This window comes from Variovorax boronicumulans (assembly GCF_040544675.1).
In the GTDB taxonomy this organism is placed as follows: Bacteria; Pseudomonadota; Gammaproteobacteria; order Burkholderiales; family Burkholderiaceae_C; genus Variovorax; species Variovorax boronicumulans_D.
This window is the reverse complement of the sequence record NZ_JBEPKK010000006.1, coordinates 169,864-225,646: the sequence shown is the minus strand read 5'-3', so window position 1 is coordinate 225,646 and position 55,783 is coordinate 169,864. Positions and strand designations below refer to the sequence as shown.

Below are 55,783 nucleotides of genomic sequence, written 5' to 3'. Positions count from 1 at the left end.
TTCGTACGAGCCCAGCTGCCCCGGCATCGCACCGCTGGAGGTGGCGGCCTTGGCGATGAGCACGTCGCCCATGCCCGGCGCCATGTTCGTGTACATGACCGGTGCCCAGGGCGTGGGCGTCACGACGCCGTCGGCCGAGGTGGAGAGGCCGCCGACATTGAAGGTCACGAAAAGTACCTTGCGTTCGAGTTCGGAGACTTTCATGACCGGATGCAGCGCCAACTGCGAACCGAACACTTCGTCGATGTCGTACGCGGGCGTGTTCGGGTCGGTGTTCATCTTGTCGTAGAACTTGATCTCGCCGGTCTTGAAGAATTCGACGAGCTCCTTCGCAGTCTTTCCGGCAAGAAGTTCGCTCGTGATGATCGACCCTGTCGAGCACCCTGCGATCAGATCGGTCTCATCCACGATGCCGGGAAATTTCTCCTGCAGTTTCTGCAGGATCGTGACCGACATCAGTCCGCGTATGCCACCTCCGACGAACGAGAGGATGGTGAATTTTTTTCCAGGCTCTGCCATGACCAGCTCCTTTCAAATCATTGAACTCCCCGGGTCGGGGAAGCGGAGTCTCTGCCTGTGGCAGGTGCATCGTCTACGCGTGGAATCCCGTTCAATCCATCGACGTAATTCCGGATGCCACGCAAGAGATCGGTGTCCTCGAATGCATCGTCATGCGGGTTGCAACGCGGTCCTTGGTTCGCACGATCGGGCTCGAGGAGACCGGCCAGGCAGCCAGACGAATGCCTCAGTACGCATCGATGCACGGAGCAGGCCGAACGGCTGCGCGGCAAGCGCGTCTGAGGGTCCAGTCGGTCGGTCAGTCGCTCGTTCAACCGGCGGCGCGCCACTGGCCGGACTCGGGGCACACGCTGGCCCGTGCGCCGTTCAGCCACACCTGTTCTTCACTCAATCGCGATGCAGTCGAAGGGTCGGTGTCGAAGTCGATCCGAAGTGCGCGCGCCACATCGGCGTTCTCGATGGGGAGCTCCCAGGTCAGGAAGAGTTGGGTGCAGTCGCAATCGGATGCGAAGTCATCCGCATCGAAGCCGCCGCTGCCGCGGCGGATCACCGCATGCGGCTGCGCGGTGTCGAACATCAGCACCGTACCCCGGGCCAGCGGGATGCGGTGGCCGATGCAGGGGAAGTACACCTCGAGCCCCTTGTCTTCGCTCACGAAGAGATTGCAGAAAGCCGCGCTTCCGTATTGCTCGCCGTCATGGTGGTACTTCGCGCCGCGGCAAGCCATCAGCGCGATATCGCTTGAAGCGAGCACGCCGTTCAGCCCAAGCGTGTGCGTCCATTCGGTCGCGGCCTCTACGCAGCGCTTGTAGTCGGGCCATCGCATGCGGGCGCGCGCCAGCGACAGAGGCTCGACGTCACCGGGCTCCAGGAAGAGGGTCGCGACGATCTCCCGCTCCCAATCGGCCAAGAGCCGCGCGGGCGGCTGTGGCACATCGACCGTGCCCGACAGCACGACACCGCCCACGCTTCGGCTGCGCAGGGCGGTGTCGCTCCAGAAGTAGGACGTGAGGCGGTGGCTCATCCGAGCCAGTGTAGTGAGCGGGTTATCTGATTTCGAAAAGGCTGGCGTTGCTGCGAACGGCGCAGGACCAACGACCGGCCACCGGGCTGTGATCAGCCCGCGTTCTTGAGCGACTGCTTGGCCTTGTCGGCCGAGCTCTTCGCGCGGTTCTTGTGATAGCCCGACTTGACGTTGTTCACGGCCTTGCCGACCGGGCCGCTCTTCTTGGCCTTGCTGTCGGCCTGCTTCTCGTCGATCTTGTGCTGGGCGGCGTCGGTCGCCTCGGAGGCGGCCTTGCCGATCTGGGCGCTGGCGGTGCCGGCGGCCAGCAGAGTGAGCGATGTGGCGATGGCGATCAGGGCTTTGTTCATGGGGTGTTCCTCCAGATGTTGTCGATGCCTGATATTTGCATCGCCCGCAGCAAAGCCGTGTCAGCCGTCGCCGCGCATGCCCCGGGGCCGCGCCCGACAGCTTGGGGGCCTCGTCTGTCAGCGGATCGAATCCAGGTATGTGTCCACCGATGCGCCCCACAGGCGCTGCACGGTATAGGTGCTGTGGCCATCCTGGCCTTGCGGCGGCGTGAGAACGGTGAACGTGCCCTTTCCGCCCGCCGCCTGAAATGCCTTGAAGTTGCCGCGGCTGTGGGCAATGGGGTAGTACGGATCCTTTTCGCCGTACAACCAGAGCGTCGGCCCGGGGAAGGCGGCGCCGCGCGCGAAGAGTTCGCCGTTCACCTTGACCGCGTCCGGGCACAGCGCGCCGAGCCAGCCGCCGACGAAGTTGATCGCGCCCACCACCTCTTGCGGATGGAGGCCGGCATAGGCCGTCGCGAGAATGCCGCCGCGCGAGACACCGCCGATCACGATGCGCTTGGCGTCTACGTCGGCGCGCTGCCGGATCGCCGCCATGGCGACGCCGATGTCGGCCAGTGCGCGCTCGGCGCCGGGCAACGACAGCGAAGCCTGGCATGAATAGCGCGAGCGATCGGCTTCAAAACCTTCGTCGTACAGCCCATCGGACTTGCCCCGTCCCCGGCGCTGCGGATAGACGACCTGCCAGCCGCGCGCGACGAAGAATGCGCTCACCTCGGGGCTGACCCATGTGAGCGGAAACCACTCCGGGCGATTGCCCATGCCTGTGGACCCGTGGTTCATGACAAGCGTCGGAAAAGGCCCGTCGCCCTCGGGTCGGTGGACGACCATTTCCAGGCGAACGGGCTTGCCGCTTTCCGTGAACGGAGTGTCCAGCCATTCGACGCGCCGCACGTAGGCGGGCGGCCGCCGCGACAGCACGCCCACGGACAGCAGTTGGGTGTCCGGCCGCCAGATACCGAGCTCCATGTCACCGTCCTGGCGAAGACGCAGGACCAGCTTGGCGCCGGTCTTCAGCCTGACATGGAGTTCGTCGTTCTCGAAGTGGCCGGGGGCTTCGTCGACGACTGTCTGCAACAGGCTTGCGCCCGCATAGGTCACGGTCGCGCCCGTGGCGGAGAGGTCTCTGATCGACACCTTGACGTCGCAACCCGCCCCGCGGCATGCCCACCCCTTCCAGATGCCGCTCCAGGGCGCCACGGCGGCAGGTGCAGTGGCGTCCTCCGCCAATGCAGCCACCTGCGGCGGCAGCTCGGCCGCTACGGGGCTTTCTGAAACGGCCCGCGGCAGATCGCCGATGTAGCTGGGCCAGGCAGTCTGGGCCGACACGGCCATGCAAACGCCAAGGAGAAACGCACCTACAAAACCTTGCTTCAAAAGGACCCCCATCCGTTTGTCTGACGATTGAAATACACACCGCGTGCGATTCTTACAGCGATGCCACCTCGGCCAGCAACGCACCATCGCGCGCCACCACCCGGCCGCCCGCCACCACCAGCTTGCGCACCGGCCGCGCCACCACCGCATGCGCGAGCGTCTGCGCATCGACCAGCACCAGGTCGGCACGGTCGCCGGCTTGCAGCCCATAGGCCTCGAAGCCGCAACCGCGCGCGCCCGAGTGGGTGACGGTGTCCAGCGCCACTTCGACTTCGTCGTCGCGGCGCAGGTTGTAGCGCAGGCCGATGAGCATGGCGCGCTCCAGCATGTCGGGGTTGCCGTAGGGCGTCCACGCGTCGCGGATGCCGTCGTTGCCGCCGAGCACGGTCACGCCGGCCTGCCTGCAGGCCAGGAGCGGCGGCACGCTGCGCGAAGGCGGCGCGCTGGTGATGAGCACCACGCCCAGCCTGGCCATGCGCGCGAGCAGCGCGTCGCGCGTGCGTTCGCCGATCTCGTGCACATCGCCCAGGCAGAAGCCGTGGCTGATGGCCGCCTTGCCCTGCATGCCCAGCGCCTCGGTGCGCTGCAGGATCAGGTCGAGCGAGGCCGCGCCCATCGCGCCGGGTTCGTGCAAGTGAATGTCGACGGGGCGCTGGTGGCGGTCGGCAATGCCGAAGAGCACATCGAGCGACTTCACGGCGTCGCCGTCGATGGCGCAGGGGTCCAGGCCGCCCAGCACGTCGGCGCCGAGCGCGAGCGACTGGTCGAGCAACTCCGCAGTGCCGGGCCGGCCCAGCAGGCCCGATTGCGGGAACGCGACGACCTGGATCTGCTGCAACCCGCGCAGCGTCTCGCGCGTGCGCAGCGTGCCTTCGAGGTGGCGCAGGCCGGCTTGGGTATCGACATCGACATGCGTGCGAAGCCGGGTGGTGCCCAGCGCCAGAAAAGCCTTGGCCAGCACCAGCGACTGCGCGCCGGCGTCGTGTCCGCTGGCGTGGCGAAAGGCGCGCTCGTTCTCGATCTTGTCGATGAGTTGCGTGCCCACTTCGTTGCGGTACCAGGGCATGCCCCACATCGTCTTGTCCAGGTGGGTGTGGCCTTCGACCAGGCCGGGCAGCAGCAATGCGCCGCCGCCCTCCTCCACCGTGGCATCGGCCGGCGCGGACAGCGCAGCGCCGATGGCGGCAATGCGGCCGTCGCGCACCAGCACATCGACGGGTGACGCGCCCATCGGGCGCACGTTGCGGATCAGGATCGGGGACATGGTTTTATTTGTCGTTGAATGGCATCGAAGGGGTTCGTGCGGACAGCGTACCCAGATTCACGCGCGTGGTCAGCACATCCACGGTTCGGTCCAGACCGAAGTGTTCGTCAGGCGGTCTCGCGATCATCGACGCAACATGCAGACGACCCCACTCGCTCCGGCCGGCAAGGCCACGCCGCACCTCGCCTTCGAATGGGCACTGCTCGCGGTGCTCGCCACCTGCTGGGGCGCCTCGTACACCTTCATCAAGATCGGCGTGCAGACGCTGCCGCCGGTCACGCTGATCGCGGCACGCACGCTGATCGCCGCCCTGCTGCTGCTCGCGGTGCTGCGCATGCGCGGCCTGAAGCTGCCGACGGAGCCCGCCATGTGGCGGCGCTTCGTGGCGCAGGCCTGCCTGAACAGCGTGCTGCCGTTCACGCTCATTGCGTGGGCTGCGCGCAGTGTCGATGCGGGGCTGGCGACCATCCTCAACTCGACCTCGCCGATCTTCATCTTCCTGCTCGGCCTGTGCCTGAGCGGCGCGGAGAAGCCTTCGCCGCGCCGCTTGTTCGGTGTGGCGGCGGGGCTCGCGGGCATTTGCCTGATCGTCGGCGTCGAGGCGTTGCACGGGCTCGGGCATTCGCTGCGCGCGCAGTTGGCGCTGGTGGCAGCGGCCGTCTGCTACGCCTTTGCCGCGATGTTCGGCCGCGTGTTCAAGGGGCTGGACCCGATGGTGCCGGCCGCGGGCTCGCTGTTGAGCGGCGCGGCAATGCTGCTGCCCGCGAGCGTGCTGATCGACAGGCCATGGACGCTCGCGCCGTCGGCCGCGTCGATGGCGGCGGTGCTGGCGCTGGCGGTGCTCTCCACGGCGCTGGCCTTCACGATCTACTTCCGGCTCATCAAGACCCTGGGGCCGATGTCGACCGCCGCGCAGGCTTATCTGCGTGTGCCCATCGGCGTGGCGATCGGCATGGTCTTTCTGGGCGAGAGGCTGGTGCCCACCGCGTGGGCCGGGCTTGGGTGCATTGTGGTTGGGGTGGTTGCGATGACGATGCCTGCGCGCCGTTGATCGATGATTTTTCTAAATGCAGTGTTGTTGCGCTTTTACATTGCATTTGCACTTCTTTGATTGAGGTACAGCCCAACTGAAGCGCTGCCTTATTGGCACAGATGTTGCAAAAGCTGGTTCGCACTTTTTGTGCTGTATCAATCAATCAGGGAGTTTGCCTACATGGCTCATCAACACACAGTTGATTCGGAAGAACCGTCTGCGCAAGGGACACGGCGGCGTTCGTTACTCAGGGCCGGCCTGGCCTTGCCACTGGGATCCACCGCATTGCTGGCAGCGTGCGGTGGTGGCGGCAACGGTGGCGGAGCGTCGTTCGCCCCCGTGGCCAGCGCACCGCCGGTTCCGGAGACCGCACCCCCGCCCCCGGAGCCCACGCCCGCCGCTGTAGCGGTGGAGGCGCCACCCGTCGAAGCCCCGCCACCCAAGCCGGTGCAAGAGGCAGTGAAGAACGTACGCGTCCTCAATCTTCAGACCCCCACGTACACGCCGCCCGCCAATCAACGACTGCCGAGTGAAGACATCAAGACATATACCCAACGCGCCCTGCAAGAAAAATTCACGCTGCTTCGCGATGCACTGACACAGGGCCTCCCAAAGAAGAGCGCGGAGTCCGATCTCTGCTACTTCGTGGTGCCTGAGTTTTTCTGGAATGTGAACTGGGATGCGGTGCAGACCGAAGACGACATCAAGGTCTTCTCGAACACCTGCGTCGTCGAAGTACAGAAGCATGTGCGCGCATTGATCGCGCTGTTCCCGCAGGAGCAGTACGGCAAACTGGCGTTGCTGCCGGGAACCGCGCAAGTTCTGACAAAGCAGCGCATCGATGCCACACCCGCGCCCCTGGCCGATGACAAGAACGTCTCTGACAAGGACCTGCCATCCTACGAAGCGCTCAACTACGTGCTGGTGATCGACAACTTCAGCGAGGCCAACCCTGACGGCAGTCGACCGATTGCGATGTGGCCCAAGCGCAATGTGTCGCACATCGATTTCACTGCATTCAAAAACACGGCGGGCAGAGCCATGGAAGTCACGAAATACGGTCAGAAGTATTGGAAAGTCAGATTGGGCCCTTACAAGATCCTGGTCCTGAAGCAGTCCACGGCAACCGCTATATCGCTGGCAGGCGGGAAGCAATTCAAAGGCTTCGACAACGATCCACTCGGTGGTGTGCCGTTCGGCGTGGACGTCTGCCTCGATTACCTGTCCGCCTATACGGAAGAGGATTACACGCGGCGAGCGCAGATCGAAGACACCAACTACATCATCGACTTTCTGATCGCGTGCGGCATGACCGCCGACCCATCGACGCACAAGTACCTGCCCTCGGTGCAATACATCGTTCGCAACGATGGCATGGGCAGCGGCACTTGCGAGATCTTCAAACTCTCCGCCCCCGCCGACAAGACCGACGACGGAATCAGCACAAGACCCAGGAACCTCATGGTTCCACAAGCCAAGGTTGCCAGCCCGGGCCCGAACAGCATCCTCTTCGACTCCTACTTCGCCGTTCATCCGCTGGGGCAGTACCCAAGCACGGAGATTCCCACGGACCCGTTGCCCTCTCCTCTCGGGACGCCCATGTCCGCCTGAGCAGGGCGCACCGCCCACGGTCTTTCCAGCAGCAGCCCTGCCACCAAAGGGCCGGCTGCTGCGAAAGCCCGCGCTCAAAACTTTTGCGCCGAAGCTGTCATTTTTTACGCGGCTTTTAGACGCGTCCTCCTACGCTCCCTCCTTATCCATCCGTTAGCGATCTCCCTCGATGAAACACCTGATTCGCATCGCCCTGCCGATGCTCGCTCTCCCCACCCTGGCCGCCCTGCCGATGCTTGCGAGCGCGCAGCTCACCGGCAATGTCGCGCTCACCAGCAACTACAAGTTCCGCGGGCAAGACCAGGACATGCTGGGCAAGAACGACTACGCCAAGACAAGCGGCTTCAAGCCCGCCATCCAGGGCGGCTTCGACTACGCCTTCGGCGACAGCGGCTTCTATGTGGGCAACTGGAATTCGAGCGTCAACTGGCTCAAGGGCAACAGCCTGGAGAGCGATTTCTACGGCGGCTACAGATTCAAGGCCGGCCCGCTCGACATGGACGTCGGTGCGCTCACCTACATCTACCCCGGCAATTCATCGGGCAACACCACCGAGCTGTACGGAAGCGCCGGCTATACCGACGAAACCATCGGCTCGTTCACGCTGAAGTACTCGCACACGGTGTCCAAGGACTACTTCGGCTATGCGGGCAACAAGGCAGGCTCGGGCCTGAAGGGCACCAACACGGGCTACCTGAACCTGGCCTACAGCAAGGAGATCGCGCCCAAGCTCACGCTGAAGGCGGCGGTGGGCTACACGAACATGTCCAGCAACATTCGCAGCCTTGGCTACAAGAGCTACGTGGACTACAACGTGGGCGCGTCGTACGACTTCGGCAACGGCCTCTCGCTGGCCGGCTCGGTGCAGGGCGCGAACCAGAAGAGCGCGTACACGGCGGTGAGCCATCCGGGCGTGGACCTGGGCTTCGGCACCTTCGGCCGCACAACGTATTCGCCCAACAAGGCGCGATTGATCGTCACGCTGACGAAGACGCTGTAACGATCACCGCCAGCGCATCGTTCAGTCGATGCTGATGTTCGCAGCCTTGACCACCTCCGCCCACTTCAAGCGGTTCTCGTGCACGGTCTTCCTGAACTGCGCGGGCGACTCGATGCGAATGGCGTTGCCCTGGGCCTCGAACTTCTCGCGGATCTCGGGCTGCTCGAGCACCGCCTTGACGGCCGCGTTGAGATTGTCGACGATCTGAGCGTCGGTGCCCTTGGGCGCGAAGATGCCAAACCAGATCGAGCTGTCGAAACCCTGGGTGCCCGGCACGCCGCTGGCGGCGATGGTGGGCACCTCTTTCACGGCCGCCACCGGCGCGGCCGTGGTCACGCCCAACAGGCGCACCTTGCCGGCCTTGTAGTGCGGCAGCACCGTCTGCACCTGGTTCATGATGCAGCAGGTTTCGCCGCGCACCACCGACGTGATGGCCTCGGGGCCGCCCTTGTAGGGCACGTGCACCATGGTCAGGCCCAGGCGCGAATTGAGTTCCGCAAACGCCATGTGCGTGCCCGCGCCGTTGCCTGTAGACGCATAGTTGTACTTGCCGGGGTTGGCCTTGACGAGCTCGACGAACTCCTTCAAGGTCTTGACGTTGATGACCTCGGGATTGATGGTGAGCACGTTCGACACGTCGAGCACCGGGGCCACGGGCACGAAGTCGGCCTCCACGTCGAAGGGCAGTTTCTTGTAGAGCGCGGCGTTGCTGCCGTGCGTGGCCGCGGTGCCGAAGGAGAGCGTGTAGCCGTCGGGCTTGGCATGCGCCACATACTCGCTGGCGATGTTGCCGGCGGCGCCCGACTTGTAGTCGATGGTGACCGGGCGGCCCAGCTTCTTGGACAGCGGCTCCTGGATGGTGCGGGCGACCACGTCGACGCCCGAGCCGGCCGGAAAGCCCATGATGAGCGTGACCGGTTGCTGGGGCCAGTCCTGCTGGGCAAGGGCCAGGGGCGAGGCCGAGGCTGCGAGTACCGCGCCCGCGAGCAGCAGCGAACGGCGTGAAAACACAGAGAAGGGAGAATGGCGCATGACTGTCTTTCTGCGAGGCGGCGTTGCCCGGGCGATTGCAAAGGCACATACGAAGGCCCATTGTGGCGCGCGGCTCATGCCCGTTGCCGCATGAGCTTATGCCCGCCACCGATCCGCCACGCACCCGCTCCCCATAATCCCCCCATGGTCCGCACCTCCCAACAACTACACCCCGCACGCGAGCCCGCGCCCGTGCGCGCCGCCGCCACCGTGCTGCTGCTGCGCGACACGCCCGCCGGCATCGAAGTGCTGATGACCCGCCGCTCGGCCACCGCGAGCTTTGCGCCGGGCGCCTATGTTTTCCCTGGCGGCCACATCGACGCGGCCGACGAAGCCGCCAAGCGCATCGCCACCCGCCGTCCCACACAAAGCCGCGTGCAGCGCACGCAGGCCATCGCGGCCATTCGCGAGGGCTTCGAGGAGCTGGGCGTGCTGCTCGCGCGCCGCGCCGACGGCAGCCGCGTCACCGCCGAAGACATCGCCTCGATGGACCGCAACGCCACCGCGGGCACCGGCTTCGCCGACCAGTGCGCCGAGCGCGGGTTGATTCTTTGTTCCGACGAGGTCTTCACCTTCGCGCACTGGATCACCGACCGCGACCTGCCCAAGCGATTCGACGTGCCCTTTCTTGTCGCCCGCTTTCCCGAAGGCCAGGTGCCCACGGCCGACGAGAGCGAGCAGTTCGAGCCCAGCTGGGTGCGCCCCGCCGATGCGCTCGCGCGCCATGACGCGGGCACCTTCTTCATGATCTTTCCGACGGTGCGCACGCTGCAGCGCATGGCCACCTACGCCACGGTCGATGCGGTGCTCGCGGCCTGCGCGCCCGGCACGGACGGCGAAGTGCCGCTGTGGACCAGCTGCCCGCGCGCGGGCCTGCTGAAGGGCGAAGACGCGCGCTACATGGAAACCGATGCGCCCTTCGGCGAGCTCGCGCTGGTGTGCCCCGACGGCCAGGTGGCGCATGCGCTCGACTGGCAGAGCGAGCATGCGGTGCCGCTCTTGAAGAACGTGCAGCGCCTGACCGCGCCCAACCCGAGCGCGATGACCGGCCCGGGCACCAACACCTACATCGTGGGCGACGCGGACACCGGCTACACCGTGATCGACCCCGGCCCGAACGACTTCGACCACATCGGCCGGCTCTGGCGGCTGACGCACGGCGACATCCGCATGATCGTCTGCACGCATTCGCATGCCGACCATTCGCCCGGGGCCGCGCCGCTGCAGGCGCTGTGCAAGGCCGCGAGGCCGCCGATTCTGGGCCTGCCCTCGGCACCGACCGCACGCGCCACGGCGCGCTTCACGCCCGAGCGCGCGCTGGAAGACGGCGAGCGCCTCGTGCTGTCGGGCACCACGTCCGAGGGCGAGGCCATCACGCACACGTTGCGGGTGGTCCACACGCCCGGCCACGCAGCCAACCACCTGTGCCTGGTGCTCGAAGAAGACGGCCTGCTGTTCTCCGGCGACCACATCCTCAACGGCAGCACCACGGTGGTCGATCCGCCCGACGGCGACATGACGGCCTACCTCGATTCGCTGGACACGCTGGACCTGGTCTGCGCGGCGGGCGTCGTCGGGTTCATCCTGCCGGCGCACGGCTACGTGATCGGTTCGGCGCGCACCGCCATCGCGCAGCTGAAGGCGCACCGCCTCAAGCGCGAGGCCAAGATTGCCGCCGCCATGCAACGGCTGCCCGAAGGCACGCCCGAGCAGTGGCTTTCGCTGGCCTACGACGACGTGCCCGAGCGCATGTGGCCGGTGGCGGCCCGCTCGCTGGCAGCGCACGTCGCGCGCATCCAGCAATTGCAACAGGCGGGCGCCCGATGAACAGATCGACCCCGGACGACGAAGGCATCCGCCTGGCCAAGCGCGTGGCCGCACTGGCCGGCGTGTCGCGGCGCGAAGCCGAACTGCTGATCGAGAACGGCGCGGTGCGTGTGGACGGCGTGCCCGCCCTGACGCCCGCGGCGCGCGTGCAGCCACATCAGCAGGTGGAGATCGCGGCCGGCGCCAAGCCCGAGCCGGTGCTGCCTGTCACCATGCTGCTGTACAAACCGGCCGGCATGCCCACGGACAACGCGCACAGGCTGCTGGTGGGCGCAAACCACCACGAACCCGAGCGCGCCGGCCAGCGTTTTCTGCCGGCGCACCTGAAGGGACTGCACTGCATGACGCCGCTGGAAACCGGCGCCAGCGGCCTGGTGGCCTATACGCAGGAGTTCCGCATCGAACGCAAGCTGCAGGAAGACGCGGGCATCCTGGAGCACGAAGTGATGGTCGACGTGGCCGGCACGGTGAGCCCCGAAGTGCTCATGCGCTTCGAGCGAACCCCCGCGCGCGTGAGCATCGGCCGGCAGGCCGAGGACGGCAAGCAGACCGGCCTGCGCTTTGCGCTCAAGGGCGCGCGGCCCGGGCAGATTGCGCACCTGTGCGACCAGATGGGCCTGACCATCGTGGCGATGCGGCGCATCCGCATTGGCCGCGTGCCGCTGGCGGGGCTGGCGCCCGGACAGTGGCGCTACATGTCGCCGCAGGAACGGTTTTGAAGGGTTTTTGAAGGGCGTTCGAAGAAGATTTTTTCCAGCAGAGCGGCCAAGGCCGCCGATACATCGACAGACAGGGAGAAACACACCATGAGACTGGCAACACCGGCCGCTGCACTGGCCTCTGCACTGCCCCTGGCACTCATCGCGGGCTGCAGCGTTCTGGAGCCCTTGCTGCCCGCTGCGGCACCGCCGCCCCCACCGCCTCCGCCCCCCGTGGTGTCCAGGAACGGGCTGGCGCCGATCACCGGCGAGCAGGTCGAGCGCATCCGCGAAGCCATCGCCGCCAAGACACCCAGCCCCGCCGTGACCCGCGCGGTGCGCAGCGCGGCGCCCACCATCGAATCCTTCGTGCGCACCGAAGGCTGCATCACCGCGCGCAACGGCGCCGTGCTCAACCCCTTTGCGGCGCCGGGCCGGCTGTTCGACGGCACAGGCTTCCAGGGCGGGCCGATGACGCAGATGCAGTACCACGACAAGACGGCCTGCGTGACCGTCAAGCGCCTGCAGAACTGGAAGATGGTGTCGCCCAGGCTGCTGCGCTTCGAGGTGGTCTACGTGGGCGACGACGGCGAGGAGCGCGCCGTGAAGCGCCACGAGCTGATGCGCCAGCCCAAGGGCGGCTGGCTGTTCACGCGCTGAAAAGCGCGGGCGAAGAAAAAGTGTGAAGCTCGCCGATAAGCCGGATTCTGTGCACCGGATGCCTCTTGCGAAGCGCCCGGCGTGACCGCCATTACTCTGGGCCGTTTGTCGCCAAACGGCTCGATGCCACCTACCCGCCAGCTCAGCGGAACCACCTCGATACTGGCCTACTTGGTGTTGCTGCGCGCAGAGATTGCCCGTTTCACCCGAACTCAATCGGCTCGTCTCTGTTGCTCTGATCCTCACCTCACGGTGGAGAGTCGTTAACTCCTGCGCTGTCCTGTGCAGTCCGGACGTTCCTCCAGTGCGGTCTTTCGACGCGACGCCTTGCGGCGTTGCCCCTTTCGGGCTTGCACCAGCGGCGGTCTGGCGTGCTTCACGGCGCGGATTATCGCCTCATGCGCGCGGCCTGGTCCCACAATGCGCGCTGTCCGTCCGACAAACCGCATCGATCCAAGGAGACCCCATGAAGGCCCAGAACATCCTCCAGACCATCGGCAACACGCCGCACATCCGCATCAACCGCCTGTTCGGCCACGCCAGGCAACAGGTGTGGATCAAGTCCGAGCGCGCCAACCCCGGCGGCTCGATCAAGGACCGCATCGCGCTCGCCATGGTGGAAGACGCCGAGAAGTCCGGCGCGCTCCAGCCCGGCGGCACCATCGTGGAGCCCACCTCGGGCAACACCGGCATCGGCCTGGCGATGGTGGCGGCCGTCAAGGGCTACAAGCTGGTGCTGGTGATGCCCGACAGCATGTCCATCGAGCGCCGCCGCCTGATGCTGGCCTACGGCGCCACCTTCGACCTCACGCCGCGCGCCGGGGGCATGAAGGCCTCCATCGCCCGCGCCGAGGAAATCGTGGCCGGCACGCCCGGCGCGTGGATGCCGCAGCAGTTCAACAACCCCGCCAACGTCGAGGTGCATGTGCGCACCACGGCCGAGGAAATCGCGGCCGACTTCCCTGACGGCATCGATGTGATCATCACCGGCGTGGGCACGGGCGGCCACATCACCGGCGTGGCGAGGGTGCTCAAGAAGAAGTGGCCGAAGCTGCAGGTGTTCGCGGTGGAGCCGGTGGCTTCGCCCGTCATCTCGGGCGGCGCGCCGTCGCCGCACCCGATCCAGGGCATCGGCGCGGGCTTCATCCCGAAGAACCTCGATACCTCGCTGCTCGACGGCGTGCTGCAGGTCGATGCCGAACCGGCCCGCGAAATGGCCCGCCGCTGCGCGCAGGAAGAAGGCATTCTGGTGGGCATTTCGTCGGGCGCGACGCTCGCGGCCATTGCGCAGAAGCTGCCCTCGCTCGCACCCGATGCGGTGGTGCTGGGGTTCAACTACGACACCGGCGAGCGGTACCTGTCGGTCGAAGGCTTCCTCCCGGCCTGACCGGGCACCGAGCCAGCTATCCCTTTCATAGCGCCTTCGGCGCTTAAAATGCCCGGCCTGCTTGATAACCACAAGCCACCGACATGCTGAGAATCTCCGAACTCAAACTCCCGCTCGACCACGCCCCCGACGCGCTGGTCACCCTGATCGCCCGGACGCTGGACGTCCCGCTCGAAGCGATCGCCGCCCACACCGTCTTCAAGCGCAGCTTCGATGCGCGCAAGGCCGACCTGCTCACGGTCTACATCTGCGACGTGCAGTTGGCCGATACGAAGCGCGAAGCCGCCCTGCTTGCTCAACACGCAGGCCATCCGCACATCCAGCCCGCGCCGAACATGGTCTATGTGCCGCCGGCCAACGCGCCCGAAGGCACGAGCCGCCCCGTGGTGATCGGCTTCGGCCCCTGCGGCATCTTCGCGGCGCTGATGCTCGCGAAGATGGGCTTCAAACCGATCGTGCTCGAGCGCGGCAAGACCGTGCGCCAGCGCACCCGAGACACCTGGGGCCTGTGGCGCAAGAGCGTGCTCAACCCCGAGTCGAACGTGCAGTTCGGCGAAGGCGGTGCCGGCACTTTCTCTGACGGCAAGCTCTACAGCCAGATCAAGGACCCGCGCTTCCTCGGCCGCAAGGTGATGGAAGAGTTCGTCAAGGCCGGCGCGCCGCCCGAAATCCTTTATGTCGCGCATCCGCACATCGGCACCTTCAAGCTGGTGAAGGTGGTGGAAAACATCCGCGAACAGATCGTCGCGCTCGGCGGCGAAATCCGTTTCGAGCAGCGCGTGACCGATGTGCGCATCGAAGACGGCCAGCTGCGCGGCCTCACGGTGCTCGACCAGGCCACCGGCCAGTCGAGCGAAATGCGCGCCGACCACGTCGTGATGGCCCTGGGCCACAGCTCGCGCGACACCTTCGCGATGCTGCACGAGCGCGGCGTGTACATCGAGGCCAAGCCTTTCTCGATCGGCTTTCGCGTGGAGCATCCGCAGGGCCTCATCGACCGTGCGCGCTGGGGCCGCCATGCGGGCCATCCGCTGCTGGGTGCGGCCGACTACAAGCTGGTGCACCATGCGAGCAACGGCCGCTCGGTCTACAGCTTCTGCATGTGCCCCGGCGGCACGGTGGTCGCGGCCACCAGCGAGCCGGGCCGCGTGGTCACCAACGGCATGAGCCAGTATTCGCGCAACGAGCGCAATGCCAATGCGGGCATCGTGGTGGGCATCGATCCGAAGGACTTCCCAGGATGGAAATCCAATGCCCCGGGCGATGCGCTCGCGGGCATCGCCTTGCAACGCGATCTCGAATCCAACGCCTACGTGCTCGGCGGCAGCAACTACCACGCGCCGGGGCAACTGGTCGGCGACTTCGTGGCCGGCAAGCCTTCGACCGCACTCGGCAGCGTGACACCTTCGTACAAGCCCGGCGTCACGCCCACCGACCTGCGCGAAGCCCTGCCCGCCTACGCCATCGAGGCGATGCGCGAGGCCTTTCCCGCCTTCGGCCGCAAGATCAAGGGCTTCGATACGCACGACGCGGTGCTCACCGGCGTGGAGACGCGCACCTCGTCGCCGATCCGCATCACGCGCGGCGACGACTTCCAGAGCCTCAACGTGCGGGGCCTCTACCCCGCCGGTGAAGGCGCGAGCTACGCGGGCGGCATCCTCTCGGCCGGCGTGGACGGCATCAAGGTAGCCGAGGCCGTGGCGCGCAACGTGCTCGCCGCGGCCGAGCGCGAACGCACGGTGAACGCCTGATGCAAGCCATGCCCTTCGTTCGTCCCACAGCCGGCCAGTTCGCCGCCGCCACGCTGGCCATGGCCGCGGTGGTGCTGGCCTCCAACATCCTGGTGCAGTTCGCCATCAACGACTGGCTGACCTGGGGTGCTTTCACGTATCCGGTGGCTTACCTGGTGAGCGACCTGGTCAACCGGCGCTTCGGGCCGGCCGCGGCGCGGCGCGTGGCCTGGGTGGGTTTCGCGGTGGCCATCGCCGCGTCGCTGGCGCTGGCGCCGATGCGCATCGCGCTCGCCTCGGGCCTGGCCTACATCGCCTCGCAGCTGCTCGACATCCGCGTGTTCGACCGCCTGCGCCGCGGCCTCTGGTGGCGCGCGCCGCTGGTGGCGACGGTGATCGCGGCGGTGCTCGACAGCATCGTGTTCTGGGGCATCGCGTTTGCCGGCACCGACGGGCCCTGGCTCAGCTGGGCCGCGGGCGACCTCGCGGTGAAGCTCGGCGTCGGCGTGCTGATGCTGCTGCCGTTCCGCTTGCTGATCGGGCGGCAGGCCGCGCGTGCCTCGGCCCTGAGCCACTGAAAGACGACGATGTCCAGCGACGACTTCCACTTCTACGAGCCCGCCAAGGGCCACGGCCTGCCGCACGACCCGTTCAACGCGATGGTCGGCCCGCGCCCCATCGGCTGGATCTCGTCGCAGGACGCGAACGGCGTGCTCAACCTCGCGCCCTACAGTTTTTTCAACGCCTTCAACTACACGCCGCCCATCGTCGGTTTCGCGAGCATCGGCGCCAAGGACAGCCTGCACAACATCCGCCAGACGCGCGAGTTCGGCTGGAACCTGGCCACGCGACCGCTGGCCGAGCAGATGAACCAATCCTGCGCGGCGGTGCCGCCCGATGTGAACGAGTTCGAGCTCGCCGGGCTCACGACCGCCGCCTCCAGGACCATTGCCGTGCCGCGCGTGGCCGAGAGCCCTGTGTCCTTCGAATGCAGGCTCACGCAGATCCTGCAGCTCGAAGGCGTGGACGGCGCGCCAGTGCAGACCTGGCTGGTGTTGGGCGAAGTGGTGGGCGTGCACATTGCCCGCCACCTGCTGAAAAACGGCATCTACGACACCGCCGCGGCGCAGCCGATATTGCGCGGCGGCGGACCGGCGGACTATTTCGAAGTCAGCCCCGACAATCTCTTCAGGATGTTCCGGCCGCGCTGAAGGCGCAACGGACTTCATTTCTTTTTCACCCTTTCCTTCCACCGCGCTCCTCGCCGCGCCCCCCGCATGACCGACGCTTCCACCGCCACCCCGAAGACGAACGCGCGCCCGCCCCGGCGCCAGCAACTGGACATGGCCGATCAGCTCAAGCAGCTGCAGGCCGGTCCCGATGCGGGCGCAGACGCCAGCGCCAGCGCGGAATCGCCCGCGCAGCCGCAGCGTGAGCCGCGTGGACCGCGCGAGCCCCGTGAACCCCGCCAGTCCCGCCCACCCCGGCAGAACAACCAGGGCGGCGGCAACCAGCGCCCCCCACGCCAGCCGCAGCAAGCCCGCAACCAGGGCGCGCAAGGCGAAGGCCAGGCACAGGCCCAGCCGCAACGCGCACCGCGCAAGGTCAGTCCGGTGCTCGAGCGGCTGTTCGAGCTGTATCCGCAGCTCTTCGGTGCGCGCTTCGTGCCCTTGAAGCTCGGCGTGTACGAAGACCTGCTCGCCCGCCATCCCGAAGACTTCAAGGCCGAAGACCTGAAGATCGCGATGGGCCAGCATGCGCGCTCCACCCGCTACCTGGAAAGCGTGGCCGCCGGCCTCGCGCGCCACGACCTCGACGGCAATGCGCTGGACCCGGTGGCGCCCGAGCATGTGCACCACGCCATCCTGGAACTGCATCGCCGCCGCACCCTGCGCAGCGGCGAAGACCTGCGCCCGCAACTGGTGGCGCGCATCGCCAAGGCGATCGAAGCCTCGGGCCTGGACCGCGAAGCCTATGCCGTGCTCGTGCGTTCGCGCGACGAGAAGAACAACGCCGTGGTCGACGAAGCCCTGGCCGAGCTCGCCCAGCAGGCCGCCAAGCGCGAAGCGCTGCTGCGCGCCTTCGAGGCCAGCGGCCGCAGCGAGCAGGAATTTGCCGAGATGTACGGCATGAAGCCGGGCGAGGTGGCGCGCACGCTGCAGCATGCGCGCGCCGAGCGGCAGGCGCCGGCAGCCGCTGCTGCTCCGGCCGCTGCTACTCCTTCGCCTGCCGAACCCGCGGCACCTGCTGCACCTGTGGATTCGGCCGCGTCGTCGGAAGAACCTGCGGAACCCGCCGCCGACTGATACCCCGCGCACTCACCGGCACCCCGCCGGAAAAAAAACCGCCACGCAAAAGCTGGCGGTTTTTTTATGTCCGGCGGCAACTGCGTGCCGCGGCCGTCGGTCGTATCAACGTGCGTTTTGCAGCGCGGCGATGCGCTCTTCGATCGGCGGGTGCGTGGCAAACAGCTTGCCCATGGTGCCGGTGATGCCCATGGCTTCCACGGCCTTGGGCAGTTCGCCGGCCGGCAGGCCGCCCAGGCGGGCCAGCGCATTCATCATCGGCTGCTTCTGGCCCATGAGTGCGGCCGCACCGGCGTCGGCGCGGAACTCGCGCTGGCGCGAGAACCAGGCCACCACGATCGCGGCGGCAAAGCCCAGCACGATGTCCAGCACGATGGTGCTCACGTAGTAGCCGATGCCCGGACCCGACGAGCGGTCGTCGCCGCGGCGAAGGAAGCTGTCGACCGCATAGCCGATCACGCGCGAGAGGAACACCACGAAGGTGTTCATCACGCCCTGGATCAGCGCCATGGTGACCATGTCGCCGTTGGCGATGTGCGCCACCTCGTGGCCGATGACGGCCTCGACCTCTTCGCGCGTCATGCCCTGCAGCAGGCCGGTGGACACCGCCACCAGCGACGAATTCTTGAAGGCGCCGGTCGCGAAGGCATTGGGCTCGCCTTCGAAGATCGCGACCTCGGGCATGCCGATGCCGGCCTTGTCGGCGAACTTGCGCACTGTGGCGACGATCCAGGCCTCGTCGGGCGACTGGGGGTTGTCGATCATGCGCAGGCCCGCGGTCCACTTGGCCATGGGCTTGCTGATGAGCAGCGAGATGATCGCGCCGCCGAAGCCCATGACCAGCGCAAAGCCGAGCAGCGCCGGCAGGTTCAGGCTGGTACCTACGAGGAAGCGGTTGACGCCGAGCAGGCTGGCGACGATGCCGAGCACTGCAACGACCATCACATTGGTCAAAACGAACAGAAGGATGCGTTTCAAGTTGAATTCTCCGTGGGGGACACTGCCGCTCAGATGAGGGCCCCGGGGCCCTCTTCAAGCCATGCACCGCGGGCGTGTCCTTGTTGTATTAAGTTCTGACGACGGCCCGGCATGGCGGCTCGCGGGTAGAGCGATGATAGGAGCAAAAGTTCTACGGACGGGGCCTGAAGACCTTCGGATCGTCGTAGTACTCGGGCCTTGCGTTGTCCGCGCACCAGCCTGGAACACCCAGCACCGGGAGCGGCACGAAGGGCTTCTGCGCGAGCCGCCCGGGCGCCAGCGTCCGGGCCAGTGCGGCGTCGTCCAGGGCGGCTGAACGGTCTGCATCCGGCAGCGGCAGCAGCACATGCGCCGTCGCGGCCTTGCGGGGCGACACCAGCTTTTCGAGCAGCGCATGGCCGAACACCAAGAGGCGCGCGTCGGACCACAGGGCGCGGCGCGTCACGAAGAGCGTGGCCCAGTCGCGCGCCATCAGCGCCTCCCACAGCGCGGCGGGCGCATCAAGCACCGCGCCGTTCTCGTCGAACAGCGTGAGCGCATCGCGCAACGGCCCGCGCGTGGCGCCGATGCCAGTGCGGGCGATTTCGGCGGCCTGCAGTTCGTTGAGGCGGCGCTTGGCCTCCGGAAAGGCCAGCCAGACCAGGCCGTTGAAGAAGTCGTGCAGGTTGTCGCGGGTCGGGACGGTGCGGGTCTGGAAGATGTGGGCTTCGTAGGACTGCCCGGCCGGCAGATGGTCCTGGTGCACGAAGTCAGGCACCGGGGCAGCCTTCAAGGCCTGCAGCGCCGAAGCGACCGAAGTGCGGTGCGCGGCCTGCGCCGCCGCTTCGCCATGGGTGCGATAGGGCGCGAGCCAGGGCTGCGCCCAGTCGACCGCCGGCAGCATCAGGACGCGGGCGCGCCCGTCCAGCGGATGCGGTCGGGGTGCTGCAGCACGGCGAACTCGGAGGTGAGCTTGTCGAACAGCTTGAGCGAACTGCCGTGCTTGCCGAGCAGCCCCGCCGCGCGCAAGGCCTGCGCCACGTCGTTGAGCGGCACGTCGCCGCCGTTGCGCAGCGCGGGCGCGGCCTGCAGGATGAATTCGGCGGCCTCGGACACAGGCCGCGGCGCGGGCTTGGCCGCGGCCCTGCTGGCCGTCTTCTTCGCGGCGGTCTTGGTCGCGGCCTTCTTGGCCGGCGTGGCCGCGCTCTTTGCGCGCGCCGTCTTCGTTGCAGGCACCTTCGCCGCAACCTTCTTGGCCACGGCAGTGCGTGCCGCCGGCTTGACGCTGTGGTGCGCCAGGTCGATGAAGGTGTCGTAGATGCCCACCGTCTCGTCGCCCGTCTTGCCTTGCTGGCCGATGCCGCAGACACGGCAGCCCTTTTCGCGCAGCCGGATCACGAGCGGCGCGAAGTCGGAGTCCGACGACACCAGCACCACCACGTCGGGTCGCTCGTCGATCACCAGGTCGATCGCATCGACCGCGAGCGCGATGTCGGTGCTGTTCTTGCCGGCCGAGAGGTTCACCATCGGCCGCACCGACAGCCGCTTGAACATCGCCTGCCGGTTGACGGCCATCTCGGCGTTGCAATAGGCGCGGCGCACATGGATGGCGCCGTACTCGTCCATGGTGCGCTGCACGGACTGCTCGATCACGTCGGCCGAGACGTTGTCGGCATCGATCAGCAGCATCACGCGCAGCGTGGGTGTCATACGAGTTTCCAATTGATGGTTTCACCGCCGCGCAAGGGCTTGAGCGTGGCCTCGCCATAAGGCACCGTCTCCGGCACCGTCCAGCTTTCGCGCTTCAGCGTGACGGTGTCGGTGTGGCGCGGCAGGCCGTAGAAGTCGGGGCCGTGGAAGCTTGCGAAGCCTTCGAGCTTGTCGAGCGCGTTCACGTTGTCGAAGGCCTCGGCATAAAGCTCGATGGCGGTGAGCGCGGTGTAGCAGCCGGCGCAGCCGAACGCGTGCTCCTTCAGGTGCGCGGGGTGCGGCGCGCTGTCGGTGCCGAGGAAGAAACGGTCGCTGCCGCTCGTGGCCGCCTCAACCAGCGCGACGCGGTGGGTCTCGCGCTTGAGCACCGGCAGGCAGTAGTAGTGCGGGCGAATGCCGCCGGTGAAGATGGCGTTGCGGTTGTAGAGCAGGTGGTGCGCGGTGATGGTGGCGGCCGTGAAGCTGCCGGCATCGCGCACGTAGTGCGCGCCTTCCTTGGTGGTCAGGTGTTCGAACACCACCTTCAGCTCGGGGAAGTCACGGCGCAGCGGAATCATCACGCGGTCGATGAACACCGCCTCGCGGTCGAACAGGTCGATGGCGGGGTCGGTCACCTCGCCGTGCACCAGCAGCAGGAGGCCGTGCTTCTGCATGGCTTCGAGCGTCTTGTAGGTGTGGCGGATGTCGGTCACGCCGGCATCGCTGTTGGTGGTGGCGCCGGCCGGGTAGAGCTTGAGCGCGCGCACGCCGGCTTCGGCGGCGAGGGCGATTTCCTCGGGCGGCAGCTTGTCGGTGAGGTAGAGCGACATCACCGGCTCGAAGGCGATGCCTTCGGGCACGGCGGCGAGGATGCGGTCGCGGTAGGCCACGGCCTGGGCGGCGGTGGTCACGGGCGGACGCAGGTTGGGCATGATCAGCGCGCGGCCGAACTGGCGGGCGCTGTGGGGCACGACGGCTTCGAGCGCGGCGCCGTCGCGCACATGCAGGTGCCAGTCGTCTGGGCGGGTGATCGTGAGGGTGTCTGTCATGGCGCGGGGATTGTCGCACCGCCCTCCGCGCGCCGTGGCTCCCTAACGCTGGAACACCCGGTAGGTGCGGGTCGGCACGTCCTGGATCCATTGGAAGTACCCCACCGAGCAGCGCTCGCCGCGCCCCGGCGGCCAGGGGTCGAAGATGCGCAGCGTGGTGCCGCGGCCGCTCGCGTCGTTGTCGCCGCGAATGCCCGCGACCACGATGAAGTGGCCGGGGCTGCCGGCGCCGGTCGCGTACTCGCGCGCATTCCACAGCATGTCGAACATCAGCGGCGCGCCGCGCAAGGCATCGCGCAGCATGCCGACGGACCACGACATCGGCGGGCGCAGCGACAGGCTGTGCGCGGCCGCATAGCGCTGGCTGCCGGTCATGGCGTCGCCGGTGTCCGAGAAGTTGAGAAGGCCCCCGTCGGACGCGATGAGGTCGGCGGGCGTGCGGCTCACCACCGAGGTCACGGTGGTGCGCGTGACCATCGCGGTGCTCGCGGCCCAGCACTGCGTGGGCGTGGGCTGCGGGATCAGCGCCACCGGATGCAGGATGGGCGCGCTGCCTTCGCTGTCGAAGGCCACGTTCTGCGTGCAGGGCCCGGCCTCGCCGTCTTCCACCAGCCAGTTCGCGGCCTGCAGCCGCAGCACGGCGGTGCGGGTGCGCGGGCCGTAGTCGCCGTCGGTCGCCAGGGCCGGCGAGGGCTGTAGCTTGCGGTTCAACGCTTCCTGCAGACGGCGCACATCGGTGCCGCGCGAGCCTTGCCTGAGCAATGTCATGGGTGTCCCCTCGCCCGCATTCTTCTGGAGGAGCGAGCGGGCGACTGAATTGTGGAAATGACGCGCCGCAGCGTCTATTGGCCTGACGCCATATGCAGGACAGGCAGGACAGATGCGGACGCGGGCGCGGACCGGCGGGAACACGGGGGGGCGGCGCCGCCGCCCCAATGACCCGAAGCGGCCTGGGGGCTCTGCACCGGCTGGCACATGTCGTGCTTGAGCGTTTCTTTCGCCCTTTCCGCCATTCCACCCACCGGAGTTCCATGTGAAGCGTGCCGCCCCCGCCCTGTCCCTGAAACCCCTGTCCGCCGCTGCGGCGCTCGCCGTTCTGGTGTTTGCATCTCCCGCCGCGCTGGCCCAGGAGAAAACGCTGCGCATCGCGATGACCGCCGCCGACATCCCGCGCACCCTCGGCCAGCCCGACCAGGGCTTCGAAGGCAACCGCTTCACCGGCATCCCCATCTACGACGCGCTCACGCAGTGGGACCTGTCGAAGGCCGACGCGCCCAGCGTGCTGATTGCCGGCGTCGCCACCACGTGGGCGGTCGATGCCAAGGACAAGACCAAGTGGGTCTTCAAGCTGCGCCCCGGCGTCAAGTTCCACGACGGCTCGGCCTTCAACGCCGACGCGGTGGTGTGGAACGTGCAGAAGGTGCTCGACAAGGACGCCCCGCAGTTCGACGCGAGCCAGGTCGGCGTCACCGCATCACGCATGCCCACGCTCCGGTCGGCGCGCAAGATCGACGACATGACGGTCGAGCTCACCACCAGCGAGCCCGATGCGTTCCTGCCGATCAATCTGTCGAACCTGTTCATGGCCTCGCCCGCGCAGTGGCAGAAAAAGTTCGACGCCGCCGCCGGCGCCACCCCCGCGGACAAGTCCAAGGCCGCCTGGACCGCCTTCGCCGCCGACCCCTCGGGCTCGGGCCCGTTCAAGGTCACGCGCTTCGTGGCACGCGAACGGCTGGAGCTCGCCGCCAACAAGACGTATTGGGACGCGAAGCGCGTGCCCAAAATTGACAAGGTCGTGATGATCCCCATGCCCGAGGCCAATGCGCGCACCGCCGCGCTGCTGGGCGGGCAGGTCGACTGGATCGAGGCGCCCTCGCCCGACGCCATGGCGCAGATCACGCAGCGCGGCTTCAAGATTTACTCGAACGCGCAGCCGCATGTGTGGCCGTGGCAGCTGTCGTTTGCCGAAGGCTCGCCCTGGCTCGACAAGCGTGTGCGCCAGGCCGCCAACCTGTGCATCGACCGCGGCGGCATGAAGCAGTTGCTGGGCGGCATGATGGCCGAGCCCAAGGGCACGGTGCCGCCGGGCCACCCGTGGTTCGGCAAGCCCACCTTCGACATCCGCTACGACGTGAAGGCCGCGCAGGCGCTGATGACACAGGCCGGCTATTCAGCGGCCAAGCCGATCAAGGTGAAGGTGCAGATCTCCGCCTCGGGCTCGGGCCAGATGCAGCCGCTGCCCATGAACGAGTTCGCGCAGCAGTCGCTCAAGCAGTGCTTCTTCGACGTGCAGTTCGACGTGATCGAATGGAACACGCTCTTCACCAACTGGCGCAAGGGCGCGAAGGACCCGTCGGCCAACGGCGCCAACGCGGTCAACATCAGCTTCGCGGCGATGGACCCCTTCTTCGCAATGGTGCGCTTCGTGAGCACCAAGGCCTTCCCGCCGGTGTCGAACAACTGGGGCTACTACGGCAACGCCGAGGTCGACAAGCTGGTGGCCGATGCGCGCACCAGCTTCGACGACAAGGCCCGCGATGCCGCGCTCGCCAAGCTGCACACCCACATCGTGGACGACGCGCCCTTCGTGTGGATCGCGCACGACGTGGGTCCGCGCGCCCTCTCGCCCAAGGTGAAGAACGTGGTGCAGCCCAAGAGCTGGTTCATCGACATCGCGACGATGACGATGGACTGACCGCCTCTTCCAGCCAGCTCCCCAGCCAGCCATGCTCGCCTACCTCCTGCGCCGCGTGATCTACGCCGTGCCGATCATGATCGGCGTGGCCCTCGTGTGCTTTTTGCTCGTGCACATCGCGCCCGGCGATCCGCTGGTGTCGATCCTGCCGCCCGACGCTTCGGCGGACCTGCAGGCGCAGCTGCGCGAGCTCTACGGCTTCAACCGCTCGCTGCCCGAGCAGTTCGCGATGTGGGTCTGGCGCGCGCTGCACGGCGACCTGGGCGTCTCCATCGCGAGCAACCGCGCGGTGGCCGGCGAGGTGTTCACCGCCGTGGGCAACACGCTGCGGCTGGCGGTGGTGGCCACCTTCATCGGCTTCGTGCTCGGTTGCCTTTTCGGCTTCGTGGCCGGGTACTTTCGCAACTCCTGGATCGACCGGCTCGCCTCGATGGTCTCGGTGCTCGGCGTGAGCGTGCCGCACTACTGGCTGGGCATGGTGATGGTGATCGTGTTCTCGTCGCAGCTCATGTGGCTGCCGGCCACGGGTGCCGGGCCCAGCGGCTCGGGCGACTGGGCCTGGAACTGGGAGCACCTGCAGTTCCTCTTGCTGCCCGCGCTCACGATGTCCGTGATTCCGATGGGCATCATCGCGCGCACGGTGCGCGCGCTGGTGGCCGACATCCTCGACCAGGAGTTCATCGTCGGCCTGCGCGCCAAGGGCCTCACGCACTTCGGCGTGTTCCGCCACATGGTGAAGAACGCGGCGCCCACCGCACTGGCCGTGATGGGCCTGCAACTGGGCTACCTGCTGGGCGGCTCCATCCTCATCGAGACGGTGTTCTCGTGGCCCGGCACCGGCTTTCTGCTCAACTCCGCCATCTTCCAGCGCGACCTGCCGCTGCTGCAGGGAACGATCCTGGTGCTGGCGATGTTCTTCGTGGTGCTGAACCTGCTGGTGGATGTGCTGCAGACGCTGCTCGATCCGCGCATCGCGCGGGCCTGAAGAAAAAAAGAACCGCCAAGCCATGTCCACCGTGCTCGCTTCTTCTCCCACCGCCGCCGCGGTGGAACCATTGCCGGCCCAACGCTCGCGCGGCTACTGGGCCTCCGTCTGGCTGCGCTTTCGCAGCGACCCCGTGGCCATCGGCGCGGCCGTGGTCGTGCTGTTCCTCATCGCGCTCGCGCTGTTCGGCCCCTGGATCGCGCCGTTCGACCCATACCAGTCGTCGATGCTCAAGCGGCTCAAGCCCATCGGCACCGAGGGCCTGCCCTTCGGCAGCGACGAACTGGGCCGCGACATGCTCTCGCGGCTGATCGTCGGCGCGCGGCTGTCGCTCTTCATCGGCATCACGCCGGTGCTCTGCGCCTTCGTGCTGGGCACGGTGATCGGCATCGTCGCGGGCTATGCCGGCGGCATCACCAACACGCTGATCATGCGCACCATCGACGTGTTCTATGCGTTCCCGTCGGTGCTGCTGGCCATTGCGCTGTCGGGCACGCTGGGCGCGGGGGTGGTCAATTCACTCATCTCGCTGACCATCGTGTTCATTCCGCAGATCGCGCGCGTGGCCGAGAGCGTGACCACGCAGGTGCGCACCCGTGACTACGTGGAGGCAGCGCGCGCCTCGGGCGCGAGCCCCTTCACCATCGTGCGGGTGCATGTGCTGGGCAATGTGCTCGGCCCCATCTTCGTGTACGCCACCAGCCTGATCGCGGTGTCGATGATCCTGGCCTCGGGGCTGTCGTTCCTGGGCCTGGGCGTGAAGCCGCCCGAACCGGAGTGGGGCCTGATGCTCAACACGCTGCGCACCGCGATCTATGTGCAGCCATGGGTGGCGGCGTTGCCGGGGGTGATGATCTTCATCACTTCGATTTCGTTCAACCTTCTGTCCGATGGATTGCGGTCGGCGATGGACAACAAGGGGTGAAGGTGGGCGCTTTTTTTCATTGCGCTGTGCTTGAGGGTTGCCGTTCAGGGCGCGACCGCGCCGACGGTGTGCTCTGCTCCGCGAATGTCCCCCGGCCTGCGGCCTCCTCCTTTATTTCGCTGCGCAGAGCACACCATCAGCGCGATCGTTGTGCAGAGCAGTCGTTGATCCGCGGAACACCAGCAGCGCGCCCAGGTGCGCAGAGCACCGGGTGCTCCCCGCAGCGAAATCAAGGAGGAGGCGAAGCCGGGGGACATTCGCGGAGGGGAGTACCCGGTGATCTGCGCACACGCCCTGAACAAGAGCGCCTCCACAGCACGACCAAAAAAGAACAGCCATGGAACCACTGAAAGACATAGGCGGCCCCGCCCAGCCTCTGCTCACCGTCACAGGCCTGGTCAAGCACTTCCCGCTCAAGAAAGACCCGCTGGGCCGAGGCGGCGGTGTGGTGCGTGCCGTCGACGGCGTGGACTTCGAAGTCATGAAAGGCGAAACACTGGGCGTGGTCGGCGAATCGGGCTGCGGCAAATCGACCACCGCGCGCCTGCTCATGCAACTGATCGAGCCTACACGCGGCGAAGTGATCTTCGACGGCCGCGAAGTCGGCAGCCGCGACCTGCCGCTCAAGGAGTTCCGCCGGCAGGTGCAGATGGTGTTCCAGGACAGCTACGCCTCGCTCAACCCCCGCCTCACCATCGAGGACTCGGTCGCTTTCGGTCCGCAGGTGCACGGCGTGTCGCGGCGCGAGTCGGTGGCGCGGGCGCGCGACCTGCTGGCGCGCGTGGGCCTTGCGCCGCAGCGCTTTGCCGAACGGTATCCGCATGAACTGTCTGGCGGCCAGCGGCAACGGGTGAACATCGCGCGGGCGCTGGCATTGCAGCCGCGCATGGTGATCCTCGACGAGGCGGTGTCGGCGCTCGACAAGTCGGTGGAGGCGCAGGTCATCAACCTGCTGCTCGACCTGAAGACCGAGTTCGGCCTTACCTACGTCTTCATCAGCCACGACTTGAACGTAGTGCGCTACGTGAGCGACCGCGTGATGGTGATGTACCTGGGCCAGGTGGCCGAGATCGGCCCGGCCGATGCGCTGTACGAGATGCCCGCGCATCCCTACACGCGCGCGCTGCTCTCCTCGATGCCGTCGATGGACCCCGACAACCGCACCGAAGTGGCGGCACTTGCGGGCGATCCGCCGAACCCCATCAACCCGCCCACGGGCTGCCGCTTTCATCCACGCTGTGCCATTGCGGCCCCCGTGTGCAGCAAGGTCGTTCCCGAGCGCATCGAGACCGGCTCGCAGCATGCGGTGAGTTGCCTGGTGCACGAGCCGGGCAGCGGGCATCCGATGGCGCAGCCGCAACCCTTGCAGAGGCAGGCCGCATGAGCACAGCAGCAGCAACGGCAACAACAGAAACCGCCACCACCGGCCCCATGGTCCGGCTGCGCGAGCTCAGCGTCAGCTTCAGCGGCGGGCGCAAGCCCGTGCATGCGGTCAGCGGCGTGAGCCTGGAGGTGCAGCGCGGCGAGGTGGTGGCGCTGATCGGCGAATCGGGCTCGGGCAAGAGCGTGACCATGCGCACCCTGCTGCGCCTGCACCCCGAGCGCCGCACGCGCATGGGCGGCCTGGTGGAGGTGGCGGGGCGCGATGTGCTCGCGATGTCGCAGCGCGAGCTCGCGGACTTCCGCGGCAAGGTGGCGTCGATGATCTTCCAGGAGCCGCTGCTGGCGCTGGACCCGGTGTATTCGGTGGGCGCGCAGATCGTCGAATCGATCCGCCGCCATGAAAACAACGTGAGCCAGGCCGAGGCGCAGCGGCGTGCGCTGGCGTTGTTCGAGCGCGTGCGCATTCCGAGCCCCGAGCGGCGGCTGCAGGCCTATCCGCACGAGATGTCCGGCGGCATGCGCCAGCGCGCCATGATCGCGCTCGCCCTCGCCTGCAAGCCGCAGTTGCTGCTGGCCGACGAGCCGACCACCGCGCTCGATGCCACGGTGCAGATCCAGATCCTGCTGCTGCTGCGCGAGCTGCAGCGCGACCTGGGCCTCTCGGTGATCTTCGTCACGCACGACATCGGCGCGGCCGTCGAGGTGGCCGATCGCATCGCGGTGATGTATGCGGGCCGCATCGTGGAAGAAGGCACGGCGCGCGAGCTGATCCGCTCGCCGCGCCATCCGTACACCATCGCGCTGCTCAAGAGCCGCGCGCATGGGGCGCTGGCGCGCGGCACGCGGCTGGAGACCATCGGCGGCGCGCCGCCCGATCTTTCCGCGCTGCCGCCCGGCTGCTCCTTTGCCGAACGCTGCGCGCTGGCGAGCGATGCCTGCCGCGCGGCGCAGCCGCCGGTGGTCGAACTCGCACCCAACCACCGCGCGCGCTGCATCCACACGGAGGCGGCCGCGGCGATTGCGCCCGTGCTGGTGGCCTGAACGCCCGCTGCTTCTCTCACTTCCATTGCCATGCCGTTGCACGACCCTGCCCACGCCTTTGTTCCGTACCCCGATGCGCCTGTAGTCCGCGCCGGCACCGGCCCCTTGTCGGACCTGAGCTTCGCGGCCAAGGACCTGTTCGATGTGGCCGGCTACCCGACCGGCGGCGGCAACCCGATCGTGCTCGCGATGTCGGGCATCAAGACCCGCACTGCGCCCACGGTGCAGAAGCTGCTCGACGCCGGCGCGCGCTTTGCAGGCAAGACGGTGACCGACGAGCTCGCGTTTTCGATGAACGGCAACAACGCGCACTTCGGTGTACCGGTCAACGGCGGCGCGCCATTGCGCATCACGGGTGGCTCGTCGTCGGGGTCGGCCTCTGCCGTGTCGTCGGGCCTGTGCGACTTTGCGCTGGGCACCGACACCGGCGGTTCGGTGCGCGCGCCAGCCAACCACTGCGGCCTGTACGGCCTGCGCCCGACGCACGGCCGCGTGAGCCTGGAAGGCGCGCTCGACCTCGCACCCAGCTTCGACACCTGCGGCTGGTTCGCGCGCGACATCGGCACCTTCGCCCGCGTGGCCGACGTGCTGCTGGGCGCCGATGCATCGCCCCTGCCCGAGCGCGTGCGGCTGCTGCGGCCCGACGATGTGTGGGCGCTGGCCGTGCCCGCCGCGGCCGAAGCGCTGCAAGGCGCGGCCGACCGCGTGCAAGGCCTCTTCGGCCCGGCGCAGGGCACGGCGGTGGCGATGGAATCCTTCGATGCGATGTACTGGAACTTTCGCTACCTGCAATCGCGCGAGGCCTGGCTCACCGACGGCCCGCTGATCGAGCGCTACGCGCCGCCGCTGGGCCCCGGCGTGGCCGAGCGCTTTGCGTGGTCGCGCGAAGTGACCGATGCGCAAGTGGCGACCGCCCGCGTGTTCCGCACCGCATTCCGCACGCACCTGGCCGAACTGCTCGGCACCGACGGCGTGCTGCTGATGCCGACCATGCCCGACATCGCGCCGCTGCGCAGCGACAGCGAGGCCTCGCTGGAGGACTATCGCAACCGCGCGATCCGGATGTTGTGCATTGCGGGGCTGGCGGGCTTTCCGCAGTTGTCGATGCCGCTGGCGACGCGCGACGGTGCGCCGCTGGGCATTTCGCTGCTGGGGCCGGCGGGGTCGGACCGGTCGCTGATTGCGCTGGCGGAGTACATCGCGGCCTGAGCAAGCGTGCCGCGGCGGCATCCGGAGCTGGCTACAGTCGGGCCCGACACCAACTCCGGAATCAGGTCCTCATGATGAACTGGCAAGAAGCCGACATCCTTTCCGTTCTCGACCAGTGCTGCGACAGCTACACATTCCCGATGCTGGACAACGGCTATGTGTACCTCGCAGCGACACGCCTGTCTCTGTTCCGGTCGCCCGAGAACTGGGCGCTGGTGATCGAGGTGTTTGGCTTTTCGCCGCGGGCCGGCATTCCGGACACGCAAGTGCACAACTTCGCCAGCCGGCTGCACAACCGCGACACGGAAGCGAACTACGTCAGTCGTGAGGCCTACGAGAACTATCTGGCCCGCCATCCGCACAACGAATCGCGTTTTGTCTACCCCATCGAGGAGGGCGACTGGCAGGACCCGGAAAATCTCGAGTGGGTCGGTGGCGGCCCGCATGAATTGATACTGAGGGGCAAGCCGGTGCCAGCACCAGTCCTTGCGGACAGCCACGCCCACGGCATCGTGCCGCTCGATGCGGCGCAGATGCACACCTTCGAACTCGCCCGCGTCCTCGCGGCCACGAACCGCGACGACGTGCTGGCCAGCACCTTGGAGCGCCGTGCCAGTGTGCTGCCGGAGATGCAGCAGATCCTGCAACTCGAAGCGTGGCATCACCCCAATGTGGTCGAGGACGCGCATCGTCCAGGCAACTCGCCGACCTTCCAGCAACTGGCGAAGGTCCTGGTGACCGGGGATGTTTCGCACTACCGGCCCGCGCTCGAGTCGAACACGCATTGGGAGAACTGGCCCGAGGGTGGGACCCTTTAGCCGCTGCACCGACTCAGCCCGCTTCCGACCACAACTCCGGATGAGCCTTCGGGCTCAGGCAATTGCGCCCTTCCTGTGGCGGATCGATGCACAGGTGCGCCAGCGGGCGCAGCAGCGCCTCCACGGCCTGTGCATCACGCACGGTGCGCGCGGTCACCTCATGGGGCTCGTCTTCGTCTGACATCGAGAGATCGAGCCGACCGGCGCGAACCCACGCGAACACGGAGGCACCGGCAATGCGCACCTGGCCCGGCTGTCGAATCGGCGGGTTGTAGCCCGCGATCGATGGCTTGAACTTCGCGAACTCGGCGCTCGTATAGCGCTTGCCCACCACGGGTTCGGGGTTGTCGTGCGGCAGGCGTTCAAGCGAAATTCCCAGCTGCACGGCCACGTCGAGCAGGTCTTGCTCCGAGGGAGCAGCCAGCGCCACGCGCAGGCAATCGCCGTCGTTGGCATGGCCGCCGAAGGCCCGGCAAAAGCGGAAGTACGCGAGGCTGCGCGCCCAGCCGCGCAGTTCGTCGCGCGAATGCCGTTCGTGGAGGTAGGCGTGCCAGCGCGGGTCTTCTCGGGTCATCAGGACTCAATCATGGCAGACACAAACGGACGGCAGATGTCGAAGTCGACACTCTCGCAACACATCGTGGCCCTGCGCCGTGGAAGTCCTTGCCGCCTCGCGGTCAGGCTGGATGCGATGCGCCGCACCCATGCTCATACGCTTCGTTATCCACAGGAACGACCAGGACTCGGGCCGTCGGCAAGGTCTCTTCCAGGCGTTGTTCGCTCTCGAAGATGAGGGCGTTCTGCTCGCGCACGAGCAGGCGCAGTACGACGAAACCTACGAGTGGTTTCGAAAGCACCTCCGAAAGCCCCGCAGCTTCACTAGGTCGCCCAAGCCACACGCAAAGAAAGTGGCACTGAGCTGGTTCAAGGACACTGCGGTCGAACACATCTCGAAGATGCACGAGCTGATTCAGATCCTGGAAGCGCATGGCATCGCCGTCGACACACTGCAAACGGAACGGCCTGGGTATATCGTCTACGAAGACGCATTCCAGATCACGGCAGAGCCTTTTCGGGAAACGGTCACATAGCCAATCCGCGTACCTCACGCCGCGAACAGCCACAGGAATCCCATGTCCGACAACAACCAAGTCAGCACCCCCAAGGAAATCGCCGCCTCGCTCACCGAGTTCTGGTCGCCGCGCGTCGTCGCCGAAGTCGATGACGCCTACATCAAGGTCGCCAAGGTCCATGGCTCGCTCGCCTGGCACAGCCATGACGACGAGGACGAGCTGTTCATGGTGCTCAAGGGGCGCCTGCGCATCGAGATGGAAGCCGGCCCCGTGGAGCTCGGCGAAGGTGAGATGTTCGTGGTGCCCAAGGGCGTGCGGCACAACCCCGTGGCCGACGAGGAATGCCACCTGATGCTGATCGAGCGCAAGACCACGCTGCACACCGGGAGCACGGTCACCGAGAAGACGCGCTCGCTCGCGGAGCAGTTGCGGCCGGTCTGATCAGTTCGACGCCGCAGTCACGACGCGGGCCGGCGTCTGCAGCCAGCACACATCGCAATCGACGCCGTCTGCTGCACGCTCGATCACCACGAAGTCCCCCGCATCGACCGCCAACAGCGCGTGGTGCCAGGTACCCGGCGCGAGCACCACGCCTTGATGGCCATTGGTGATGAAGGCAGCGAGATCACCGGCCGACGCAGGCGCGTCGCCAGCCCGCGCCACCACGATCACGAAGCGACGCTCGCCGAGGGGCACGAAAGTCTGGCTGCCCAGCGCATGCCGCTCCATCTCCGATACCTCGTGCGGAAAGCTTCGCGCCTGCGCGCGGAACAGCGCGAGCATGGGCCGGCCGCCGTCGGCATCGAGCTGCAAGTCGCCGACGAGGTCGAAGCGCCGTGCGTTGCCGCCGTTGATCGACCGGCCCTCGCCGGCGGGCACCTCGATCACCGTGCCGTAAGGCGCGAACGCGGTCGGTGAGAGCGGTTGCGCAACCAGCGGCGCGGCAAGGGGAAGTTCAGCGTTCATGCCGCGATTGCAGCAGAAACCGTGCCGCGCGCGCGTTCGAGGTCGCCCAGCCATTGGGCGTAGGCTGCGGCGCGCTCGCCGTCCGCAAGCCGCAGCAGCGCAGACGGATGCAGGGTCACGAACACCGGCTTGCCATCGGCGCGTTCATGCAGCCATTCGCCGCGCTCGGCCTGCACGGCCACCGGCCGCCCGAGCAAGGCGCGCGCGGCCGTCGCGCCCAGCGCCACCAACCCCTGCGGTCGGACCAGCGAGATCTCGCTTTCCAGCCAGTGCGCGCAGGCCAGCGCCTCGCGCTGCGCCGCCGTCTTGTGGATGCGCCGCTTGCCGCGCAGCTCGTACTTGAAATGCTTGACGGCGTTGGCCAGGTACACGGTGTCGCGCGCCCAGCCCAGTTGCGCCATCGCGCGGTCGAGCAACTGGCCGGCCGGGCCGACGAAGGGGCGGCCGGTCAGGTCCTCCTGGTCGCCGGGCTGTTCGCCGACCAGCATGTGTTGCGGTGCCAGCGGCCCCTCGCCGCAGACGGCCTGGGTGGCGAGCGCGCCGATGGGGCAATCGCGGCAGGCATGCGTTGCCGCACGCAACTCGGCCAGGTCGGCGGGGGCCACGCCCGCCGCCGGTTTCAAGTGCAGCGCGATGGGCGCGCGGATGCGGCGAGCCACGGTGGGCGGCGCCTCGATCATCGACTGGCTGCGCGCCTCGGCCGCGTCGGTCAGCGGCTGGATCAGCGCGGCCTCGGGCAGGTTGTGCCAGTAGCGGCGCGGCATTTCGCGCCGCATCATCGCGACCTTCAGGCGCGCGGGGTTGAAGATGTGTTCGTAGTAGGTGAGCCAGAGCTGCTCGCCGGCATCGGGCGGCGGCTTTTCGCGGCGGTCGGCGCCGTCGCGGAAGGCCAGCGCTTCGCCGTTCCACTCGACGCAGCGCTCGGGCGTGAGGATGGCCCAGCGCATCTGCGCGAAGCGGCGCGCGAAGAAGGGCGCGTTGGCTTCGACGATGTGGTGGTCGGGCTCGAACCACGCGACGTGGCGCTCGAGCCCGTCGTCGCCAATCACCTGGGTGAAGCGCACGAAGGCGCGCATCTTGTGGATGTCGCGGTGCACGGCCTTGGCCATCAGCTGGGCCTGCATCATGTCGGCGTCCAGCGGGTCGTGCCGCAGCGCAGGCTCGTGCGCGAGGCGCCAGAGCAGCCGGTACATGAGCGCGAAGCGTTGCGGGGCACGGTGCAGGATCACGTCGCCGCAGAGCGCGACGAAGGATGCGGGCACGGCGTGCCGCGCGCCGGCAGCAGGCAGTGCGGTCGGCGGTGCGGCATCGTCCGGCTCGCCGAAAAGATCGGCCGCGCCCTCGCCCGGCCGCTCGCCGTTCCACTCGACACGATCCGGCGGCACGCTCGCAGCCAGCAACTGCCTTGCGTGGCGGCGGAAGGCGTCGAGATCGATGGGGTCGTCCAGCCGCACATGCATCGTGGACACCCTCAGAACAGCGAGGCCTGTGCCGCTTGCGGAGGTTGCACGGCGGGCGCCGACGCAGCCATGGCGCCCGCCGCCGGCCGGTGCCCGTCGGCCACCACGAACGGCAGCACCTTGCGCGCGGGCACATGCAGCCGCCGCAGGTCGTCGGCGCGCACCCGGCGCACGCGCCGCGCCTGCAGCAGCCGCTCGACCGCCTTCACGCCCAGGCCCGGCACGCGCAGCAGCATCTCGCGCGGCGCATGGTTCAAATCGACCGGAAAGCGCTCGGCATGCGCGAGCGCCCAGGCGAGCTTGGGGTCCACATCGAGCCGCAGCAGGCCGTCGGGCGCGGCGACGATTTCCTGGTGCTCGAAGCCGTAGAAGCGCATGAGCCAGTCGGCCTGGTAGAGCCGGTGCTCGCGCATCAGTGGCGGCGCGACCAAGGGCAGCGCACGTGCCGCATCGGGGATGGGGCTGAAGGCCGAGTAATACACGCGCTTGAGCTTGTAGGCGCCGTAGAGCGTGGCGCTGGAGGCGAGGATGCGGCGGTCGTCGGTGGCATCCGCGCCCACGATCATCTGCGTGCTCTGGCCCGCGGGCGCGAACGGCGGCGGCTTGGCGGCGGTGGGCGCTGCGCCGGGCAGTGCGCGTATAGGCACCACGCGGCGCGCTTCTTCGCGCGTGTCGTCGATGCGCAGCCGCAGCCGCGCCATCGAACGCCGGATCGCGCTCTCGTCCTTTTCGGGCGCCAGCGCCTGCAGGCCTTCGGTGGTGGGCATCTCGACGTTGATGCTGAGCCGGTCGGCGTAACGGCCGGCGCGCGCAATGAGCTCGTCGCTCGCGTCGGGAATGGTCTTGAGGTGGATGTAGCCGCGAAAGTCGTGGTCTTCGCGCAGCTGGCGCGCCACCTCGATCACCTGCTCCATCGTGTGGTCGGGCGACTTGATGATGCCGCTGGACAGGAACAGCCCCTCGATGCAGTTGCGGCGGTAGAAATCGAGCGTGAGCTGCACCACCTCTTCGACGCGAAAACGCGCGCGCGGCACGTTGCTCGATGCGCGGTTGACGCAATAGAGGCAGTCGTACTGGCAGTGGTTGGTGAGCAGCACCTTCAGCAGCGAGATGCAGCGGCCGTCGGGCGCGTAGCTGTGGCAGATGCCCGAGCCCTCGGTCGAGCCGATGCCGCGACCGCCGAGCGAGTCGCGCTTTTGCGAGCCGCTGGACGCGCAGGAAGCGTCGTACTTGGCGGCGTCCGCAAGGATGGCGAGTTTGCGCTGGAGGTCCACGGGCGCCTTTGAGTTGGAAAGACTGTATGAATATACAGTTTCAAAGAAGCCCTTGTCGGAGAAAGCCGCGAGCTTGCCGCGGCGAATTGCCCAGCGGACGATCCCTGGGCTACGCTCGCCCGCAGATGACGTTTCCCCCTTCCCTCTCGCGCGACACCGCGGACCGCCGCCCGATCTCCACCCACCTCGCCGAGGGCGGCTTGGCCGCCACCTTCACCATGCCCGACGGCACACCGGCCTTTGCCGTGCGCTGGAGCGGCGGCGTCTACGGCTACCTGAACCAGTGCCCGCACGCGGGCGGCCCGCTCGATTTCGAAGGCCAGGTGCTCGAAAGCTCGGGCCGCTTTTTGATGTGCGCGCGGCACGGCGCGATCTTCGAGCCGGACACGGGCAAGTGCGTCGGCGGACCCTGCCGCGGCGCGCGGCTGACACCACTGGCGCTGCGCGAGGATGCGGACGGCAGCGTCTGGCTCACCGATTGACCACCACAACCCACCCAGGAAAACGCATGAACTCCCTTCGCCTCGGCACCCTTTCAATCTCGACCATCGCCTTCGCTGCCCTGCTGGCCGGCTGCGGCGCCATGGCCCCCGCGCCCGGCGGCAAGGCACCCACCGGCATGAAGGTCACTTCGACCGCCTTCGCAGACAACGGCCTGATCCCGGCCGAGTACGCCAACGTGGGCGACTGCGGCGGCAAGAACGTCTCCATGCCCGTGGCCTGGACGCAGCTGCCGGCCAAGACCCGGTCGGTCGCCGTGCTGATGTCGGACCCCGACGGCGGGCTGGGCCTGGGCGTCTCGCACTGGGTGGCCTACAACATCCCCGCCGAGCGCGGCCAGCTCAAGGCGAACGAGACAGGTGGCTTCACCGTGGGCGTGAACGTGGCGGGCGCGGCCGCCTACCGGGGCATGTGCCCGCCGGCCGGCGACCATCCGCACCACTACGTGCTGACGGTGGTGGCCTCCGACCTGGCGCCGGGCGCGCTGCCGGCCGGGCTCACGCGCGATGCGCTGCTCGCGGCGCTCAAGGGCCACGCATTGGGCGGGCAAAGCGTGGTCGGTCTCTACAGCCGCTAAAGTCGCGGCTTCCTTTTTCACCCACAGTGCGCATCCCCCGATGTGCATCCCTCGATGCGCCGCTCCCTCGCTCTCTTCGCCCTTCTTCCGGCCGCCCTGGTGGCCGTCGCGGGGTGCGCCTCGTCCCGGCCGGTGCCCCGCGTCACCTGGCTCGGCGACGGCGTGTTCAAGTCGCCCACCGCCCAGGATGCCGAGGCCTACTGCCGCAATTTCGGTGCGCCGCTGCGCTACCTCGACCCGAAGGCCGCGGCACGCGCGCCCGACAGCGAAGTGACCTACCGCTGCGACTGAGCGACAGCTTCCGCGCCGGGTGCCCGCACCCGCTCGAGGATGAAGTCGATGAAGGTGCGGATCGCCCGCGTGTGCTGCCGGTTGGGCATGTAGAGCATGAACATCTGCGTGCCGAAGATGGAAAGGCGCCAGTCGTCCAGCGTGGTCAGCACATCGCCCTTGCGCACGTCTTCCTGCACCACGTAGTCGGGCACCAGGCCGATGCCGAGGCCGGCCAGAACGGCCTGGCGCAGGAACAAGAAGTTTTCTGAAATCAGCGTCGGCTCCAGGATCACCTCGCGCCGGGTTTCCCCTTGATAGGCCGACACGCGCAGTTGCCGGCCGATGACCGCGGCGGTGACCACCGGCGCGCCCTGCAGTTCGTCGAGCTGCACCGGCAGCGGATGCTTTTGCGCGTAGTCGCGCGAGGCGCACGCCACGTAGCGCACCGGCCCGAGGGCACGCGCCACCAGGTTCTGCGGCGGCTCGGGAATCACGCGCACTGCGATGTCGACCTCGTCGCGCAGCAGGTCTTCGATGCGGTTCTCGAACACCACGTCCAGCACGATGCCGGGGTACTGGCGCTTGAAGTCGATCAGCCAGTCGGCCATGACCAGCTGCCCGTAGCCGCTGGGCACGCTGAGCCGCACGCGGCCCTGCAGGCCCTCGCCCAGCGTGGTGACCGATTCGCGCGCGGCCAGCAGTTCGGTCTGGATGGCCACGCCGTGCTGGTAGAGCCGCAGGCCGATTTCGGTGGGCTCGGCGCGCCGGGTGGTGCGCCGCACCAGCTGCGCGCCCACCGAGCGCTCCAGCTGGTTCAGGTGGTAGCTGACGTTGGCGCGGCTCATCTTGAGCCGGCGGGCGGCGGCGCTCAGGTTGCCGGCGTCAAGGATTTCCACCAGCAGGGTGAGCGATTGCAGGTCCATGCGGCGATTGTGTCAAAAATTCTTTGACAGTCTGTCAACCGTCTATGCAATTGTCAAAGCGCCGATGCGGGCCAAGAATGCGGGGTTCACCCCAGAGCCTCGGGCCCCTCTCGCTTTGCGCATTTCGCGCATGGTGGCAGGGCCCGCCAACGCAAGAGACAAGCACATGGCCACCACCGCTTCGAGCACCCCCAGCCCCTCCACGTCTTCCGGTCCCGTGACCTTCGAGCCGTCCCACGTTCACGGCGGCGTGTTCGTGGTGACCATCGACAACCCGCCCGTCAATGCCCTGGGCGTGGATGTGCGCCGCGGCCTCGTGGCCGCCATCGGCGCAGCGGAGGCCGACAGCGGCGCGAAGGCGGTGCTGATCGTCGGCGCGGGCCGCAACTTCATCGCGGGCGCCGACATCCGCGAATTCGGCAAGACGCCGCAGCCGCCGTCGCTGCCCGAGGTGTGCCTTGCGATCGAGAACTGCTCCAAGCCGGTGATCGCCGCCATCCATGGCGCAGCGCTGGGCGGTGGGCTCGAAGTGGCGCTGTCGGCGCACTACCGCATCGCCTCGCCCACCGCCAAGCTGGGCCTGCCCGAAGTGGCGCTGGGCCTCTTGCCCGGCTCGGGCGGCACGCAGCGCGCGCCGCGCCTCATCGGTGTGAAGCCCGCGCTGGAGCTGATGCTCAGCGGCCGCCACGCGGGCGCGAAGGAAGCGCTGTCGCTCGGCCTCGTCGACCGCCTCGCCACCGACGCCGACGCGCGCGCCGAAGGCCTGGCCTACGCGCAGGAACTGATCGCCGCCAAGGCCCCGGTGCGCCGCACGCGCGAAGCCGGCGGCCTCGCCGACAAGGAAGCCAACCGCGCCGCACTCGAAGCCGCGCGTGCCGACACGGCCAAGAAGAGCCGAGGCCTCTTCTCGCCAATGAAGATCATCGAAGCCGTCGAGGGCGCGCTCTCGCTGCCCTTCGACGAAGGCATGGCGCTGGAACGCAAGCTCTTCATGCAGTGCATCGACAGCCCGCAGCGCGCCGGCCTGATCCACGCCTTCTTCGCCGAGCGCGAAGTGCTCAAGGCGCCCGAAACCAAGTCCGCCAGCCCGCGCGCACTCGCATCGGCCGGCATCGTCGGCGGCGGCACCATGGGCGCGGGCATTGCGGTGGCCATGCTCGATGCAGGCCTGCCGGTGACCATGATCGAGCGCGACGAGCCCAGCCTCGCGCGCGGCCGCGCCCATGTTGAAAAGGTCTACGACGGACTCATCAAGAAGGGCCGCATGACCGACGAAGCCAAGGCCGCCGTCATGGCGCGCTTCTCGGGCTCCACGTCTTACGACGCGCTCGCGCAGGTCGACATCGTGGTCGAAGCCGTGTTCGAGGAAATGGGCGTGAAGAAGGCCGTGTTCGCCGAACTCGACCGCGTGTGCAAGCCCGGCGCCGTGCTCGCCACCAACACCTCGTACCTGGACATCGACGAGATCGCGGCCAGCATCAAGCGTCCGCAGGACGTGGTGGGCCTGCACTTCTTCTCGCCGGCCAACATCATGAAGCTGCTGGAGATCGTGGTGCCCGCCAAGGTGAGCGCCGACGTGGTCGCCACCGGCTTCGAGCTCGCCAAGAAGCTGAAGAAGGTGCCGGTGCGTGCCGGCGTGTGCGACGGCTTCATCGGCAACCGCATCCTCGCGATGTACCGCCAGGCGGCCGACCACATGATGGAAGACGGCGCCTCGCCCTACCAGATCGACGAAGCCGTTCGCGAGTTCGGCTACCCGATGGGCCCGTTCCAGGTGTCGGACCTGGCCGGCGGCGACATCGGCTGGGCCACGCGCAAGCGCAAGGCCGCCACGCGCGACCCCGAGGCGCGTTATGTGCAGATCGCCGACCGCATCTGCGAGCGCGGCTGGTTCGGCCAGAAGACGCAGCGCGGCTACTACCTGTACCCCGAAGGCGCGCGCACCGGGCAGCCCGACCCCGAAGTGCTGGCGATCATCGATGCGGAACGCGAGCGCGCAGGCATCGCGCCGCGCACCTTCACCCACGAGGAAATCATCCGCCGCTACATGGCCGCGATGGTCAACGAGGGCGCCAACGTCGTGCTGCAGCGCATCGCGCTGCGCCCGCTGGACGTGGACGTGACCTTCCTCTACGGCTACGGCTTTCCGCGCCACCGCGGCGGCCCGATGAAGTACGCCGACACCGTGGGCCTGCCGAAGGTGCTGGCCGACATCCGCGAGTTCGCCAAGGAAGACCCGATCTTCTGGAAGCCGTCGCCGCTGCTGGTCGAGCTGGTCGAACGCGGTGCAGATTTCTCGAGCTTGAACCAACCCGAATAAGGAGATATCCCCATGCGCGAAGCCGTCATCGTTTCCACCGCCCGCACCCCGCTCACCAAGGCGCACCGCGGCGAATTCAACATCACCCCCGGCGCCACGCTGGCGTCCTTCGCGGTCAAGGCCGCGGTCGAACGCTCGGGGCTGGACCCGGCATTGATCGAGGACGCGATCCTCGGCTGCGGCTACCCCGAGGGCACCACCGGCCGCAACATCGCGCGCCAGGCCATCATCCGTTCGGGCCTGCCGATCAGCATCGCCGGCACCACGGTGAACCGCTTCTGCGCCTCGGGCTTGCAGGCCATCGCGATGGCCGCGGGCCGCATCGTGGTGGACGGCGCGCCGGCCATGATCGCGGGCGGCGTCGAGAGCATTTCGCAGATCCGCGGCCGCAGCCCCGGTGACGGCGGCGACCTCAGCCTGGACCCGTGGATCGTCGAGCACAAGCCCGACCTCTACATGGCGATGATCGACACGGCCGACATCGTCGCCAAGCGCTACAACATCAGCCGCGAGGCGCAGGACCGCTTCTCCGCCGAGAGCCAGCGCAAGACCGAAGAGGCGCAACTGGCCGGCCGCTACAAGGACGAGATCGTCGCCTGCACCACCACCATGGCCGTGACCGACAAGGAGACCAAGGAGGTCAGCTTGCGCGAAGTCACCGCCACCGAAGACAACTGCAACCGCCGTGGCACCACCTACGAAGCGCTGGCCAAGCTCAAGCCGGTGATGGGCGAAGACAAGTTCGTGACCGCCGGCAACGCCTCGCAACTCTCGGACGGCGCGTCGGCCTGCGTGCTGATGGAAGCCAAGGATGCCGAGCGCGCCAACATCAAGCCGCTGGGCGCCTTCCGTGGCCTGGCGCTGGCCGGCTGCGAGCCCGACGAGATGGGCATCGGCCCCGTGTTCGCGGTGCCCAAGCTGCTCGCGCGCCACGGCCTGAAGGTCGAGGACATCGGCCTCTGGGAACTCAACGAAGCCTTCGCCTCGCAGTCGATCTACTGCCAGGACAAGCTGGGCATTCCGTCGGAGCTGCTCAACGTGAACGGCGGCGCCATCTCCATCGGCCACCCCTTCGGCATGACCGGCGCGCGCCTCACGGGCCATGTGCTCATCGAAGGCAAGCGCCGCGGCGCGAAGTACGCGGTGGTCACGATGTGCATCGCCGGCGGCATGGGCGCCGCGGGCCTGTTCGAAATCTATTGAGGAGCCAGCGATGGACCTGAACTTCACCCCCGAAGAAGAAGCCTTCCGCGCGGAAGTGCGCGCCTTCCTCGCCGACAAGCTGCCCGCGCGGCTCTCGGCCAAGGTCAGCGGCGGCAAGATCCTCGGCAAGGCCGACATGCAGGAATGGCACGCCATCCTCAATGAACGCGGCTGGCTCGCCAACCATTGGCCCGAGCAGTACGGCGGCCCGGGGTGGACGGCGGTGGAGAAGTTCATCTTCGAACACGAATGCGCGCTGGCCTTTGCGCCGCGCATCGTGCCCTTCGGCGTGAACATGCTGGGGCCGGTGCTCATCAAGTACGGCAACGAAGCGCAGAAGCAGCGCTGGCTGCCGCGCATCCTCGACGGCTCCGACTGGTGGTGCCAGGGCTATTCGGAACCGGGCGCGGGTTCCGACCTCGCCGCGGTGAAGACCTCGGCGGTGCGCGGCATCGACGCACAGGGCGACCACTACATCGTGAACGGCCAGAAGACCTGGACCACGCTGGGCCAGCACGCCAACATGGTCTTCTGCCTGGTGCGCACCAACCGCGAGGCGAAGAAGCAGGAAGGCATCAGCTTCCTGCTCATCGACATGACCTCGCCCGGCGTCGAAGTGCGCCCGATCATCACGCTCGACGGCGAGCATGAAGTCAACGAAGTGTTCTTTTCCGACGTGCGCGTGCCGGCCGAGAACCTGGTCGGCGAAGAGAACAAGGGCTGGACCTGCGCCAAGTACCTGCTGACCTACGAGCGCACGAACATCGCGGGCGTGGGCTTCTCGGTGGCTGCGCTCGAACAGCTCAAGGGCATTGCGGCCACGCAGACGAAGAACGGCAAGCCGCTTGCCGAAGACCCGTCGTTCGCCTCGCGCATGGCGCGCGTGGAGATCGACCTGGAGAACATGAAGACGACCAACCTGCGCGTGATCGCCGCCGTGGCCGGCGGCGGCGTGCCGGGTGCGGAGAGTTCGATGCTGAAGATTCGCGGCACGGAAATTCGCCAGGAGATTTCTTCACTGGCCCGCCGCGCGATGGGCGTGTACGGACGGCCCTTCGTCGAGGAAGCGCTGCACGACGGTTTCGACGGCCAGACCTTCGGCCCCGCCTACGCATCGGCCGCCGCAGCGCGCTACTTCAACAACCGCAAGCTGTCGATCTTCGGCGGCTCCAATGAAATCCAGAAGAACATCATCAGCAAGATGATCCTGGGCCTGTAAGGAGACATGCAGTGAACTTCGAACACACCGAAGACCGGCGCATGCTCGCCGACAGCCTGAACCGCTTCATCGCCGAGCAGTACGCCTTCGATGCGCGCGACCGCATCGCGAAGTCCTCGCACGGGTTCAGCAAGGAAACCTTCCAGCAGTTCGCCGAACTCGGCGTGATCGGTGCGCTGTTCAGCGAAGCCGATGGCGGCTTCGGCGGCGGCGGTTTCGACATTGCCGTGGTCTTCGAGGCACTGGGCCGCGGCCTCGTGGTCGAGCCGCTGCTGGGCGCGGTGATGGTCGGCGAAGCGCTGGTCGCCGCCGGCAGCGATGCGCAGAAAGAGAAGCTCGGCGACATCATCAACGGCGTGACCGTCGCGGCCTTCGCACACGACGAAGCCGACACGCACTACGAACGCACGCGCGTGGCCACCCGCGCCGAGCGCAGCGGCGATGGCTGGGTGCTGAACGGCGCCAAGGCCGTGGTACCGCAGGGCGAGCAGGCCGACCTGTTCCTGGTTTCGGCCCGCACCTCGGGCAACGTGGACGACGAAGCCGGCATCTCGCTGTTCCTCGTGCCCGCGAAGACAGCCGGCCTCACGGTGCGCGGCTGCCCCGCCATCGACGGCGGCCGTGTCGCCGAACTCACGTTCGACGGCGTGAAGCTGGGCGCCGATGCACTGCTCGGCGCTGAAGGGCAAGGCTCTGCGACGCTCGAACGCGCCATCGGCCGCGGCGTGCTGGCACTGTGCGCCGAAGCCGTGGGCGCCATGGAAGCCGCCAAGACCGCCACGCTGGAGTACCTGCGCACACGCAAGCAATTCGGCACGCTGATCGGCAGCTTCCAGGCGCTGCAGCACCGCATGGCCGACGTGCTGCTCGAAATCGAACAGGCCCGCTCGGCGGTGATCAATGCCGCGGCCGCCATCGACGGCACGGACCGCGTGGCGCGCGAGCGCGCGCTGTCGGCCGCCAAGTTCAGCATCGGCCGCATCGGCGCGCTGGTCGCCGAAGAAAGCATCCAGCTGCACGGCGGCATCGGGATGACCTGGGAGCTGCCGCTGCCGCACTACGCCAAGCGGCTCGTGATGATCGACCACCAGTTGGGCGACGAGGACCATCACCTGCAGCGTTACATCGCGCTCGGCAAGGAGACTGCAGCATGACGGACAAGGCCGTCCTCATCAGCCAGCAGGGCGCGGTCCGCATCCTGACCAACAGCAACCCCGGCGCGCGCAACGCGATCACGCCGACGCTGTATGCGGAACTCTCCGCAGCGCTCACCGACGCGCAGAACGACCCCGAAGTCGGCGCCATCGTCTTCACCGGCGCGGGCGATTTCTTCTGCTCGGGCGGCGACCTCAACCTGCTGGCCAAGCGCCGCGAGCTGCCCGCTTCGGAGCGCCGCGAAAAGCTCGAAGGCCTGCACGACCTGATTCGCGCGATCCGCGATTGCGGCAAGCCGGTGATCGCGGCCGTCGAAGGCGGCGCGGCGGGCGCGGGCCTGTCGATGGCACTGGCCTGCGACATGCTGGTGTCGGCGCGCGATGCCTTCTACACGGTGGCCTACGTCAAGGTCGGCCTCACGCCGGACGGCGGCGCGACCGCTTTTCTTTCGGAGTTCGTCTCGCGCCAGGTGCTCACCGAGATGTGCCTCACCGGCGACCGCATGCCGGCCGAGCGCCTGCACGCACTGGGCGCGGTCAACCGCCTCACCGACAAGGGCGCCGCGCTGGCCGAAGCGATCGCGCTCGCGGCCAAGGTGGCTGACGGGCCGCAGCGCGCGAGCGCACGCATCAAGACGCTGTGCCGCCAGGCACACCGCGCCACGCTCGAGGAACAGCTCGAAGCCGAGGCGGTGTACATGGTCGAGTCGCAGGCCGATGCCGAAGCGGCCGAAGGCATCGGCGCGTTCCTGGGCAAACGCAAGGCGGACTTCGTCGCGCTGCGGCACAAGAAGCAGGACGCGCTCTGACGACCTGCCTCATCCTCGCCGAACCCCAACCCCGAACCGTTCGGGCTGAGCCTGTCGAAGCCTTGCGCCCACCGCGAACAGCCCTTCGACAGGCTCAGGGCGAACGGTGCAAGCAACAACCGTTCGGGCTGAGCTTGTCGAAGCCTCGCGCGGCGCTTCGCCAAGCTCAGCGTGAACGGATCTGTTATTCCGCCTCAACCCGGTCTCACGTTTTCCTGGAGCCGCTATGCCAATGCTGAATTCCTCCCTGCCGCTTGCCGGCGTGCGCGTCCTCGATCTGTCCCGCATCCTCGCGGGCCCCTGGTGCGGCATGGTGCTGGCTGACATGGGCGCCGAGGTGATCAAGGTGGAGCACCCCGGCCGCGGCGACGACACACGCGACTGGGGCCTGCGCGTGGGCAACACCGAGACCGCCTACTTCAACAGCGTGAACCGCAACAAGCGCTCGGTCACGCTCGATCTGCAGACGCCCGAAGGCCAGCAGATCGCGCGCGACCTGGCCAAGCAGTGCGACGTGGTGATCCAGAACTTCAAGTTCGGCGGCATCGACAAGCTGGGCCTGGGCTACGAGCAGCTGAGCAAGGAGCAGCCGGGCCTCATCTACTGCTCGATCTCGGGCTACGACCGCACCGGCCCCGAGGCCGCGCGCCCCGGCTACGACCTGGTGGTGCAGGGCGAGGCGGGCCTCATGGCGCTCAACGGCGAAGCGAACCAGCCGCCGCTGAAGTTCGGCGTGGCGGTGGTCGATCTCTTCACCGGCATGTACTCGGCGCAGGCCATCCTCGCCGCGCTCTACCAGCGCGAGAAGACCGGCAAGGGCCGGCATGTGGAGATGGCGCTCTTCGACTGCGGCGTGATGATCACCGCCTACTATGGCCTCGAGGCGCTGCTGATGGGCGAAGACCCGCCGCGCTACGGCAACTCGCATCCGTCGATCGTGCCCTACGGCGTGTTCGACGCGGCCGACGGTCCGCTGGTCATCACCGTGGGCAACAACGCGCAGTTCGCGCGCTTGTGCAGCGAAGTGATCGAGCGGCCCGACCTGGCGGCCGACGAGCGCTTCAAGACCAACATCCTGCGGTCGGCGAACCGCGCGGCGTTGCTGCCCGAGCTGCACGCCGAGCTGGCCAAGCGGCAACGCGCCGACCTTCTTGCGAAGCTGACGAAGGCCGGCATTCCATGCGGCGAAGTGCTGGGCCTGCTCGAAGCGCTGCAATCGAAGCGCGCGACCGATGCGGGCCTGGTGACCACGCAGCCGCACCCGGTGGCCGGCACGGTCAACGTGCTGGCACCGCCCTACCGTTTCGACGGCGAGCGCCTGCCGGTGCGCAGCGCACCGCCCACCCTGGGCGAAGGCACGCACGAGGTGCTCAAGTCCCTGCTCGGCCTGTCGGACGACAAGCTGGCCGCGCTCAAATCGAGCGGCGTCGTCTGAAGAAGACGCCCGCGCATTTTTTTCGATCCCCTGAAGCAATAGAAGTCCATGGCCTCCCTTCGCAATCCCCTTCGCCGCGCGCTCATCGCCCTGGCCCTTCCCCTCGTCACCGGCGCTGCCTTCGCACAAGCCTGGCCCGCCAAGCCGATCACGCTGATCGTGCCCTTCCCGCCCGGCGGCCCGACCGACGTGGCCTCGCGTATCGTGGCGCAGAAGATGTCGGTGGCGCTCAAGCAGAACATCGTCATCGACAACCGCAGCGGCGCCTCGGGCACCGTGGGCGCAGCCGCCGCCGCACGCGCCGCACCGGACGGCTACACCTTCGTGATGCTGGCCACGCCGACGCTGCTGGCGGCGCACCTCTACGGCCCCACGGGCTACGACATCTTCAAGAACTTCACGCCCGTGGGCTCGGTGTACGACCTGCCGATCGTGCTGGTGGTCAACCCCAAGTCGCTGCCCGACGTGACCGACCTGCAGGGCCTGATCGCCAAGGCCAAGGCCGAAGGCGGCAAGCTCAACTACACGACGGCCGGCGCCGGCAGCTTCGGCCACCTGACGACCGAGCAGCTCAAGACCATCGGCAAGTTCGACATGCAGCATGTGCCCTACCGCGGCAGCGCACCGGCCGTGACCGACCTGATCGGTGGCCAGGTGCCCGCGATGTTCTCGGACCTCGTGGGCGTGCTGCCGCACGTCAAGGCCGGCAAGCTGCGCGCCATCGCGGTCGGCTCGGGCCAGCGCGTGAGCCTGTTGCCCGACGTGAAGACGGTGGCCGAGCAGGGCTTCCCCGGTTTCGACGCCACCTCGTGGGGCGGCCTGCTGGCGCCGGCCGGCACGCCCAAGGAGGTGATCGACCGCATGAGCGCCGAGCTCAAGACGGCCCTGGCCGACAAGCAGGTGCAGGAGAAGCTGGAGAGCGTGGGCTCCTTTGCGGCCTACCGCACGCCCGAGCAGACCGGCGTGCGCATGCGCGAGGACTTCGAACGCTGGGGCAAGGTCATTCGCGACAACAAGATCACGAACCAGTAGAACCGCGACAACGAGCCCGCGTCTTCAGCCGGCGGCGGGCAGCAAGACATCCAGGAGACAACATGACAACAGGCAACGACAAGAAGAATGCGGCCGGTGCGCCGTTCCGCCCGCTGTTCCCGGTGCGCGGCCTCGCCGACATCCGGCGGCTGGAAGAGACGCCGCTCGAAGAAGCGCTCACGGTGCGCAGCACCTATGAGCTGTTCTGCAATTCCGGCGCGGCCTTCGGCGACAAGGCCGCGCTGACCTTTTTGCGCACGGGCAACCCGGCGGACGAGCCGATCCGCTGGTCGTATGCCGAACTGCTTGCAGGCATCCACCAGACCGCGAACCTGCTGCACACACTGGGCGTGGGGCCCCAGGACGCGGTCGCGGTGCTGCTCCCCGGTTGCCTCGAATACCACCTGGCCCTCTGGGGCGGCGAAGCGGCCGGCATCGTGCAGCCGCTCAACCCGCTGCTGACGGATGAGAAGCTGGTCGCGCTGATGACCGCCGCACGCGCCAAAGTGCTGATCGCCTACGGCTCGGACAGCGAATCGGGCATGTGGTCGAAGGCGATGCGCCTGCACGGCCAGGTGCCGACACTCACCACGGTGCTGCGCGTGGCGCCGCACGACGAAGCGCCCGGCGCCGCAGGTGCATTGCCCGAAGGCGTGGCCGAGTTCGATGTGCTGCGCGCAGCGCAACCAAGCGACCGCCTCGTGAGCGGCCGCGACATCGCCCCCACCGACATCGCCGCCTACTTCCATACCGGCGGCACCACCGGCGCGCCCAAGCTCGCGCGCCACAGCCACGGCGCGCAGGTGTTCACCGCCTGGGCCAGCGTGCAGCTGGCGGGCATGAACGAGAACGGCATCTCGATCAACGGCTATCCGCTGTTCCATGTGGCGGGCGTGCTGCCGGCTTCGCTGTCGGCACTGTCGGCGGGCGTGGAGGTGATCATTCCGACGCCCTCGCTGCTGCGCAACAAGGAGGTGCTGGCCAACTACTGGAAGTTGGTCGCGAGGTACCGGCCGACCTCGCTGTCGGCCGTGCCCACGGTGCTCGCGGCGCTGGCGAACGTGCCGCTGGACGGTGCGGACATTTCATCGATCACCTACTGCCGCACCGGCGCTGCCGTGCTCGCGCCCGAACTGGCCGCGCGCTTCGAGCGCATGTTCGGCCTGCATGTGCACGAGAGCCTGGGCATGACGGAGATGGCCGGCATCTCGACCATCACGCCGCCGGGTGTGGAAGGGCCTGCCGGCTGCGTGGGCTTTCGCCTGCCGTACTCGCAGATCCGCATCGTTGCGCTCGACGAGAACGGCAATGCGAGCGACCGCGACGTGGCGCCCGGCGAGCAGGGCATGGTGCTCTTCAAGTCGCCCAACGTGTTCTCGGGTTTCGTGGACCCGGCGGACAACGCCAAGGCCTTTACCGCCGACGGCTGGCTCGCCACCGGCGACCTCGGCTGGATGGACAGCGAGGAGCGCCTGAACCTCACCGGCCGCTCGAAGGACCTGATCATCCGCAGCGGCCACAACATCGACCCCAAGACCATCGAGGACGCGCTGGGCGCGCACCCGGCGGTGCAGTTGTGCGCCGCAGTCGGCGCGCCCGACGCCTATGCGGGCGAGTTGCCCGTGATCTTCGCGACGCTCGTGCCCGGCGCCTCGGCCACCGAAGAAGAACTGCTGGCCTTCACTGCCGCGCGCGTGGACGAAGCACCGGCCAAACCCAAGTGGGTGTCGGTGATCGGCGCCATGCCGATGACCAACGTCGGCAAGATCTACAAGCCCGAGTTGCGTGCGATGGCTGCGCGGCAGGTGGTGGCCGCGACGGTCGGGGAGATTTGCGCCGAACTCGGCGCGAGCGACGCGGCACAGCCTGCGGTGAGCACGGAAGGCGAGAGCCTGGTGCATGTGCAGATCGACGCCGCCGCGGCGGGTGCGCTGGCCGCACCGCTGCAGGAGCGGCTGCACAAGGCGCTGGCGCCGCTGCCCTTCAAGACGCGCATCGCGCTGAAGTGAACTTCGACAGACAGTTTCTGAAACCAACGAGAGACAAACCATGACCCATCCAGCTTCCAACCGCCGCGCGCTGCTCTGTGCCGCAGCCGCATCGACCGCCGCGCTGTTCGCGGTGGCCCCCGCCCACGCGCAAGCGCCCTACCCGAACAAGCCGATCCGCCTCGTCGTGCCCTTCCAAGCCGGCGGCGCCACCGACGTGCTCGCGCGCGTGCTCGGCCAGAAGATGTCGGCGGGCCTCGGCCAGCCGGTCGTCATCGACAACAAGCCGGGCGCGGCCGGCATCATCGGCACCGATGCGGTCGCCAAGTCGGCGCCCGATGGCTACACCGTCGTGTTCTCGCTCAGCAACTCGCTGCTGACCAACGAGTTCCTCTACGACAAGCTGCCCTACGACACGCAGCGCGACCTCACGCTGGTCTACCAGGTGGCGATGGGGCCGCTGGTGCTGGTGGTGCATCCGAGCGTGCCGGCCAAGACCGCGCCGGAACTGCTGAAGTACGTGGCCGCGAACAAGGGCAAGGTCGCCTACGGTTCCTACGGCGTGGGCGCGTACCCGCACCTGGCCGGCGCGCACATGAGCCTTACGCAGCAGGCCGACATGAACCACGTCGCCTACAAGGGCGAGGCGCCGATGATCCAGGACCTGATCGGCGGGCAGATCCAGATGGCCTATGCGAGCGCGCTGGTGGCCAAGCCCCACATCGACGCAGGCAAGGTGCGGGCCATCGGCGTGAGCGGCGAGCGCCGCATGGCCGCGCTGCCCGATGTGCCCACGCTGGCCGAGCAGGGCCTGAAGGACGAGGCCTACCGCGTTACCGGCTGGCTCGCCTTCGCGGTGCCCGCCAAGACACCCAAGCCCATCGTGGACCGCATCGCCGACGAGGTGCGCAAGGCCTCGCAGCAGCCCGACGTGCGCGAGCGCATCGCAGCCATGGGCTTCGAGCTCAAGGACAGCTCGCCCGAACTCTTTGCCGCCGCCTGGAAGCAGGAGCGCCCGGTGTGGGAACGGCTCATCAAGCAATCGGGCGCGAAGCTCGAGTGAACGAAGCTCATCTGATTTTTTGAAGGAACAACCATGAAGATTCTTGTGCCTGTCAAACGGGTCGTCGACTACAACGTGAAGGTGCGCGTGAAGAGCGACGGCACCGGCGTGGACATTGCCAACGTCAAGATGAGCATGAACCCCTTCGACGAGATCGCTGTCGAAGAAGCGGTTCGGCTGAAAGAGAAGGGCGTGGTCACCGAAGTGATCGCTGTCTCGTGCGGCGATGCCAAGTGCCAGGAAACCCTGCGCACCGCGATGGCCATCGGCGCCGACCGCGGCATCCTGGTGGAAACGACCGAAGAGCTGCAGCCGCTGGCCGTCGCCAAGTTGCTCAAGGCGCTGGTCGACAAGGAACAGCCCCAGCTCATCATCCTCGGCAAGCAGGCCATCGACGATGACGCCAATCAGACCGGCCAGATGCTGGCTGCGCTCGCTGATCTGCCCCAAGCCACCTTCGCCTCCAAGGTCGAAGTCGCTGGCGACAAGGCCACGGTCACGCGCGAAGTCGACGGCGGCCTGGAGACCATCTCCCTCACGCTGCCGGCCGTCATCACGACCGACCTGCGCCTGAACGAGCCGCGCTACGTCACGCTCCCCAACATCATGAAGGCCAAGAAGAAGCAGCTCGATGTCTTCAAGCCCGAAGACCTGGGCGTGGATGTGAAGCCCCGCCTGAAGACCCTGAAGGTCAGCGAGCCGCCCAAGCGCGGCGCGGGCATCAGGGTGCCTGATGTGGCGACGCTGGTGGACAAACTGAAGAACGAAGCGAAGGTAATTTGAAGTCATTGCGGGACAGACCGCAGCGGCGCAGCCGCAAGCTCTGTCCTCAACTGATCAGAATTTTTTGGAACAAAAAATGACCGCACTTGTTATTGCCGAACACGACCACGCGACCGTCAAGCCCGCGACCCTCAACACCGTGACTGCAGCCTTGGCCTGCGGCGGTGAAGTGCATGTGCTGGTGGCCGGCGCCAATGCGGCGGAAGCTGCCAAGGCCGCTGCCCAGATCGCTGGCGTCACCAAGGTCATCGCCGCCGACAGCCCGAGCCTGGCCGAGAACCTCGCAGAGAACGTGGCCGCTCAAGTCCTGGCCATCGCCAGCAACTACAGCCACATCCTGTTCCCCTCGACCGCCAACGGCAAGAACGTCGCACCGCGCGTGGCCGCCAAGCTGGACGTGGCGCAGATCAGCGACATCACCCTGGTGGTCAGCCCCGACACCTTCGAGCGCCCGATCTACGCCGGCAATGCGATTGCCACCGTGCAGAGCAGCGACGCCACCAAGGTGATCACCGTGCGCACGACCGGCTTCGATGCAGCCGCAGCAACGGGCGGCACCGCCACCGTCGAAACCGCTGAAGGTGTCGCAGACAGCGGCAAGAGCAGCTTCGTCGGCCGCGAAGTCACCAAGAGCGAACGCCCCGAACTGACGGCCGCCAAGATCATCGTCTCGGGTGGCCGCGCCTTGGGCAGCGCCGAGAAGTTCACCGAAGTGATGGCGCCGCTGGCCGACAAGCTCAACGCGGGCCTGGGCGCCAGCCGCGCCGCCGTGGACGCGGGCTACGCCCCCAACGACTGGCAAGTGGGCCAGACCGGCAAGATCGTCGCGCCGCAGCTGTACATCGCAGCGGGCATCTCGGGCGCGATCCAGCATCTGGCCGGCATGAAGGACTCCAAGGTCATCGTCGCGATCAACAAGGACGAAGAGGCGCCGATCTTCTCGGTGGCCGATTACGGCCTCGTGGCCGACCTGTTCGTGGCCGTGCCCGAACTGGTGAAGGCGCTGTAAGAGGAGTCGCGACAGATGAAGACCCGCATCACCGAACTGCTAGGCATCCGCTACCCCATCATCCAGGGCGGCATGCAATGGGTGGGCCGCGCCGAGCTGGCAGCGGCCGTGTCGAACGCTGGCGGCCTGGGCATCGTGACGGCGCTCACGCAGCCCACGCCCGACGATCTGCGCAACGAGATCGCACGCACCCGCACGTTGACCGACAAGCCCTTCGGCGTGAACCTCACGATCCTGCCCGCAGTGAAGCCGCCGCCGTACGCGGAGTACGTGCAGGCCATCATCGACAGCGGCATCAAGATCGTGGAGACCGCGGGCAACAGCCCGAAGGATTTCATCGAAGCGCTCAAGCGCCACGATGTGAAGATCGTGCACAAGTGCACCTCGGTGCGCCATGCACTTTCGGCCGAACGCAACGGCGTGGATGCGGTGTCGGTGGACGGCTTCGAGTGCGCGGGCCATCCGGGCGAGGACGACGTGCCCGGCCTCGTGCTGCTGCCGATTGCGGCGCGCAAGCTCAAGATTCCGATCATTGCCTCGGGCGGCATCGCCGACGGGCGCGGCATGGCGGCCGCGCTGGCGCTGGGCGCCGAAGGCGTGAACATGGGCACGCGCTTCTGCGTGACGCAGGAAGCGCCTATCCACCCGAACATCAAGCAGGCGCTGGTCGATGCGACCGAGCGCGACACGAAGCTGATGTTCCGCACCCTGCACAACACCGCGCGGGTGTTCCGCAATGCGATCTCCGAAGAAGTGGTGGCAACGGAGAACCGACCCGGCGGCTGCGAGTTCGAAGAAGTGCGCCCATTGGTGGCCGGCGCACGCGGCCGCGCGGCGCTCGAGTCGGGCGAGGTGCACAACGGCGTGGTCTCGGCCGGCCAGTGCATCGGGCTGATCGACGACGTGCCGACCTGCGCGGAGCTGATCGAGCGCATGGTGCGCGAATGCCGCGAGCATCTGGACCGGGCGCGGGGCTGGATGGGCTGAAGGCTTCGGGGCGCATGGGCGCTCCCGAAGTAATTTTCGGAGGGTATTGAGCCTGCCCGCCACCGAACGAAGCCAACGGCTTCGTGCAGTTCATCACGCTGCCCTGCCCGAGATGGTTGCCACATCTTTTCCTGCGGATATGGCCGCTGTGTGCCTCCCATAATCCCGCGCCTCGACTCCTGAAGCACAGGAGCGGCTTCAGGGAGGAGCATCAGATGTCGGCACTCGATGTTGTGCAAACGCGCACGCTTGAAATCGCGAGCAGCGCCATTCCACTGGTTCTGGGCAGCCCGGCGTTGGAGCCGGTCCGCCTGTCAGGCCGGGAGGGATTGAACTCGCTGTTCGTGTACGAACTGCTGCTCAAGACGCCGGACGGATTGAACCTCGGTGCGAGCCAGGCGATGGACTTCGATCTGGACAGCTTCATCGGCTGCGAGATCAGCTGCAACATCCAGCTCGACGGCGCGGGCCAGTTCCTGCCGGGCGCTGTCGGTGCTTCGGTCGACCGCATCGGCGCAGGAATCCGCCAGATCAATGCCTTGATCACCGATGCAGCCATGTGGGGCGAAGAAGGCCGCCATGTGCAATACAAGCTCACGCTGCGCCCCTGGCTGCATCTTGCGACCCTCACCACCGACTGCAAGATCTTCCAGAACAAGACCGTCGCCCAGATCCTCGATGACCTCCTGGGCGGCTACGACTTCCCGGTCGACAAGCGCCTGATCGAGACGTATCCGACACGCGACTATCAGGTCCAGTACAACGAAAGCGATTTCGAGTTCTTCAGCCGCCTGTGCCAGGAATGGGGCATCAGCTACTTCTTCGAGCACAGCGGCGGCAGGCATCGCCTGGCGCTCATCGACAACATGGGGGCGTACAGGAAGAACGAGAGCGCCGCGTATCACCAAATCGAGTACCACGCGCCCGGGTGGAAGGTCGATGCCGAGTACGTCCACAGTTTCGTGCCGCAGCACCAGCTGACGAGTGGGCGATACACCAGCCGGGACTACGACTACACCCGCCCGAGGGCCGACCTCAGCATTGGCCGAAGCGATCCGCGGCCTACCGGGCAGGCCGATGGCGAGGTCTATCAATGGCACGCGGAGCGCGGTGCCAGTCACTACGCCCAGCCCCAGGCGGGCAGCGCCGATGCCAACGACCCGCAGGGCGAGGGTCGGCACCTGGCCCTGCTGCGCATGCAGGCCCTGAGAACCCACGGCGCCCGCGCCCAGGCCAGCGGCAACCTGCGGGGCATGGTGCCGGGCTGCAGCTTCGAACTGAAGCAGCACCCGCGCGAGAAGGCCAATGCCGAGTACCTGATCCTGGACACCCGGTTCCTGATCGAAGACGTGGCGCAAGACAGCCAGATCGCCGATGCGGCGCCCGGCCGCAAGCAGCACTGGAAGGTCGAGGTCGACTTCACCGCGCATCCGATGACCGAGCCGCTGCGCCCGGCGCCCACGCAACCCAAGCCGTTCGCCCGCGGCCCGCAGCCCGCCTTGGTGGTCGGGCCTGCAGGCCAGAACATCTGGACCGACGAACTGGGCCGCATCAAGGTGCAGTTTCCCTGGGACCGCCTCGGCCAGAAGAACCAGCACAGCACCTGCTGGATTCGCGTGTCCAGTCCGTGGGCGGGCAATCAGCTGGGCGGCATGCAGATTCCGCGCATCGGGCAGGAGGTGATCGTCGACTTCTACGGCGGCGATCCGGACCTGCCGATCTGCACGGGGCGGCCCTACAACCAGAACAACCAGCCGCCGTGGGCCTTGCCCGGTCAACAGGCGCTCTCGGGCTTCCGAAGCCGGGAGCTGACCGAGGAAGGCGGCAACAGTGCGGCCGGGCGCAGCAACCACGTGGTGCTGGACGACACGGCCGGCAAGATCCAGGCGCAGCTCAAGAGCGACCACCAGCACAGCCAGTTGAGCCTGGGGCATATCACGCGCATCGAGGACCACGCGGGGCGCAAGGATGCGCGGGGGGAAGGCTTCGAGCTGCGTACCGATGGGCATGGGGTGCTGCGGGCCAAGGACGGCATGCTCATCACCACCGAGGCCCGTGACAGCGCCCGCGCTCATGCGCTGGACAGCGCGGAGACCCTGGCCCGGCTCACGACCGGACGCGATCAGCACGAGAACCTGTCCGAAGCAGCGAAGCAGGCCGAGGCGCACGAGGACGGCGACCAGGACGAGGTCATCAAGGCGATCAGCGCACAGAACCACGCGATCAAGGGTCAAGGTCGCAATGAGGCCGATGGGCGGTTTCCCGAACTGGGCGAGCCGCACCTGGTGCTGGCCAGCCCGGCCGGCATCGAGACCAGCACACCCCAGTCCACGCACATTGCAAGCCTTGAGCACAACGCCCTGACCAGCGGAGGCCACACCAGCGTTTCGGCGGGCAAGAGCCTGTTGGTGAGCGCCAGGGAAGCCATCCGCCTGTTCGCTTTCAAAGCGGGAATCAAGCTCGTGGCCGCCAGTGCCGACGTCGATATCAAGGCGTTGAAGAAAAACATTCATCTGCTGGCCAGGCTGGACATCACCCACACGGCTAACAGAATCACCATCACGGCCAGGGAAGAGGTGATCATCAACGGTGGCACCAGCTACAGCCGCTGGAACAGCGCCGGCATCGAGCACGGCACCCAAGGGCTCTGGCGCGAGCACGCCAGTATCCACAGCATGGTCGGCCCCAATAACCTGCCCGTGCCCGAGGTGAAGTTTCCCGAGCCGGTGTGCAAGGAATGTCTGCTCAAGGCGCAGGCAGCGGCCGCTCCCTTTGGACTGCGCTGATGAGCAGCGCTCCCCACCTTCAGGAAGCATTTGCGCCCGAGTTCGCCCAGCAACTCGCGCTGTGGCACGAAAGGACAGATGGCGGCTCGGCGTGGGCGTTGGTCGACGGCGCACTCGCGGGGGCCGAGCGCGTCCAGCATCTGGCGACAGCCTACGGCGATCCCATTCGCGCCTTCGCGGATACCCACCTTCATGCCTATGACGAACTGGGAATTTTGCTGTGGCCGCTCGACCATGTGCTGGAGCGTGACGCGGCGGTTGCGATGCTGAGTGCGCTCACGAAAGTGCCAGCGGTGAGCTTCATCGCGACATCGACGCCTGAAGGGCCGACCGGCGAGGCACTCGCCTGGCTGAGCGGCGCGATCACTACCGACGGGCT

General features: G+C 67.5%; 53 protein-coding genes and 1 other RNA gene (2 of these 54 running past the window's edge). 37 read left to right on the top strand and 17 right to left on the bottom strand.

The window, feature by feature from the left end; translation table 11 throughout:
• The 5 genes from ABIC90_RS13535 to ABIC90_RS13515 form a co-directional block, all read right to left on the bottom strand.
• A protein-coding gene (locus tag ABIC90_RS13535; RefSeq protein WP_354354632.1) for a patatin-like phospholipase family protein crosses the window boundary here: on the bottom strand, positions 1-519 show its 5' portion. The gene continues 513 nt to the left of window position 1, outside the view; 519 of the gene's 1,032 nt are visible here — the first part of the coding sequence; it begins with the start codon at positions 517-519; its stop codon lies beyond the left edge, outside the window.
• A 310-nt stretch (positions 520-829) separates the two neighbouring features.
• Positions 830-1,543, bottom strand: a complete 714-nt coding sequence (locus ABIC90_RS13530; protein WP_354354631.1) for a hypothetical protein — start codon at positions 1,541-1,543, stop codon at positions 830-832.
• Between the two features lie 92 nt (positions 1,544-1,635).
• Positions 1,636-1,893 (bottom strand): hypothetical protein, encoded by a 258-nt coding sequence (locus ABIC90_RS13525; RefSeq protein WP_354354630.1) that lies wholly within the window; start codon positions 1,891-1,893, stop codon positions 1,636-1,638.
• A 117-nt stretch (positions 1,894-2,010) separates the two neighbouring features.
• Positions 2,011-3,228, bottom strand: coding sequence for an alpha/beta hydrolase family protein (locus ABIC90_RS13520; RefSeq protein WP_354354629.1), 1,218 nt, complete (start codon positions 3,226-3,228; stop codon positions 2,011-2,013).
• A gap of 94 nt (positions 3,229-3,322) precedes the next feature.
• Positions 3,323-4,534, bottom strand: coding sequence for an amidohydrolase family protein (locus ABIC90_RS13515; protein WP_354354628.1), 1,212 nt, complete (start codon positions 4,532-4,534; stop codon positions 3,323-3,325).
• Positions 4,535-4,670: 136 nt separating this feature from the next.
• Here ABIC90_RS13515 and ABIC90_RS13510 point away from each other — a divergent pair, with 136 nt between their 5' ends.
• The 3 genes from ABIC90_RS13510 to ABIC90_RS13500 all read left to right on the top strand — a co-directional run bounded on the left by ABIC90_RS13510 (position 4,671) and on the right by ABIC90_RS13500 (position 8,178).
• Positions 4,671-5,585, top strand: coding sequence for a DMT family transporter (locus tag ABIC90_RS13510; RefSeq protein WP_354354627.1), 915 nt, complete (start codon positions 4,671-4,673; stop codon positions 5,583-5,585).
• 162 nt (positions 5,586-5,747) lie between these two features.
• Complete coding sequence (locus ABIC90_RS13505; RefSeq protein ID WP_354354626.1) at positions 5,748-7,178, top strand: hypothetical protein; 1,431 nt, start codon at positions 5,748-5,750, stop codon at positions 7,176-7,178.
• Positions 7,179-7,347: 169 nt separating this feature from the next.
• Positions 7,348-8,178 carry a TorF family putative porin gene (locus ABIC90_RS13500; RefSeq protein ID WP_354354625.1) on the top strand — a complete coding sequence of 277 codons (831 nt, stop codon included), beginning with the start codon at positions 7,348-7,350 and terminating at the stop codon, positions 8,176-8,178.
• Positions 8,179-8,199: 21 nt separating this feature from the next.
• Here ABIC90_RS13500 and ABIC90_RS13495 read toward each other — a convergent pair whose 3' ends face one another.
• Positions 8,200-9,210 (bottom strand): Bug family tripartite tricarboxylate transporter substrate binding protein, encoded by a 1,011-nt coding sequence (locus ABIC90_RS13495; RefSeq protein WP_354354624.1) that lies wholly within the window; start codon positions 9,208-9,210, stop codon positions 8,200-8,202.
• Positions 9,211-9,354: 144 nt separating this feature from the next.
• Here ABIC90_RS13495 and ABIC90_RS13490 point away from each other — a divergent pair, with 144 nt between their 5' ends.
• The 3 genes from ABIC90_RS13490 to ABIC90_RS13480 all read left to right on the top strand — a co-directional run bounded on the left by ABIC90_RS13490 (position 9,355) and on the right by ABIC90_RS13480 (position 12,395).
• Positions 9,355-11,037, top strand: a complete 1,683-nt coding sequence (locus ABIC90_RS13490) for an MBL fold metallo-hydrolase (RefSeq protein WP_354354623.1) — start codon at positions 9,355-9,357, stop codon at positions 11,035-11,037.
• Complete coding sequence (locus ABIC90_RS13485; RefSeq protein WP_354354622.1) at positions 11,034-11,756, top strand: RNA pseudouridine synthase; 723 nt, start codon at positions 11,034-11,036, stop codon at positions 11,754-11,756. Before ABIC90_RS13490 ends, ABIC90_RS13485 begins: the two co-directional genes overlap by 4 nt.
• Before the next feature lie 87 nt (positions 11,757-11,843).
• Positions 11,844-12,395 (top strand): hypothetical protein, encoded by a 552-nt coding sequence (locus tag ABIC90_RS13480; protein ID WP_354354621.1) that lies wholly within the window; start codon positions 11,844-11,846, stop codon positions 12,393-12,395.
• A gap of 20 nt (positions 12,396-12,415) precedes the next feature.
• Here ABIC90_RS13480 and rnpB read toward each other — a convergent pair.
• Positions 12,416-12,773: RNase P RNA component class A (rnpB, locus tag ABIC90_RS13475), an RNA gene on the bottom strand.
• Positions 12,774-12,861: 88 nt separating this feature from the next.
• On the opposite strand from rnpB, the gene cysK reads away from it, so the two are divergent.
• From cysK to ABIC90_RS13450, 5 genes are all read left to right on the top strand, one after another.
• A complete protein-coding gene (gene cysK / locus ABIC90_RS13470) occupies positions 12,862-13,782 on the top strand; it encodes a cysteine synthase A (protein ID WP_354354620.1) in 921 nt (306 codons plus the stop codon).
• 83 nt (positions 13,783-13,865) lie between these two features.
• The gene (locus ABIC90_RS13465) at positions 13,866-15,533 is read left to right on the top strand and encodes an NAD(P)/FAD-dependent oxidoreductase (RefSeq protein ID WP_354354619.1); all 1,668 of its coding nucleotides are present in this window, start codon (positions 13,866-13,868) and stop codon (positions 15,531-15,533) included.
• Positions 15,533-16,090: a VUT family protein gene (locus tag ABIC90_RS13460; protein ID WP_436318209.1), complete on the top strand. Its 558-nt coding sequence runs from the start codon at positions 15,533-15,535 to the stop codon at positions 16,088-16,090. The genes ABIC90_RS13465 and ABIC90_RS13460 overlap by 1 nt, the downstream gene beginning before the upstream one ends.
• A gap of 9 nt (positions 16,091-16,099) precedes the next feature.
• Positions 16,100-16,723 (top strand): flavin reductase family protein, encoded by a 624-nt coding sequence (locus ABIC90_RS13455; RefSeq protein ID WP_354354618.1) that lies wholly within the window; start codon positions 16,100-16,102, stop codon positions 16,721-16,723.
• 66 nt (positions 16,724-16,789) lie between these two features.
• Positions 16,790-17,818: a ProQ/FinO family protein gene (locus ABIC90_RS13450; RefSeq protein WP_354354617.1), complete on the top strand. Its 1,029-nt coding sequence runs from the start codon at positions 16,790-16,792 to the stop codon at positions 17,816-17,818.
• A 105-nt stretch (positions 17,819-17,923) separates the two neighbouring features.
• Here the strand turns inward: ABIC90_RS13450 and htpX are convergent, their stop codons facing one another.
• The 5 genes from htpX to ABIC90_RS13425 all read right to left on the bottom strand — a co-directional run bounded on the left by htpX (position 17,924) and on the right by ABIC90_RS13425 (position 22,281).
• Positions 17,924-18,796 carry a protease HtpX gene (gene htpX, locus ABIC90_RS13445; protein ID WP_354354616.1) on the bottom strand — a complete coding sequence of 291 codons (873 nt, stop codon included), beginning with the start codon at positions 18,794-18,796 and terminating at the stop codon, positions 17,924-17,926.
• 151 nt (positions 18,797-18,947) lie between these two features.
• Positions 18,948-19,682, bottom strand: a complete 735-nt coding sequence (locus ABIC90_RS13440; RefSeq protein ID WP_354354759.1) for a DUF3025 domain-containing protein — start codon at positions 19,680-19,682, stop codon at positions 18,948-18,950.
• Entirely contained in the window at positions 19,679-20,485 is an 807-nt protein-coding gene (locus ABIC90_RS13435; protein ID WP_354354615.1) for an NYN domain-containing protein, read from the bottom strand. Before ABIC90_RS13435 ends, ABIC90_RS13440 begins: the two co-directional genes overlap by 4 nt.
• Positions 20,482-21,513 (bottom strand): dihydroorotase, encoded by a 1,032-nt coding sequence (pyrC, locus tag ABIC90_RS13430; RefSeq protein ID WP_354354614.1) that lies wholly within the window; start codon positions 21,511-21,513, stop codon positions 20,482-20,484. The genes ABIC90_RS13435 and pyrC overlap by 4 nt, the downstream gene beginning before the upstream one ends.
• 42 nt (positions 21,514-21,555) lie before the next feature.
• On the bottom strand, positions 21,556-22,281 hold the full coding sequence (locus tag ABIC90_RS13425) for a peptidoglycan-binding protein (RefSeq protein ID WP_354354613.1): 726 nt from the start codon (positions 22,279-22,281) through the stop codon (positions 21,556-21,558).
• 265 nt (positions 22,282-22,546) lie between these two features.
• Here ABIC90_RS13425 and ABIC90_RS13420 point away from each other — a divergent pair, with 265 nt between their 5' ends.
• From ABIC90_RS13420 to ABIC90_RS13390, 7 genes are all read left to right on the top strand, one after another.
• Entirely contained in the window at positions 22,547-24,208 is a 1,662-nt protein-coding gene (locus tag ABIC90_RS13420; RefSeq protein ID WP_354354612.1) for an ABC transporter substrate-binding protein, read from the top strand.
• Between the two features lie 31 nt (positions 24,209-24,239).
• The gene (locus ABIC90_RS13415; protein ID WP_354354611.1) at positions 24,240-25,193 is read left to right on the top strand and encodes an ABC transporter permease; all 954 of its coding nucleotides are present in this window, start codon (positions 24,240-24,242) and stop codon (positions 25,191-25,193) included.
• A 22-nt stretch (positions 25,194-25,215) separates the two neighbouring features.
• Positions 25,216-26,118, top strand: coding sequence for an ABC transporter permease (locus ABIC90_RS13410; protein WP_354354610.1), 903 nt, complete (start codon positions 25,216-25,218; stop codon positions 26,116-26,118).
• Between the two features lie 337 nt (positions 26,119-26,455).
• The gene (locus tag ABIC90_RS13405; RefSeq protein ID WP_354354609.1) at positions 26,456-27,502 is read left to right on the top strand and encodes an ABC transporter ATP-binding protein; all 1,047 of its coding nucleotides are present in this window, start codon (positions 26,456-26,458) and stop codon (positions 27,500-27,502) included.
• Between the two features lie 47 nt (positions 27,503-27,549).
• Positions 27,550-28,542, top strand: a complete 993-nt coding sequence (locus ABIC90_RS13400; RefSeq protein ID WP_354354757.1) for an ABC transporter ATP-binding protein — start codon at positions 27,550-27,552, stop codon at positions 28,540-28,542.
• 30 nt (positions 28,543-28,572) lie between these two features.
• Positions 28,573-29,751 (top strand): amidase, encoded by a 1,179-nt coding sequence (locus tag ABIC90_RS13395; protein ID WP_354354608.1) that lies wholly within the window; start codon positions 28,573-28,575, stop codon positions 29,749-29,751.
• A gap of 71 nt (positions 29,752-29,822) precedes the next feature.
• Positions 29,823-30,569: a DUF7003 family protein gene (locus tag ABIC90_RS13390; RefSeq protein WP_354354607.1), complete on the top strand. Its 747-nt coding sequence runs from the start codon at positions 29,823-29,825 to the stop codon at positions 30,567-30,569.
• A gap of 13 nt (positions 30,570-30,582) precedes the next feature.
• On the opposite strand, the gene ABIC90_RS13385 is transcribed toward ABIC90_RS13390, so the two are convergent.
• A complete protein-coding gene (locus ABIC90_RS13385; protein WP_354354606.1) occupies positions 30,583-31,143 on the bottom strand; it encodes a hypothetical protein in 561 nt (186 codons plus the stop codon).
• A 79-nt stretch (positions 31,144-31,222) separates the two neighbouring features.
• Between ABIC90_RS13385 and ABIC90_RS13380 the strand changes: the two genes are divergently transcribed.
• A complete protein-coding gene (locus ABIC90_RS13380; protein ID WP_354354605.1) occupies positions 31,223-31,660 on the top strand; it encodes a hypothetical protein in 438 nt (145 codons plus the stop codon).
• Between the two features lie 42 nt (positions 31,661-31,702).
• Entirely contained in the window at positions 31,703-32,083 is a 381-nt protein-coding gene (locus tag ABIC90_RS13375) for a cupin domain-containing protein (RefSeq protein WP_354354604.1), read from the top strand.
• Here the strand turns inward: ABIC90_RS13375 and ABIC90_RS13370 are convergent, their stop codons facing one another.
• From ABIC90_RS13370 to ABIC90_RS13360, 3 genes are read right to left on the bottom strand one after another with little or no spacing between them, the layout of a single operon-like run.
• Positions 32,084-32,608, bottom strand: a complete 525-nt coding sequence (locus ABIC90_RS13370; RefSeq protein ID WP_354354603.1) for an ureidoglycolate lyase — start codon at positions 32,606-32,608, stop codon at positions 32,084-32,086.
• On the bottom strand, positions 32,605-34,068 hold the full coding sequence (locus ABIC90_RS13365) for a UdgX family uracil-DNA binding protein (RefSeq protein WP_354354755.1): 1,464 nt from the start codon (positions 34,066-34,068) through the stop codon (positions 32,605-32,607). The genes ABIC90_RS13370 and ABIC90_RS13365 overlap by 4 nt, the downstream gene beginning before the upstream one ends.
• A gap of 11 nt (positions 34,069-34,079) precedes the next feature.
• Complete coding sequence (locus tag ABIC90_RS13360; RefSeq protein WP_354354602.1) at positions 34,080-35,342, bottom strand: putative DNA modification/repair radical SAM protein; 1,263 nt, start codon at positions 35,340-35,342, stop codon at positions 34,080-34,082.
• A gap of 125 nt (positions 35,343-35,467) precedes the next feature.
• Here ABIC90_RS13360 and ABIC90_RS13355 point away from each other — a divergent pair, with 125 nt between their 5' ends.
• From ABIC90_RS13355 to ABIC90_RS13345, 3 genes are read left to right on the top strand one after another with little or no spacing between them, the layout of a single operon-like run.
• A complete protein-coding gene (locus tag ABIC90_RS13355) occupies positions 35,468-35,824 on the top strand; it encodes a Rieske (2Fe-2S) protein (protein WP_354354601.1) in 357 nt (118 codons plus the stop codon).
• Between the two features lie 26 nt (positions 35,825-35,850).
• Positions 35,851-36,420 (top strand): YbhB/YbcL family Raf kinase inhibitor-like protein, encoded by a 570-nt coding sequence (locus ABIC90_RS13350; protein ID WP_354354600.1) that lies wholly within the window; start codon positions 35,851-35,853, stop codon positions 36,418-36,420.
• A gap of 54 nt (positions 36,421-36,474) precedes the next feature.
• On the top strand, positions 36,475-36,711 hold the full coding sequence (locus ABIC90_RS13345; RefSeq protein WP_354354599.1) for a hypothetical protein: 237 nt from the start codon (positions 36,475-36,477) through the stop codon (positions 36,709-36,711).
• On the opposite strand, the gene ABIC90_RS13340 is transcribed toward ABIC90_RS13345, so the two are convergent.
• On the bottom strand, positions 36,696-37,616 hold the full coding sequence (locus tag ABIC90_RS13340) for a LysR family transcriptional regulator (RefSeq protein ID WP_354354598.1): 921 nt from the start codon (positions 37,614-37,616) through the stop codon (positions 36,696-36,698). The two genes, ABIC90_RS13345 and ABIC90_RS13340, sit on opposite strands and share 16 nt — an antisense overlap.
• Before the next feature lie 166 nt (positions 37,617-37,782).
• On the opposite strand from ABIC90_RS13340, the gene ABIC90_RS13335 reads away from it, so the two are divergent.
• From ABIC90_RS13335 to ABIC90_RS13270, 14 genes are all read left to right on the top strand, one after another.
• On the top strand, positions 37,783-39,936 hold the full coding sequence (locus ABIC90_RS13335) for a 3-hydroxyacyl-CoA dehydrogenase NAD-binding domain-containing protein (RefSeq protein ID WP_354354597.1): 2,154 nt from the start codon (positions 37,783-37,785) through the stop codon (positions 39,934-39,936).
• Positions 39,937-39,948: 12 nt separating this feature from the next.
• Entirely contained in the window at positions 39,949-41,139 is a 1,191-nt protein-coding gene (locus ABIC90_RS13330) for an acetyl-CoA C-acyltransferase (RefSeq protein WP_354354596.1), read from the top strand.
• 10 nt (positions 41,140-41,149) lie between these two features.
• Complete coding sequence (locus tag ABIC90_RS13325) at positions 41,150-42,358, top strand: acyl-CoA dehydrogenase family protein (RefSeq protein ID WP_354354595.1); 1,209 nt, start codon at positions 41,150-41,152, stop codon at positions 42,356-42,358.
• Between the two features lie 11 nt (positions 42,359-42,369).
• Complete coding sequence (locus tag ABIC90_RS13320; protein ID WP_354354594.1) at positions 42,370-43,512, top strand: acyl-CoA dehydrogenase family protein; 1,143 nt, start codon at positions 42,370-42,372, stop codon at positions 43,510-43,512.
• Positions 43,509-44,321 (top strand): oxepin-CoA hydrolase, alternative type, encoded by an 813-nt coding sequence (locus ABIC90_RS13315; protein ID WP_354354593.1) that lies wholly within the window; start codon positions 43,509-43,511, stop codon positions 44,319-44,321. Before ABIC90_RS13320 ends, ABIC90_RS13315 begins: the two co-directional genes overlap by 4 nt.
• Before the next feature lie 232 nt (positions 44,322-44,553).
• On the top strand, positions 44,554-45,756 hold the full coding sequence (locus ABIC90_RS13310) for a CaiB/BaiF CoA transferase family protein (RefSeq protein WP_436318208.1): 1,203 nt from the start codon (positions 44,554-44,556) through the stop codon (positions 45,754-45,756).
• A 48-nt stretch (positions 45,757-45,804) separates the two neighbouring features.
• Complete coding sequence (locus tag ABIC90_RS13305; protein ID WP_354354591.1) at positions 45,805-46,788, top strand: Bug family tripartite tricarboxylate transporter substrate binding protein; 984 nt, start codon at positions 45,805-45,807, stop codon at positions 46,786-46,788.
• A gap of 62 nt (positions 46,789-46,850) precedes the next feature.
• The gene (locus ABIC90_RS13300; RefSeq protein ID WP_354354590.1) at positions 46,851-48,797 is read left to right on the top strand and encodes an acyl-CoA synthetase; all 1,947 of its coding nucleotides are present in this window, start codon (positions 46,851-46,853) and stop codon (positions 48,795-48,797) included.
• A 40-nt stretch (positions 48,798-48,837) separates the two neighbouring features.
• Positions 48,838-49,839, top strand: coding sequence for a Bug family tripartite tricarboxylate transporter substrate binding protein (locus ABIC90_RS13295; RefSeq protein WP_354354589.1), 1,002 nt, complete (start codon positions 48,838-48,840; stop codon positions 49,837-49,839).
• 33 nt (positions 49,840-49,872) lie between these two features.
• Complete coding sequence (locus ABIC90_RS13290; RefSeq protein WP_354354588.1) at positions 49,873-50,622, top strand: electron transfer flavoprotein subunit beta/FixA family protein; 750 nt, start codon at positions 49,873-49,875, stop codon at positions 50,620-50,622.
• A 76-nt stretch (positions 50,623-50,698) separates the two neighbouring features.
• The gene (locus tag ABIC90_RS13285) at positions 50,699-51,631 is read left to right on the top strand and encodes an electron transfer flavoprotein subunit alpha/FixB family protein (RefSeq protein WP_354354587.1); all 933 of its coding nucleotides are present in this window, start codon (positions 50,699-50,701) and stop codon (positions 51,629-51,631) included.
• 15 nt (positions 51,632-51,646) lie between these two features.
• Positions 51,647-52,618 (top strand): NAD(P)H-dependent flavin oxidoreductase, encoded by a 972-nt coding sequence (locus ABIC90_RS13280; RefSeq protein ID WP_354354586.1) that lies wholly within the window; start codon positions 51,647-51,649, stop codon positions 52,616-52,618.
• Between the two features lie 215 nt (positions 52,619-52,833).
• Positions 52,834-55,404, top strand: coding sequence for a type VI secretion system Vgr family protein (locus ABIC90_RS13275; protein ID WP_354354585.1), 2,571 nt, complete (start codon positions 52,834-52,836; stop codon positions 55,402-55,404).
• Positions 55,404-55,783, top strand: partial view of a hypothetical protein gene (locus tag ABIC90_RS13270; RefSeq protein ID WP_354354584.1) — the beginning only. The gene runs 559 nt beyond the window's last position; the window shows 380 of its 939 coding nt (coding positions 1-380); it begins with the start codon at positions 55,404-55,406; its stop codon lies off the right edge, out of view. The genes ABIC90_RS13275 and ABIC90_RS13270 overlap by 1 nt, the downstream gene beginning before the upstream one ends.

Excerpts from the sequence above, each read along its gene's own strand:
- ABIC90_RS13520 (WP_354354629.1), bottom strand. The coding sequence starts at position 3,228 with ATGGCCGTGTCGGCCCAGACTGCCTGGCCCAGCTACATCGGCGATCTG.
- cysK (WP_354354620.1), top strand. The coding sequence starts at position 12,862 with ATGAAGGCCCAGAACATCCTCCAGACCATCGGCAACACGCCGCACATC.
- ABIC90_RS13500 (WP_354354625.1), top strand. The coding sequence starts at position 7,348 with ATGAAACACCTGATTCGCATCGCCCTGCCGATGCTCGCTCTCCCCACC.
- ABIC90_RS13375 (WP_354354604.1), top strand. The coding sequence starts at position 31,703 with ATGTCCGACAACAACCAAGTCAGCACCCCCAAGGAAATCGCCGCCTCG.
- ABIC90_RS13300 (WP_354354590.1), top strand. The coding sequence starts at position 46,851 with ATGACAACAGGCAACGACAAGAAGAATGCGGCCGGTGCGCCGTTCCGC.
- ABIC90_RS13390 (WP_354354607.1), top strand. The coding sequence starts at position 29,823 with ATGATGAACTGGCAAGAAGCCGACATCCTTTCCGTTCTCGACCAGTGC.
- ABIC90_RS13505 (WP_354354626.1), top strand. The coding sequence starts at position 5,748 with ATGGCTCATCAACACACAGTTGATTCGGAAGAACCGTCTGCGCAAGGG.
- ABIC90_RS13325 (WP_354354595.1), top strand. The coding sequence starts at position 41,150 with ATGGACCTGAACTTCACCCCCGAAGAAGAAGCCTTCCGCGCGGAAGTG.
- ABIC90_RS13355 (WP_354354601.1), top strand. The coding sequence starts at position 35,468 with ATGACGTTTCCCCCTTCCCTCTCGCGCGACACCGCGGACCGCCGCCCG.
- ABIC90_RS13525 (WP_354354630.1), bottom strand. The coding sequence starts at position 1,893 with ATGAACAAAGCCCTGATCGCCATCGCCACATCGCTCACTCTGCTGGCC.
- ABIC90_RS13385 (WP_354354606.1), bottom strand. The coding sequence starts at position 31,143 with ATGACCCGAGAAGACCCGCGCTGGCACGCCTACCTCCACGAACGGCAT.
- ABIC90_RS13275 (WP_354354585.1), top strand. The coding sequence starts at position 52,834 with ATGTCGGCACTCGATGTTGTGCAAACGCGCACGCTTGAAATCGCGAGC.
- ABIC90_RS13350 (WP_354354600.1), top strand. The coding sequence starts at position 35,851 with ATGAACTCCCTTCGCCTCGGCACCCTTTCAATCTCGACCATCGCCTTC.
- ABIC90_RS13285 (WP_354354587.1), top strand. The coding sequence starts at position 50,699 with ATGACCGCACTTGTTATTGCCGAACACGACCACGCGACCGTCAAGCCC.
- ABIC90_RS13335 (WP_354354597.1), top strand. The coding sequence starts at position 37,783 with ATGGCCACCACCGCTTCGAGCACCCCCAGCCCCTCCACGTCTTCCGGT.
- ABIC90_RS13345 (WP_354354599.1), top strand. The coding sequence starts at position 36,475 with ATGCGCCGCTCCCTCGCTCTCTTCGCCCTTCTTCCGGCCGCCCTGGTG.
- pyrC (WP_354354614.1), bottom strand. The coding sequence starts at position 21,513 with ATGACAGACACCCTCACGATCACCCGCCCAGACGACTGGCACCTGCAT.
- ABIC90_RS13330 (WP_354354596.1), top strand. The coding sequence starts at position 39,949 with ATGCGCGAAGCCGTCATCGTTTCCACCGCCCGCACCCCGCTCACCAAG.
- ABIC90_RS13510 (WP_354354627.1), top strand. The coding sequence starts at position 4,671 with ATGCAGACGACCCCACTCGCTCCGGCCGGCAAGGCCACGCCGCACCTC.
- ABIC90_RS13455 (WP_354354618.1), top strand. The coding sequence starts at position 16,100 with ATGTCCAGCGACGACTTCCACTTCTACGAGCCCGCCAAGGGCCACGGC.
- ABIC90_RS13460 (WP_436318209.1), top strand. The coding sequence starts at position 15,533 with ATGCAAGCCATGCCCTTCGTTCGTCCCACAGCCGGCCAGTTCGCCGCC.
- ABIC90_RS13395 (WP_354354608.1), top strand. The coding sequence starts at position 28,573 with ATGCCGTTGCACGACCCTGCCCACGCCTTTGTTCCGTACCCCGATGCG.
- ABIC90_RS13465 (WP_354354619.1), top strand. The coding sequence starts at position 13,866 with ATGCTGAGAATCTCCGAACTCAAACTCCCGCTCGACCACGCCCCCGAC.
- ABIC90_RS13370 (WP_354354603.1), bottom strand. The coding sequence starts at position 32,608 with ATGAACGCTGAACTTCCCCTTGCCGCGCCGCTGGTTGCGCAACCGCTC.
- ABIC90_RS13305 (WP_354354591.1), top strand. The coding sequence starts at position 45,805 with ATGGCCTCCCTTCGCAATCCCCTTCGCCGCGCGCTCATCGCCCTGGCC.
- ABIC90_RS13415 (WP_354354611.1), top strand. The coding sequence starts at position 24,240 with ATGCTCGCCTACCTCCTGCGCCGCGTGATCTACGCCGTGCCGATCATG.
- ABIC90_RS13490 (WP_354354623.1), top strand. The coding sequence starts at position 9,355 with ATGGTCCGCACCTCCCAACAACTACACCCCGCACGCGAGCCCGCGCCC.
- ABIC90_RS13295 (WP_354354589.1), top strand. The coding sequence starts at position 48,838 with ATGACCCATCCAGCTTCCAACCGCCGCGCGCTGCTCTGTGCCGCAGCC.
- ABIC90_RS13425 (WP_354354613.1), bottom strand. The coding sequence starts at position 22,281 with ATGACATTGCTCAGGCAAGGCTCGCGCGGCACCGATGTGCGCCGTCTG.
- ABIC90_RS13495 (WP_354354624.1), bottom strand. The coding sequence starts at position 9,210 with ATGCGCCATTCTCCCTTCTCTGTGTTTTCACGCCGTTCGCTGCTGCTC.
- ABIC90_RS13485 (WP_354354622.1), top strand. The coding sequence starts at position 11,034 with ATGAACAGATCGACCCCGGACGACGAAGGCATCCGCCTGGCCAAGCGC.
- ABIC90_RS13400 (WP_354354757.1), top strand. The coding sequence starts at position 27,550 with ATGGTCCGGCTGCGCGAGCTCAGCGTCAGCTTCAGCGGCGGGCGCAAG.
- ABIC90_RS13290 (WP_354354588.1), top strand. The coding sequence starts at position 49,873 with ATGAAGATTCTTGTGCCTGTCAAACGGGTCGTCGACTACAACGTGAAG.
- ABIC90_RS13365 (WP_354354755.1), bottom strand. The coding sequence starts at position 34,068 with ATGCATGTGCGGCTGGACGACCCCATCGATCTCGACGCCTTCCGCCGC.
- ABIC90_RS13450 (WP_354354617.1), top strand. The coding sequence starts at position 16,790 with ATGACCGACGCTTCCACCGCCACCCCGAAGACGAACGCGCGCCCGCCC.
- ABIC90_RS13480 (WP_354354621.1), top strand. The coding sequence starts at position 11,844 with ATGAGACTGGCAACACCGGCCGCTGCACTGGCCTCTGCACTGCCCCTG.
- ABIC90_RS13340 (WP_354354598.1), bottom strand. The coding sequence starts at position 37,616 with ATGGACCTGCAATCGCTCACCCTGCTGGTGGAAATCCTTGACGCCGGC.
- ABIC90_RS13410 (WP_354354610.1), top strand. The coding sequence starts at position 25,216 with ATGTCCACCGTGCTCGCTTCTTCTCCCACCGCCGCCGCGGTGGAACCA.
- ABIC90_RS13530 (WP_354354631.1), bottom strand. The coding sequence starts at position 1,543 with ATGAGCCACCGCCTCACGTCCTACTTCTGGAGCGACACCGCCCTGCGC.
- ABIC90_RS13435 (WP_354354615.1), bottom strand. The coding sequence starts at position 20,485 with ATGACACCCACGCTGCGCGTGATGCTGCTGATCGATGCCGACAACGTC.
- ABIC90_RS13280 (WP_354354586.1), top strand. The coding sequence starts at position 51,647 with ATGAAGACCCGCATCACCGAACTGCTAGGCATCCGCTACCCCATCATC.
- ABIC90_RS13405 (WP_354354609.1), top strand. The coding sequence starts at position 26,456 with ATGGAACCACTGAAAGACATAGGCGGCCCCGCCCAGCCTCTGCTCACC.
- ABIC90_RS13315 (WP_354354593.1), top strand. The coding sequence starts at position 43,509 with ATGACGGACAAGGCCGTCCTCATCAGCCAGCAGGGCGCGGTCCGCATC.
- ABIC90_RS13515 (WP_354354628.1), bottom strand. The coding sequence starts at position 4,534 with ATGTCCCCGATCCTGATCCGCAACGTGCGCCCGATGGGCGCGTCACCC.
- ABIC90_RS13310 (WP_436318208.1), top strand. The coding sequence starts at position 44,554 with ATGCTGAATTCCTCCCTGCCGCTTGCCGGCGTGCGCGTCCTCGATCTG.